Annotated in this window: 50 protein-coding genes, 1 tRNA gene, 1 rRNA gene, 1 pseudogene and 1 riboswitch; of the genes and pseudogenes, 14 read left to right on the forward strand and 39 right to left on the reverse strand. The window is 70.2% G+C overall.

Going from position 1 to position 50211, the window contains the following annotated elements; all coding sequences use genetic code 11:
• The 4 genes from E1266_RS08685 to E1266_RS08700 all read right to left on the reverse strand — a co-directional run.
• Nucleotides 1-105 (reverse strand): 16S ribosomal RNA (locus E1266_RS08685); the annotation flags it as partial.
• Between the two features lie 639 nt (nucleotides 106-744).
• Nucleotides 745-1047, reverse strand: a complete 303-nt coding sequence (locus E1266_RS08690; protein WP_132045599.1) for a hypothetical protein — start codon at nucleotides 1045-1047, stop codon at nucleotides 745-747.
• 76 nt (nucleotides 1048-1123) lie between these two features.
• The gene (locus E1266_RS08695; RefSeq protein WP_132045600.1) at nucleotides 1124-1924 is read right to left on the reverse strand and encodes a polyphosphate polymerase domain-containing protein; all 801 of its coding nucleotides are present in this window, start codon (nucleotides 1922-1924) and stop codon (nucleotides 1124-1126) included.
• On the reverse strand, nucleotides 1921-2562 hold the full coding sequence (locus tag E1266_RS08700; protein ID WP_243718304.1) for a DUF4956 domain-containing protein: 642 nt from the start codon (nucleotides 2560-2562) through the stop codon (nucleotides 1921-1923). Before E1266_RS08700 ends, E1266_RS08695 begins: the two co-directional genes overlap by 4 nt.
• Before the next feature lie 183 nt (nucleotides 2563-2745).
• On the opposite strand from E1266_RS08700, the gene E1266_RS08705 reads away from it, so the two are divergent.
• From E1266_RS08705 to E1266_RS08715, 3 genes are read left to right on the forward strand one after another with little or no spacing between them, the layout of a single operon-like run.
• Nucleotides 2746-3105, forward strand: coding sequence for a hypothetical protein (locus E1266_RS08705; RefSeq protein WP_132045604.1), 360 nt, complete (start codon nucleotides 2746-2748; stop codon nucleotides 3103-3105).
• Entirely contained in the window at nucleotides 3095-4633 is a 1539-nt protein-coding gene (locus tag E1266_RS08710) for an ATP-binding protein (protein ID WP_243718305.1), read from the forward strand. The genes E1266_RS08705 and E1266_RS08710 overlap by 11 nt, the downstream gene beginning before the upstream one ends.
• The gene (locus E1266_RS08715) at nucleotides 4630-5289 is read left to right on the forward strand and encodes a response regulator transcription factor (protein ID WP_132045608.1); all 660 of its coding nucleotides are present in this window, start codon (nucleotides 4630-4632) and stop codon (nucleotides 5287-5289) included. Before E1266_RS08710 ends, E1266_RS08715 begins: the two co-directional genes overlap by 4 nt.
• A gap of 10 nt (nucleotides 5290-5299) precedes the next feature.
• Here E1266_RS08715 and E1266_RS08720 read toward each other — a convergent pair whose 3' ends face one another.
• From E1266_RS08720 to E1266_RS08775, 12 genes are all read right to left on the reverse strand, one after another.
• A complete protein-coding gene (locus E1266_RS08720; RefSeq protein WP_132045610.1) occupies nucleotides 5300-5890 on the reverse strand; it encodes a phospholipid scramblase-related protein in 591 nt (196 codons plus the stop codon).
• A gap of 72 nt (nucleotides 5891-5962) precedes the next feature.
• The gene (locus tag E1266_RS08725; protein ID WP_132045612.1) at nucleotides 5963-6565 is read right to left on the reverse strand and encodes a phospholipid scramblase-related protein; all 603 of its coding nucleotides are present in this window, start codon (nucleotides 6563-6565) and stop codon (nucleotides 5963-5965) included.
• Between the two features lie 95 nt (nucleotides 6566-6660).
• On the reverse strand, nucleotides 6661-8289 hold the full coding sequence (gene groL, locus E1266_RS08730; RefSeq protein WP_132045614.1) for a chaperonin GroEL: 1629 nt from the start codon (nucleotides 8287-8289) through the stop codon (nucleotides 6661-6663).
• Nucleotides 8290-8463: 174 nt separating this feature from the next.
• Nucleotides 8464-10053, reverse strand: a complete 1590-nt coding sequence (locus E1266_RS08735; RefSeq protein WP_132045616.1) for a tyrosine-type recombinase/integrase — start codon at nucleotides 10051-10053, stop codon at nucleotides 8464-8466.
• Nucleotides 10050-10250 carry a helix-turn-helix domain-containing protein gene (locus E1266_RS08740; RefSeq protein ID WP_165965987.1) on the reverse strand — a complete coding sequence of 67 codons (201 nt, stop codon included), beginning with the start codon at nucleotides 10248-10250 and terminating at the stop codon, nucleotides 10050-10052. The genes E1266_RS08735 and E1266_RS08740 overlap by 4 nt, the downstream gene beginning before the upstream one ends.
• Nucleotides 10247-11926, reverse strand: coding sequence for a replication initiator (locus E1266_RS08745; protein WP_347876707.1), 1680 nt, complete (start codon nucleotides 11924-11926; stop codon nucleotides 10247-10249). Before E1266_RS08745 ends, E1266_RS08740 begins: the two co-directional genes overlap by 4 nt.
• Nucleotides 11923-13389 carry an FtsK/SpoIIIE domain-containing protein gene (locus E1266_RS08750; protein WP_243718306.1) on the reverse strand — a complete coding sequence of 489 codons (1467 nt, stop codon included), beginning with the start codon at nucleotides 13387-13389 and terminating at the stop codon, nucleotides 11923-11925. Before E1266_RS08750 ends, E1266_RS08745 begins: the two co-directional genes overlap by 4 nt.
• Before the next feature lie 84 nt (nucleotides 13390-13473).
• Nucleotides 13474-13752 carry a hypothetical protein gene (locus tag E1266_RS08755; protein ID WP_132045618.1) on the reverse strand — a complete coding sequence of 93 codons (279 nt, stop codon included), beginning with the start codon at nucleotides 13750-13752 and terminating at the stop codon, nucleotides 13474-13476.
• Entirely contained in the window at nucleotides 13749-14171 is a 423-nt protein-coding gene (locus E1266_RS08760; RefSeq protein WP_132045620.1) for a plasmid replication, integration and excision activator, read from the reverse strand. Before E1266_RS08760 ends, E1266_RS08755 begins: the two co-directional genes overlap by 4 nt.
• 143 nt (nucleotides 14172-14314) lie before the next feature.
• Nucleotides 14315-15046 (reverse strand): GntR family transcriptional regulator, encoded by a 732-nt coding sequence (locus E1266_RS08765; protein WP_132045622.1) that lies wholly within the window; start codon nucleotides 15044-15046, stop codon nucleotides 14315-14317.
• A gap of 158 nt (nucleotides 15047-15204) precedes the next feature.
• Nucleotides 15205-15621, reverse strand: coding sequence for a hypothetical protein (locus E1266_RS08770; RefSeq protein WP_132045623.1), 417 nt, complete (start codon nucleotides 15619-15621; stop codon nucleotides 15205-15207).
• A gap of 211 nt (nucleotides 15622-15832) precedes the next feature.
• Nucleotides 15833-16297: a hypothetical protein gene (locus E1266_RS08775; protein WP_132045625.1), complete on the reverse strand. Its 465-nt coding sequence runs from the start codon at nucleotides 16295-16297 to the stop codon at nucleotides 15833-15835.
• A gap of 630 nt (nucleotides 16298-16927) precedes the next feature.
• On the opposite strand from E1266_RS08775, the gene E1266_RS08780 reads away from it, so the two are divergent.
• Nucleotides 16928-18007, forward strand: coding sequence for a transcriptional regulator (locus E1266_RS08780; protein ID WP_243718307.1), 1080 nt, complete (start codon nucleotides 16928-16930; stop codon nucleotides 18005-18007).
• Here E1266_RS08780 and E1266_RS08785 read toward each other — a convergent pair.
• From E1266_RS08785 to E1266_RS08795, 3 genes are all read right to left on the reverse strand, one after another.
• Nucleotides 17988-18647, reverse strand: a complete 660-nt coding sequence (locus E1266_RS08785; protein WP_132045629.1) for an HAD family hydrolase — start codon at nucleotides 18645-18647, stop codon at nucleotides 17988-17990. The genes E1266_RS08780 and E1266_RS08785 overlap by 20 nt on opposite strands.
• 116 nt (nucleotides 18648-18763) lie before the next feature.
• Nucleotides 18764-19387 carry a ribonuclease D gene (locus tag E1266_RS08790; protein ID WP_165965988.1) on the reverse strand — a complete coding sequence of 208 codons (624 nt, stop codon included), beginning with the start codon at nucleotides 19385-19387 and terminating at the stop codon, nucleotides 18764-18766.
• Between the two features lie 28 nt (nucleotides 19388-19415).
• Nucleotides 19416-20195: a hypothetical protein gene (locus E1266_RS08795; protein WP_132045633.1), complete on the reverse strand. Its 780-nt coding sequence runs from the start codon at nucleotides 20193-20195 to the stop codon at nucleotides 19416-19418.
• 1323 nt (nucleotides 20196-21518) lie between these two features.
• Here E1266_RS08795 and E1266_RS08800 point away from each other — a divergent pair.
• Nucleotides 21519-21758 carry a histone-like nucleoid-structuring protein Lsr2 gene (locus E1266_RS08800; protein ID WP_165965989.1) on the forward strand — a complete coding sequence of 80 codons (240 nt, stop codon included), beginning with the start codon at nucleotides 21519-21521 and terminating at the stop codon, nucleotides 21756-21758.
• A gap of 165 nt (nucleotides 21759-21923) precedes the next feature.
• Here the strand turns inward: E1266_RS08800 and E1266_RS37840 are convergent, their stop codons facing one another.
• The 4 genes from E1266_RS37840 to E1266_RS08820 form a co-directional block, all read right to left on the reverse strand.
• A complete protein-coding gene (locus E1266_RS37840) occupies nucleotides 21924-22952 on the reverse strand; it encodes a hypothetical protein (protein WP_165965990.1) in 1029 nt (342 codons plus the stop codon).
• Nucleotides 22953-23281: 329 nt separating this feature from the next.
• Nucleotides 23282-23560 (reverse strand): MoaD/ThiS family protein, encoded by a 279-nt coding sequence (locus tag E1266_RS08810; RefSeq protein WP_132045637.1) that lies wholly within the window; start codon nucleotides 23558-23560, stop codon nucleotides 23282-23284.
• Nucleotides 23561-23570: 10 nt separating this feature from the next.
• Complete coding sequence (thrC, locus tag E1266_RS08815) at nucleotides 23571-24815, reverse strand: threonine synthase (protein ID WP_132045639.1); 1245 nt, start codon at nucleotides 24813-24815, stop codon at nucleotides 23571-23573.
• 15 nt (nucleotides 24816-24830) lie between these two features.
• A riboswitch (SAM riboswitch) is annotated at nucleotides 24831-24972 on the reverse strand.
• A 252-nt stretch (nucleotides 24973-25224) separates the two neighbouring features.
• Nucleotides 25225-26184, reverse strand: coding sequence for a cation diffusion facilitator family transporter (locus E1266_RS08820; protein ID WP_132045641.1), 960 nt, complete (start codon nucleotides 26182-26184; stop codon nucleotides 25225-25227).
• A gap of 110 nt (nucleotides 26185-26294) precedes the next feature.
• Between E1266_RS08820 and E1266_RS08825 the strand changes: the two genes are divergently transcribed.
• The gene (locus tag E1266_RS08825; RefSeq protein WP_132045643.1) at nucleotides 26295-27752 is read left to right on the forward strand and encodes a trehalose-6-phosphate synthase; all 1458 of its coding nucleotides are present in this window, start codon (nucleotides 26295-26297) and stop codon (nucleotides 27750-27752) included.
• Here the strand turns inward: E1266_RS08825 and E1266_RS08830 are convergent.
• Nucleotides 27735-28790 (reverse strand): sulfotransferase, encoded by a 1056-nt coding sequence (locus tag E1266_RS08830; RefSeq protein WP_132045645.1) that lies wholly within the window; start codon nucleotides 28788-28790, stop codon nucleotides 27735-27737. The genes E1266_RS08825 and E1266_RS08830 overlap by 18 nt on opposite strands.
• 93 nt (nucleotides 28791-28883) lie before the next feature.
• Complete coding sequence (locus E1266_RS08835; RefSeq protein WP_132045647.1) at nucleotides 28884-29435, reverse strand: RNA polymerase sigma factor; 552 nt, start codon at nucleotides 29433-29435, stop codon at nucleotides 28884-28886.
• Here E1266_RS08835 and E1266_RS08840 point away from each other — a divergent pair.
• Together E1266_RS08840 and E1266_RS08845 are read left to right on the forward strand one after the other, a co-directional pair.
• Nucleotides 29434-31632 carry a serine/threonine-protein kinase gene (locus tag E1266_RS08840; protein WP_279436312.1) on the forward strand — a complete coding sequence of 733 codons (2199 nt, stop codon included), beginning with the start codon at nucleotides 29434-29436 and terminating at the stop codon, nucleotides 31630-31632. The two genes, E1266_RS08835 and E1266_RS08840, sit on opposite strands and share 2 nt — an antisense overlap.
• A gap of 169 nt (nucleotides 31633-31801) precedes the next feature.
• Nucleotides 31802-32293 carry a PadR family transcriptional regulator gene (locus E1266_RS08845; RefSeq protein ID WP_243718311.1) on the forward strand — a complete coding sequence of 164 codons (492 nt, stop codon included), beginning with the start codon at nucleotides 31802-31804 and terminating at the stop codon, nucleotides 32291-32293.
• 40 nt (nucleotides 32294-32333) lie between these two features.
• On the opposite strand, the gene E1266_RS08850 is transcribed toward E1266_RS08845, so the two are convergent.
• The 4 genes from E1266_RS08850 to E1266_RS08865 form a co-directional block, all read right to left on the reverse strand.
• Entirely contained in the window at nucleotides 32334-33482 is a 1149-nt protein-coding gene (locus E1266_RS08850) for a hypothetical protein (protein WP_132045653.1), read from the reverse strand.
• A 282-nt stretch (nucleotides 33483-33764) separates the two neighbouring features.
• On the reverse strand, nucleotides 33765-34607 hold the full coding sequence (locus tag E1266_RS08855) for a hypothetical protein (protein ID WP_132045655.1): 843 nt from the start codon (nucleotides 34605-34607) through the stop codon (nucleotides 33765-33767).
• A gap of 551 nt (nucleotides 34608-35158) precedes the next feature.
• Entirely contained in the window at nucleotides 35159-35980 is an 822-nt protein-coding gene (gene otsB / locus E1266_RS08860) for a trehalose-phosphatase (RefSeq protein ID WP_207945505.1), read from the reverse strand.
• Between the two features lie 79 nt (nucleotides 35981-36059).
• Nucleotides 36060-36383, reverse strand: coding sequence for a DUF3263 domain-containing protein (locus E1266_RS08865; protein WP_207945506.1), 324 nt, complete (start codon nucleotides 36381-36383; stop codon nucleotides 36060-36062).
• Between the two features lie 332 nt (nucleotides 36384-36715).
• Here E1266_RS08865 and E1266_RS08870 point away from each other — a divergent pair, with 332 nt between their 5' ends.
• Complete coding sequence (locus tag E1266_RS08870) at nucleotides 36716-37360, forward strand: MarR family transcriptional regulator (protein ID WP_132045658.1); 645 nt, start codon at nucleotides 36716-36718, stop codon at nucleotides 37358-37360.
• A gap of 35 nt (nucleotides 37361-37395) precedes the next feature.
• Here E1266_RS08870 and E1266_RS08875 read toward each other — a convergent pair whose 3' ends face one another.
• From E1266_RS08875 to E1266_RS08890, 4 genes are all read right to left on the reverse strand, one after another.
• The gene (locus E1266_RS08875) at nucleotides 37396-37686 is read right to left on the reverse strand and encodes a hypothetical protein (RefSeq protein ID WP_207945507.1); all 291 of its coding nucleotides are present in this window, start codon (nucleotides 37684-37686) and stop codon (nucleotides 37396-37398) included.
• Nucleotides 37687-37876: 190 nt separating this feature from the next.
• Complete coding sequence (locus tag E1266_RS08880; protein WP_165965991.1) at nucleotides 37877-40201, reverse strand: S8 family serine peptidase; 2325 nt, start codon at nucleotides 40199-40201, stop codon at nucleotides 37877-37879.
• Between the two features lie 312 nt (nucleotides 40202-40513).
• Nucleotides 40514-42181, reverse strand: coding sequence for a cation acetate symporter (locus E1266_RS08885; protein WP_132045662.1), 1668 nt, complete (start codon nucleotides 42179-42181; stop codon nucleotides 40514-40516).
• A complete protein-coding gene (locus E1266_RS08890) occupies nucleotides 42178-42504 on the reverse strand; it encodes a DUF485 domain-containing protein (protein ID WP_132045664.1) in 327 nt (108 codons plus the stop codon). The genes E1266_RS08885 and E1266_RS08890 overlap by 4 nt, the downstream gene beginning before the upstream one ends.
• Before the next feature lie 174 nt (nucleotides 42505-42678).
• Here E1266_RS08890 and E1266_RS08895 point away from each other — a divergent pair, with 174 nt between their 5' ends.
• The 4 genes from E1266_RS08895 (at nucleotide 42679) to E1266_RS08910 (ending at nucleotide 46133) form a co-directional block, all read left to right on the forward strand.
• On the forward strand, nucleotides 42679-43761 hold the full coding sequence (locus tag E1266_RS08895) for a hypothetical protein (protein WP_132045666.1): 1083 nt from the start codon (nucleotides 42679-42681) through the stop codon (nucleotides 43759-43761).
• Between the two features lie 81 nt (nucleotides 43762-43842).
• The gene (locus tag E1266_RS08900; RefSeq protein WP_132045668.1) at nucleotides 43843-44787 is read left to right on the forward strand and encodes an LLM class flavin-dependent oxidoreductase; all 945 of its coding nucleotides are present in this window, start codon (nucleotides 43843-43845) and stop codon (nucleotides 44785-44787) included.
• Entirely contained in the window at nucleotides 44784-45440 is a 657-nt protein-coding gene (locus tag E1266_RS08905) for an alpha/beta fold hydrolase (protein ID WP_132045670.1), read from the forward strand. The genes E1266_RS08900 and E1266_RS08905 overlap by 4 nt, the downstream gene beginning before the upstream one ends.
• Before the next feature lie 9 nt (nucleotides 45441-45449).
• Nucleotides 45450-46133 (forward strand): winged helix-turn-helix transcriptional regulator, encoded by a 684-nt coding sequence (locus E1266_RS08910; protein WP_132045672.1) that lies wholly within the window; start codon nucleotides 45450-45452, stop codon nucleotides 46131-46133.
• 6 nt (nucleotides 46134-46139) lie between these two features.
• Here the strand turns inward: E1266_RS08910 and E1266_RS08915 are convergent, their stop codons facing one another.
• The 4 genes from E1266_RS08915 to E1266_RS08930 form a co-directional block, all read right to left on the reverse strand.
• The gene (locus E1266_RS08915) at nucleotides 46140-46424 is read right to left on the reverse strand and encodes a GlsB/YeaQ/YmgE family stress response membrane protein (RefSeq protein ID WP_132045674.1); all 285 of its coding nucleotides are present in this window, start codon (nucleotides 46422-46424) and stop codon (nucleotides 46140-46142) included.
• Between the two features lie 58 nt (nucleotides 46425-46482).
• Complete coding sequence (locus tag E1266_RS08920; RefSeq protein WP_132045675.1) at nucleotides 46483-47787, reverse strand: cytochrome P450; 1305 nt, start codon at nucleotides 47785-47787, stop codon at nucleotides 46483-46485.
• A 245-nt stretch (nucleotides 47788-48032) separates the two neighbouring features.
• Nucleotides 48033-48428, reverse strand: coding sequence for a DUF3592 domain-containing protein (locus tag E1266_RS08925; RefSeq protein ID WP_132045677.1), 396 nt, complete (start codon nucleotides 48426-48428; stop codon nucleotides 48033-48035).
• Nucleotides 48429-48852: 424 nt separating this feature from the next.
• Nucleotides 48853-48930: transfer RNA gene (locus tag E1266_RS08930), tRNA-Thr, on the reverse strand.
• Nucleotides 48931-49072: 142 nt separating this feature from the next.
• On the opposite strand from E1266_RS08930, the gene E1266_RS08935 reads away from it, so the two are divergent.
• On the forward strand, nucleotides 49073-49339 hold the full coding sequence (locus E1266_RS08935) for a YtxH domain-containing protein (RefSeq protein ID WP_132045679.1): 267 nt from the start codon (nucleotides 49073-49075) through the stop codon (nucleotides 49337-49339).
• Here the strand turns inward: E1266_RS08935 and E1266_RS08940 are convergent.
• Both E1266_RS08940 and E1266_RS08945 read right to left on the reverse strand, forming a co-directional pair.
• The gene (locus E1266_RS08940) at nucleotides 49336-49830 is read right to left on the reverse strand and encodes a hypothetical protein (protein WP_132045681.1); all 495 of its coding nucleotides are present in this window, start codon (nucleotides 49828-49830) and stop codon (nucleotides 49336-49338) included. The two genes, E1266_RS08935 and E1266_RS08940, sit on opposite strands and share 4 nt — an antisense overlap.
• 34 nt (nucleotides 49831-49864) lie before the next feature.
• Nucleotides 49865-50211, reverse strand: a pseudogene (locus E1266_RS08945) (hypothetical protein); the annotation flags it as partial.

Below are 50211 nucleotides of genomic sequence, written 5' to 3' on the forward strand. Positions count from 1 at the left end.
CCCGTTCGCCGCTCGAGTACCCCCGAAGGGGCCTTTCCGCTCGACTTGCATGTGTTAAGCACGCCGCCAGCGTTCGTCCTGAGCCAGGATCAAACTCTCCATTAAGGTCCAAACGACCAACCCAGGGCGCGAACCCCGAACCGGCCAAACCTCGGAAACAATCCCAGCAAACAACCCCTCAACAGAGAGGTTCTTGCCTCAAAGAAATCCCCACCACCCCACGCAAAAGCGAGGGCGGCCACGGGGCGACCCGACCAGAAAACTGGCCGAGCCGATAAAGGCACTGGCTTTTAACACGCTGTTGAGTTCTCAAGAAACGGACACCCACCGCGCCGAACCCCGCTCCCGCGGACCCGGCTCCGGGGCGACTCGCTATTCACTCTACCGAATCCGGCCGGACTGTCAATTTCCGGCTTTTCTCGGCAGCGCCGTTCCGGTGCCGCTTGCGCGGCGCCTTCCGGGCGGTGAAGCCATTTCACCAGATCCGGCGCGATTAGCAAAATCGACCGTTTCCAGCCCACGACCGAACGGCGGACACGGCGAAACCGCGTCTGCTTGGTCGGTAGTGGTTCCCCACGGGCCGGCCGCCTTCCGGCGTCCCGCTCCCCTGTGGGGCGGAGAGAACATTATGCCCCCGGCGGCACAACGTCAAACCGACACACGTGAATTTTTTCGTGCCGGCTCCGGCAGGTGCCGGGGTGTGCCGTCAGAAAGCGTCCCCACCTGCGGAAACACTCCCGGCGGTCAGCCCGCCTGGGCGAGGTGTCCGCCGAGGAACACGATGGCTTCGGCGATGACCCACAGGATGGCCGCGGCGGTGAGCAGGCCGGTGACCCGGTAGGGATCTCTCCGCAGGCGATGGAACGCGAATGCCGTCAGGATGATTCCCACCGCCGGGACGACCGCGACCAGGGAGACGAGCACGGCGTTGTGGACGTCGGCCGCGCAGACCGGGTCCGGGACACCGTCCGCCCCGCAGAACCCCTGTTCGGCCCAGCCGCCGAGGGCGGTGAAGGCCCAGAGCACGGCGAGGGCGAGGTTGGCCACCGCGGGGATCCCGGGTGAGATCCGCCACTCGCTAGTACGTCTCCGGGCGACTTGCACATTTCATTACCTACCTCGGCTAGGCGGCCTCGTAAAGGGGACCGCGGCCGTCGAAGAAGGCGCGCATGGCCGGGTGCCACGGGTTGGCGGGCATCCACGGGTGGAGCAAGGCCACGGCCACGCAGTACTTGCTGATCTTCACGGGCCGGACGCCCTGGTCGCGAAGGATGCGGTCCACCGGGGCGTCGGCCCGCTCGGACTTCGACTCGATCAGGACCATTCCGGGGTCGGCCGCCACGACGGCGTCTTCCTTCGTGCAGGTCAGTGCCGCGTCCAGCGTCACGCGGCCGGGGGCGGAACGCTGGACGAGGGTCGACCGCAGATAGGCGGTCGTCGCGGCCGGGACGACGACGTCGGGCGCGTTCATCCGGTACGCCGTGAGCAGCACGGCCTCCAGGAAGTCGCGCGCCGTGCTGTCCAGCTCCTCGCGGCGGGCGATGTCGTAGGGCATCCGCCGTTTGTCGGTGACGTCGCGCGCACCCGCGAGCTTCACCTCGAACGTGCACTCCCCGCTGTCCAGGTACGCCCGGGTCCGGATCTTGTAGCGGCGCCGGCGGCCCTGCAGATGCTGGCGGAAGGTGAGCAGATCGGGGGTGTCGAAGTAGGTCGACGAGTAGCGGAACCGGCGCAGGCCCCGGATCTCCAGCGCCGCGTACTCGTCGCCGAGCCGCGGGAGCATGGCCTCGCACACGGCGGCCGGCACCAGGTACTTGCGGTCGACTCGGGTCTGCAGCTCGGCGCGTTCGAGGACCTGCGCCAGGCTGATGGGCGGTAGCGTCCGCGTGAGGCGCGTCAGGGTCGAGGCTCCGTCGAAGGTCATCGCGCCATGCCCCTCGCGGAGGACGCCTCGGGCCCGGTGTGCGCGGCCTTGGACGTCCGGAGGACGGGCCTGCGGGAAGTGGCCTTCGGAACGGAGCGGCGGTACCGGACGTCCACGATCATCACGTCCCGCACATAGTCGACCTCGGTCACGTTGCAGGCCAGCACTGTTCCGCCGAGTCGGTTCTCCAGGTCGGCCTGAAGTGCCGCCGGGTCATGGTGGATGACGTCCAGCGTCACCACACGGTGCTCAGTCCGCGCGGATAGCCGCGGGTGGTCGGCGACGTACATCACCCCGAGGAGGATCGCGTTGAGCAGGCCGGCGAGCCACGGGATGACGGCGGCGATGCCGTTCACCAGACCCAGGGCCAGCGCGACGAAGTAGTAGCCGATCTCCTCCTGGGTGATGGCGTCCGACCGCAACCGGATGATCGACAGTACGGCGAACAGGCCGAAACCGACGGCGATGTCCGCGCGCTCTGCGAGCAGCAGCGAGACGACGGTGAATACGCCCACGTTGACCGCGATGTACGCGAGCCGCAGGTCACGACGGTGGTGCCGGCGGAAGTAGATCACGTACGTGAGCACGGTGATCGCGGCAAGATCCGCGGCGAGGCCGTATAGGACGTGCGCGGCCACAGGGCGCCTCCTCGGGGTCAGGGGTTGGACAAGGGGACGGTCTCCACCCGGGATGGGACGAGGGTGAGAGCCAGATGAAGAAACCCTCATGCCCAGCTACAAACCGGCTGTGAGCAGCCCAAATGAAGGATCTTTCATGTGGCGTTAACCGGCGCTTCCTTGGCGATATGCGAGGTTGTCCCCATGTCCGTTCGCACGTCTTTCATCGGGATCGTCGCGGTCGGGGCGCTGATCACGGCCCTCGTGGCCGGACTCGTCCAGGCGCACGAGAGCTCCCCGCCGTCGCTCGGCGACACCATCGAGGTCAGCCCGTCGTCCGCCGTCGTGGACGGGCGGACCGGCACGGTATCGCCGGCTCCGGGTTCTTCTTCGGCACCGGTGTCGGAGCCGTCCGCCCCGACGACGGCGGGGGGCGACGCGGTGCCGCCACCGCCGGTCCCGCCCGGCGACGACGACGGTTCGTACGACGACGACGGTTCGAGAGGCGACGACGGCCAGTCCGGCGACAACGACCGCGACGACGATGACCGCGATGACGGCTGAGGTCCGTGTCACCGCGCGGGCTCGAATCGTGGGCTGGATGCTGCTGCTCGTCGGGCTGGCGCTGGCCGGTTCCGTCGCCGTGACCTGGTCGGTGCTGTCGGCCCGGCTGGACGACAGGGTCGACGGCGAGCTCACCCACGAGGCCAACAAGCTGCGCAGCTACTCGCGGAACGCGGCGGACCCGGCGACGGGCCGTCCCCCGGCGAACGTGTCGGAGCTGCTGACGGACTACCTCGCCCGGAACCTCCCCGACGACTACGAGACGTTCTTCTCCGTGGTGGACGGGCGGGCGGAGCGGCGCAGCGCGCAGCCGCCGCCGGCCCGGCTCGACCGCGATCCCGCGTTCGTCGCCAGGGTCGCCCGCGCGCGGGCTCCCGTCTACGGCACGGCGCCCAGCGCGGCCGGTGAGGTGCGGTACGCGGTGCTTCCGGTGCGGATGTCCGGCGACCCGCGGCGGGCGGCGCTGGTCGTGGTGCAGTTCCGGGACGCGCAGCGCGCCGAGGTGACCGAGACGACCCGCGTCCTGGGCTTCACCGCGTTCGGGGCGCTGGCGGTGGCCGGGCTGGTCGGCTGGGTGATCGCGGGGCGGGTGCTCGCGCCGATCCGGCTCGTCCGGCAGACCGCCGACCAGATCGGGGAGTCGGACCTGACGCGGCGGCTCGCCGTCCGCGGCAACGACGACGTGGCGGCGCTCGCGTCCACGTTCAACCGGATGCTGGACCGGCTGGAGTCGGCGTTCGCCGCGCAGCGCAGGTTCCTCGACGACGCCGGCCACGAGCTGCGGACGCCGATCACCGTCATCCGCGGCAATCTGGAGCTGATGGACGACGACCCGGCCGAGCGCGAGGAGACCCGCGCGCTGCTCATGGAGGAGCTCGACCGGATGAACCGGATGGTCAACGACCTGATCATGCTGGCGAAGGCGGACCGTCCCGACTTCCTGACCGTCGGGGAGGTCGACCTCGCGGACCTCACGGTCGACGTGGTCGCCAAGTCGCGCGGGCTCGGGGATCGCCGCTGGCGGGTCGGCGCGGTCGCCGAGGTGCGGGTGCTGGGGGACGCGCAGCGCCTCACGCAGGCGCTGATGCAGCTGGCGTCCAACGCGGTCCGGCACACCGGGGACGGCGACACGATCGAGGTCGGGTCGGCGGTGCGGGACGGGGCGGTGCTGCTGTGGGTGCGCGACGACGGGCCGGGGGTGGCGCCGCCCGACGCCGAGCGGATCTTCGAGCGGTTCGTCCGGGGCGACCGGGAGCCCCGTCCGGCGGGCGGTGCGGGTCCGGGGGACGGTGCCGGGCTCGGGCTGGCGATCGTCGCGTCCATCGCGAGGGCGCACGACGGGACGGCGCATGTGGAGAGCCCGCCGGACGGGGGCGCGCGGTTCGTCCTGACCCTGCCGCTGCGTCCGGCATTCCTTCCCTGGCCGGACGAAGCCGCCGCGGAGGCCGACACGATCGTCCTGCCGTCCGCGACCGGTGAGGCGCTCACCGGGGTAGAGGCGCCCGGTGACGCGGAGGCGGCGCGGTGAACCGGATCCTCATCGCCGAGGACGAGCGGCGGATCAGCTCGTTCCTCGAAAAGGGCCTGCACAAGAACGGTTTCACGACCCTGGTCGTCCCGGACGGCCTGTCGGCGTACGAGCACGCCCGCGGCGGCGGGTTCGACCTGATGATCCTGGACCTGGGGCTGCCGGTGCAGGACGGTTTCACCGTGCTGCGCCGGCTGCGCAACGAACGCGTGACGATCCCGATGATCATCCTGACCGCGCGGGACAGCGTCGCGGACACGGTGGCGGGCCTGGAGGGCGGCGCCGACGACTACCTCGCCAAGCCGTTCGCCTTCGAGGAGCTGCTCGCGCGGATCCGGCTGCGGCTGCGGGCGGAGCGGATCCCGGAGGCGACCGTGCTGCGCGCCGGCGGCCTGGAGCTCGACCTGCGGACGCGGCGGGCCCGGGTCGGCGGCCGGACGGTCGAGCTGACCGCCCGCGAGTTCGCGCTGGCCGAGGTGTTCTGCCGCCACCCCGACCAGGTGCTGACCCGCGAGCAGCTGCTCAGCCAGGTGTGGGGGTTCGACTTCGACCCCGGCTCCAACATCGTCGACGTCTACATCCGCTACCTGCGGCGCAAGCTGGGGCCGGGGCTGATCGAGACGGTCCGCGGGGTCGGCTACCGGCTGCGCCCGTGACGGGGGCCGGTCAGGTGATCTCCTTGGACTCGTGGAGGTTCATGTCCATCACGATCGCCGTCATGACCGCCAGCGTCCGCAGCGGTTCCGGGACGGGGTCGAAGATCTCCACGCTGTACTTGTCGGCCGTCGTGAGCAGGTGCGTGGCGAGGCCCGCCCACTTCTTGCGGACGTGCGCGACCTTGGTGCCGTCGTTGTCGAGCACCTCGAAGTTGTTGCGCGGGACGTCCACCTCGACGGCGCCGATGAGGGTGCCGTCGCCGTCGTAGAGGACGTAGCGGCGGCCGACGCGCTCGGTGACGAAGGAGCCGATCGCCTCCTCCTTGGTGCCGAGGATCTCGGTGTAGTCCCGTCCCCGCAGCTTCTCCACGGTCAGGAGGGGCGCCCCGTCGGGGGTGGTCAGCTGGACGGCGCGGGCGTCGAGGTTCGACTTGCCCGGCACGATGCCGCGCATCGCCTCGGCGCGGCCCTCGTCGACCGCCGGGGCCGCGATGGCGAGCACGGTGTCGTCGCCGTCGAGGACCTTGTAACGCGATTTGCCGAACGGTCCCCTGCGAGGCTGTTCAACCTTCAGCACAGAGGAACTGAACGGGTCGCTCATGCTTTCTCCCAGCCTCGTCTCGGAGCGGTCTCGCCGAGCCATACGGTACGCGAAAGTCCCCTGCCGCAAGGGCTAGCCGATAGGCCAGTCCTTGCCTTCGTACAACATCAGGTCGATGCCGATCGCGGTGACGGCCACCAGGACGCGGAGCGGGTCGTGGAGCGGCTGGAAGATCTCTACCGAGTACCGGTCGGCGGTCGTCAGCAGCTCGGTGGCGACGCCCTTGAGCCTCTTCTCGATCTGCGCGACGTGTGTGCCGTGGCCGTCCAGCACCGGGAACTTGTAGCCGAAACGGCTTCCGTCCAGGCGGCCGACCGGACGTCCGGCGTGGTCCAGGAGCGTGTACTGGTGGCCGGCCGCCTCCCCGATCTTCTGCACCGTCCCGATCAGGGCGCCGTCCGGGGTGCTCACCTGCGCCCTGGCGCTCGCCGTCGGCCCGTTCGCCGTGACGCTGAGCAGCGGCACGCCCTGGGCGCTCTCGACGTGCACGGTGCGGCCCTTGCCGCCGCCCCCTCCGGCGACCCTGGCGGCCTTGCGGAGCCGGGAGACGCCGCGCTCCCCCGCGGTGGCGAGCAGCGTCCCGCGGCCGTCGAGCACCCGGTACCGGGAACCGGCGCCGGGGACGCCTCGCGGCTGGTCGACGCGCAGCACGGGTGAGCTGAAAAGATCACTCATCCCCGCATGATGGCGTACCGGACGCGGACGCGTGCACGCAAAAGGGGCGGCCCCGAGGGGCCGCCCCTTCATCGCGTGTGGCTACACGCCGCCGATCAGAAGTCCATGCCGCCGGCGTCGGGCATGCCGCCCGCCGGGGCCGGGTTCTTCTCGGGCTTCTCGGCGATGACGGCCTCGGTGGTGAGGAACAGCGCAGCGATCGACGAAGCGTTCTGCAGCGCGGACCTGGTCACCTTGGCCGGGTCGAGGATGCCGGAGTCGAACATGTTGACGTACTCGCCGGTCGCGGCGTTCAGGCCCTCGCCGGGCTTGAGCCCGCGGACCCGCTCGACCACAACGCCGCCCTCGAGGCCGGCGTTGATGGCGATCTGCTTGACCGGCTCCTCCAGCGCCCGCTTGACGATGTTGGCACCGGTGGCCTCGTCGCCCGCGAGCTCCAGCTTGTCGAACGCCTTGGTGCCGGCCTGCAGCAGCGCCACGCCACCGCCGGGGACGATGCCCTCCTCGACCGCGGCCTTGGCGTTGCGGACGGCGTCCTCGATGCGGTGCTTGCGCTCCTTCAGCTCCACCTCGGTGGCGGCACCGGCCTTGATCACCGCGACACCGCCCGCGAGCTTGGCCAGGCGCTCCTGGAGCTTCTCGCGGTCGTAGTCGGAGTCGGTGTTGTCGATCTCGGTGCGGATCTGGTTGACCCGGCCCGCGATCTCGTTGGCGTCACCGGCGCCGTCCACGATCGTGGTCTCGTCCTTGGTGACGACGACCTTGCGGGCGCGGCCCAGCATGTCGGTCGTGGTGTTCTCCAGCTTGAGGCCCACGTCCTCGCTGATGACCTGGCCGCCGGTCAGCGTGGCGATGTCGCCCAGCATGGCCTTGCGGCGGTCGCCGAAGCCCGGCGCCTTCACGGCGACGGACTTGAAGATCCCGCGGATCTTGTTGACGACCAGCGTGGCCAGCGCCTCGCCCTCGACGTCCTCCGCGATGATCAGCAGCGGCTTGCCGGACTGCATGACGCCCTCGAGGACGGGGAGCAGGTCCTTGTTCGCCGACGCCTTGCCCTGAACGATCAGGATGTACGGGTCCTCGAGGACCGCCTCCATGCGCTCGGGGTCGGTCACGAAGTAGTGCGAGATGTAGCCCTTGTCGAAGCGCATCCCCTCGGTCAGCTCGAGCTCCAGACCGAAGGTCTGGCTCTCCTCGACCGTGATGACGCCTTCCTTGCCGACCTTGTCCATCGCCTCGGCGATCATCTCGCCGATCTGCGGGTCGCCGGCGGAGATGGAGGCCGTGGAGGCGATCTGCTCCTTGGTCTCCACGTCCTTGGCGAGCTTGGACAGCTCCTCGCTGACCCGCTCGACCGCGGCCTCGATGCCCCGCTTCAGCGACATCGGGTTCGCCCCGGCCGCCACGTTCCGCAGGCCCTCGCGCACCAGCGCCTGGGCCAGCACGGTGGCGGTCGTGGTGCCGTCACCCGCGACGTCGTCGGTCTTCTTCGCTACTTCCTTGACGAGCTCCGCGCCGATCTTCTCCCACGCGTCCTCGAGCTCGATCTCCTTCGCGATCGACACACCGTCGTTGGTGATCGTGGGAGCGCCCCACTTCTTCTCCAGCACGACGTTGCGCCCCTTGGGACCAAGGGTCACCTTCACGGCGTCGGCGAGCTGGTTCATGCCACGCTCGAGCCCGCGCCTGGCATCCTCGTCGAACGCGATCATCTTTGCAGCCATAGGCTCCAGTCCTCCCGGAACAAGGTGGCTTAGACGGATCGAGCCGACGCCCGCGACGGACGGCCCCCGCACCGACGACTGCCATTCCGCCGCCGGACTGAGGCCTCATCGCCCCGACCCAGACTGTGAAGCTGTCACTCTCCACAGCAGAGTGCCAACCGTTTGTTTAGCACTCTACCCTGCCGAGTGCAAGCGCCGCGCACCCTGGGGGAGGGAAGGTTCGTCTACCTGTGGGGACCCGTTCTCACCTGGGCTGGAGGGCGTTTCGGGAGCTTCACGGGTGTGTCGCCGTGATCCACTGTGTGCGGTGATCAGCCGGTATTCGCGGAACGATCGCGGAACACGGGTGCGGGGGTGGGGCAGCGGAGGGGCGGTCTGTTCCGCGTGTTCCGCGGCGGGGGTAGGAGGAGCCCCGAGCGCTGCATCGATGCGCCGGTTCATGATCTCCTCGTCACCGTCGATGCAGTGAGCATATGTGCTCTGGAGCATGGCCACCGAGTGCCCGGCACGGGCCGCCACGTTGGCCGCCGGGACCCCGCCGTTCAGCCAGAGCGACAGGCAGGCATGGCGCAGGTCGTAGGGTCGCTTGGCGAGCGGCGTGGCGAGTTGGGCAGCCGTCAGGACGCGTTCACGAGCCCGCCGCCAGACTGATTCGTAACTGACCGGCGCGAGCCGGTTGCCGCGCTGACTGCGGAACAGGCGACCGTCATCGGCCGCGCCGAACTCGGCCACGTGGGCACGCAAGATGACCACCAGCTCAGGGCAGGCCGGAACCGGACGCTTCACCCCGTCAGCGCGAGCCTTGAGGCTCCGAGGCTGGTGGTACTCGCCGTTGTCGGTCCACTGCTTCCCCGAGGCCGGGCTAGAGCCAGCGAGGAGGAGGCGACCCCAGCCGGTTGCCGGAAGTTCGCAGTCGTCCAGGCGCAGCGCAACCGCCTCCGAGGGGCGCAGGCCCGCGAAGTACAGGCAGGCGAAGAAGGCGTAGAGATGCCGACCCACCCGAGGAGCCACCACCGGCACCGCTGCGAGGAGTGCCCGAGCCTGGTCAGGGTTGGGAACCTGACGCGGGTCGACCTCTTCCGCCGTCTTGGGAACCTCCCACCGGACGCCGCCAAGCGGATTTGCCGAAAAGACTTTCAGCTCAACGGCGTAGTCCAGGCAGGAGCGGAAGACCGAGAGCCGCCGAGCGACTGACTTCGGCGCCGCCGATTCCCCGTCCAGGTTGACCGCCATTCCGTCGAGGGCGTTCCGGAGGACGGCCGGGTCTTCCAGGTCAGCGAGCGGAACGGATTTCTTGGCCAGCCAGGCAAGCGCGCCGGCGACATCGGCCGGAGGTTCGTACTTTTCCATGCGTTGCCGATTGAATGCCCAGGTCGCGAGAGCCCGATGCAGACTTTCAGCGCCGGGCGTTCCCCGCTCGTCCACCACCAGGCCACGACTGACGGACGCCAGGCAGTCAGCGACCGTCGCGCGTGTCTTGGCCGCGCTACCAGCCCAGTTGCGAGCGGCGTAGGCCCGCGCATGGTCGTACCACGACCCGGATTTGTGCGTTCGCAGCTTCGACTCGGGAAGGCCCGACACGGTGTCGAAGCCCTCACCGCGCCGAGCCGCCTGGACGAGTTCAGAGCGGAAGTGCTCAGCCAGGGTTTTCGTGACGAACCATTCCGATTTCTCCTGCCCGTTCACGACCCAGCGGACGCCGTACGGGCGACGGCGGTTCTTCATCGTCTTAATGGACCAGAACCGCACCTGATACGACATCATGCCGCCGCGCTCCCCTGCTCAAGTGAGTCGATCCAGGCGAGGACTTCGGAACGACGAAAGCGAAGTTCGCCGTTGGGGAGCTTGAGTCCCGCAGGAGCCCGACCCGTGGCCCGCCAGCGGTAGAAGACGTTGCGATCCACGTTCCCGCCCAGTTCGGCGAGGACTTCTTTCGTGGTCATCAACTCACTGCGCTTCACGCTGCCTCCGCAGTTGCCGAAAGTCCGGGGGTGGGGGTGTTGGTCGCTTGGTCGAGTTGCTTGCGTCGCTGGATGCGTTCGTTGATCAGCAGCAGTAGGCGTTGTTCTGCGGGTTTCACGTCCGGGTCGCCAGGCCCGGCGCGTTCCCAGATGTGGACGGCGTTGGGATCGGCCGGGTTGGTGACGGGGACACCGGCCTCAGCCAGCCGGGCCAGAACCCAGGCTTTGCGGTCGGCTTTGTGATCGGCCAGGGTCTTGCCGGACCACTTGCGGGAGACCAGGACGCGGCGGCCGCCGTAGCCGAGGTGTTCGCGTCGGTGTGCTTTGCCCTTGCAGTAGCCGGGCGTGAGGCCCTTGCGGAGGTTCTTGGGCTGGACGCCGTAGCGCAGCCAGTTCGCGCACGTCGGTGAGCACGGCTCGTAGCGCAGTGCTTCGGCCATCCGGTCGACGTGTTCGCGCTGCGCGCTTGTCTCGGCGTTGTGGCACTCGGCCACGCCCTTGACGAGGTACTTGGTCAGGTAGCCGATCAGCTTGCGGGACTGCGCGGAGTCGGCCAGGACGCCTTGGGCGTCGATCTGCCGCCCGAACCGCACCACGTGCAGGGGTTCGGCATCCTCCTCCTGGCCGAGCGCGTCTAGCGCTTCATCCCAGGTCGGGAGGACTTCGCCGGTTGCAGGGTCGAGGTAGCCGCCGCTCTCGCCCGCCACGTCATCCCAGACCGGGAGCCGCTCCCCCTCGAAGACCACGCGATCGGTCGAGGGCCACCACACCTGGTGATAGGTGGCCGCCACCACCTGCCGCAGCTCAGCCCGCGAAATGGTGCCGCGAATGGCCATGTGCAGGTGGGGAGCCAGCCGCCGTTGCGGTTCGACGGCCGCGAAGTACTGCACGTCGTAGCCGACGAACCGGCGCAGGTTCTGCACGAACCGATCGACCAGCTTGGAGAAGTGCAGAGCATCCCGCGCGGCCCGCGTGTAGTCGTAGCCGTCGGGGTCGACCGGCGTTCCGTCCGAGCGCACCCGCCCATAGGAGTCCAGCGTCAGGGTCAGGAAGATCGACGGCCGGAACGCCTTGCCGTCCCTACCTCGGAAGACCTTGCCGACCGTGCGGGAGTCGACCGGTCGCCGGGGAAGGTCTGGAGCGTCCTGCCGCCTACGGGTCGACCGCGTCCGCCGGCTCTTGCCCTGCTCTGTCTTGAGGGCACCGCGGACCCCGGTGCGTTCAAGCTCGTTGTCGAGGTCACGAATGACCGCGTCCCAGAACTCGGCGTCTTCCCCGTCCGCCGTCCCGTCGACGGCTGCGAGGTCACGGGCCGCCGCCGCATGCGCCCGCAACTCCATCCACGCCCGCTGTTCCTCGTCAGCATCAGCGCGCGTGATGATCGGTTCTTCGGTCAGGTGCCAGCCTTGACGGCACTGCACGGCCCTCAGCTTGCGCTTGCGTTCGGCGCACGAGGGGCACACCGAGGCCAGCGTGTGACCGCACGGGACATACACCACCTCGGCCGCACCCGTGTTCAGGTCGACCCGCCGCATCGGCACGGGCCGGATGCACACGCCGTGTTCGACCGCGACCGCTTCCAGCACCCCCCGCGCCAGCGGAGGCAGCGTCTTGACCACCGGTTCCGGTGCGGGCTCGTCCGGAGCGTCGGGGGCGTCGAGGGTGGGTTGCCTCACGCGGCCCCCTCGATGTCCAGGTCGGGCAGGCCGAGCGCGACCATCGCCCGGATATCACCGTCGGAGACGTAGGCCGCGCGGACCCGCACCGGGTCGGGGGAGGCTTCCAGCCGGACGAACCCGACCCCCGCGCCGATCTGCGGAACTGATGAGATCTGGTCGGCCAGGGCGCCGCGGTCGCGGGCACCGTCGCCGAGGACCATGTCGACCTGCTCGTCTTCATCGAGGCGCAGGGCGATGCGGTCGGGGAACAGGTTGCGCAGGTTGTTGACCTCTTTGCGCGCGTCCTGCTGCGCGCCGATGACGCAGTACCCCACCGACCGGCCCTGCGAGGTCAGCACCGCAAGCGCCGACTCGGCCCGCTTTCTCAGGTCGCGTTCGGGGCAGTAGGCGGTCAGGAAGGCCAACTCATCCACCACGATCACCCGGAACGGATACTCCCGCGACGGCGTGAACGACCGCGTCACACCCGCGAACCGCTCCGCACGGGCGTTCATGTCCTCGGCCGCCGCCTCCAGCAGATCGACCATGCCGCCCTTGGGATCGGAGGAGTAGCGCCCGTACCGCTCGAACAGCACCCGCCCAAACGACAGCTCCATGCGCTTGGGATCGACCGCCCACACCTCCACCAGCCCACCGAGCATCAACGGCAGCACTGCGCGGACGGCCGACCAGATGACCGAGCCCTTGCCGGCCCCCGTCGCCCCCGCGATCAACACGTGGGTTCCGAGGAGCCGCAGCCGCCACGGTGAGCCGTCCTCGCACCGCCCAACCGGGAGCGCGGACAGGTCGATTTCGGAGGCCTCCGGGACGGGGAGCGCGGGTATCGGTTCGGCGAGGGCATCGCGGCGGATGAACTCCAGCCAGATGCGTCCCGGACGGTCCCCGTCCCGCACCCGGACCAGGGATGCGCCGAAGCCGTGCGCCAGGTTGGCCGTGACCCGTTCCCACGCGTCCGGCGCTTGCCCTTTGAGCATTCGCACCAGCACCCGATCGGACGTGGGGCCGCAGCGGACCCGGACGAGCGAGGGCAGGTACTCCCGCCCTTTGTGCATCTTGGTCAGACCCGCGGTGACCAGGACCGGTTGCCAGTGCCGCCGGTACACGAAGGTGAGACGCCACCAGGACCGGACGGGACGGGCGATCCAGCGGACGAAGGACGGACGGTCCACCCCCGCCCACACACCCAGGACCACGGCGACGAGGGCCAGGACCAGGACGGGGACGGTCCACCCGTAGGCGTAGCCGAGCCAGCCGAGACCGGACGCGGCCGAGACGGGGACGATGTTGCGGACCAGGAACACGATCGTGCGGACGAGGAAGCGGACGGCGTTGACGATGAGCACCAGGCCCTCGGGCATGTGCCACACCGGAGGCGCCCACTTGGGCGCCGCGAACGGGTCACGCTGGGTTTCGACGGCGACGTTCTCGCCGGGGGCCAGCTTGCGGAACTCCCATGCCATGATGGGTCACACCTCTTCTTTGTGCTGATCAGGGGAGAGAGAGCGGGGCGGCCGGAGGTACCAGCTCCAGCCGCCCCACCTAGATCAGGCCGCCGTGTCTTCGGCGGACTCGGCCGGGATGTTGTTGAGGGAGTGGAGCCGCTCCACCTCGGCCGTGAACCGGGAGACGACCTCCAGCAGCCGCCGCGCGTTCTGCACGTCGCCCGCCTCTACGTCGAGCCTCCGGCCGGACAGCGTCAGCGACAGGCCCGGCGTCGAGATCGTCAGAATCGGGCTCGTCGGCGGATCGTCGGGGTAGGTGATGCAGCCGAAGCGCGTATCCGCGCCGAAGTGGACGCCCACCGAGCCGTATCCGTCCTTCACGCCGCATCCTTCGCAGCGTTGTCCTTGCCCGAGCGGTTCGCGCCGCCCTTGAAGTTGGCCGGACGGACCGCCGCCGCCTTAAGGCTGTAGGCCAGCCGCCCGGTACCGGAGTTGACGTACGGCGTGACCGCCAGGCCATCGAACTCCACCGGCACGAACGGGAAGCCCGCCGGAGCCTCCGGCATCACCGGCTGAACCGGCGCCATCAGCTTGACCTTGAACGTCCCCTTGGACTCGGGGTCGGCGTCCAGGACCTCCACGGCCCACACCAGTTCCCCGGTGTCCTTGTCGCGCGCCTGGACGAAGTTCTCGCGGGTCGAGCGGTCGAAGTCCCGCACCGGTTCGACACCGCCCTTGACGAACGCGCCGTAGGGGAACACGTCGGCGAACGCGACCTTGAACGGACCTTGCACTGCCATCTCTGGCTACCTCCAGACGTTCACCCGTCCGCTTGTCCGGACGAGTGCATGCCTAGAAGATACCTCGCACACTCGACCGGACAACCTCCAACTAGAGTGACCTGCATCACACTCCATGGAGCGGCAGGTCAGCCGGACGCCGGTCAGTCCGGGACGCTGTACACGTCCTCCAACTCATGCAGCGACCCCGGCATCACGACCTGCGCCACGAACCGCACCGCATCAGAGGCGTCATGCAGACTCGCCACCGTCGCCAGCACCGGCTCAGTCTCCTTGACCCCCAGCAGGCCGGGTTCGTCGCCGGCGGGGAGTCGCGCGGTCAGTCGCTCGGTGATGTGGTCGATGCGCAGCCCCTTGACCGTGCGCAGGTGATCCCGCAGCCCGACCGGCAGGGGTTCGGGCTTGTCCAGGTCGGTGCCGAAGGTCAACTCTTGCGGGAACCAGCACGTCACCACCTCCGAGGCGATGCCGTCCCGCTCAGTGACCCAGCGCCGCGCCAGCACCCTAGCCCCACCCGAATCCAGCAGCGCAGCGACCGGGCCGGGCGCCTCCACCTGGCCGACATCGACCAGCCGAACCCCGATGGAAGTTTCGGGCTGGTCAAGCACGGCCAGGCCGGGACGGGAGGGCCGGGCGGCCGAGGCGGGGCGTCCCTTGACGAACGAGCCGCGCCCGTGTTCGCGGGTGATCCATCCCTCCTGCTGGAGCATCTGCAACGCGCGGACCACCGTGGTCCGGCCCACGGCGAACTCCCGGACGAGCTGAGATTCCGAGGGGAGCATCGAGCCGGGCGGGTAGTCGCCGTTCTCGATCCGGCGCCGCACCTCCAGCACCACCCGCGCATACTTCGGAGGCTCGAACTCCAAGCTCGACATCACAACCACCTGACTACTAGGACGCTTGACCACACAAGCGGCTCACATGGGGCAGGGTAGCGACCACATCCGCGGACGTCACGCCCCCAGGGCCGCCACGGGCAGCACCGACACCGCCACAGCCCCCACCACACCGAGCATTCAGCGACTCAAAGGATTCAGACCATGTGATGCGGCACCGGGAAACCGGCGGCAACCAGAGCCGTACGCACCTCACCGACCCGGCGAGGCCCGATGTTGCGCACCTCGGCCAGCTCACGCGACCGCAGCAACCCGAGCACATCCCCCACCGTCGTCGTACGCCCGCGATCGTTGCGCAGCGCGTTCAACACGTGAGCCGACAGCCCCAGGCACTCCACCGGGCACGCCACCGTCACCCGGTCACAGTCATGCGGACCATCACCAGGCACCGCCACCGACTGCGCATGCAACCCCGAAGCCCGGCCCGCTTCCACCAGCAGCCGCAGCAGATCACCAACCGTGCGCACTCCAAGGCAAGAGATCGGGCACTCTGGCCCGATCTCTTCATGCCCCGCCCGATGTGTGCCGAGGTCTGTGCCGATCACCTCGGCCACTGCCACCCCCGCGCGTGCACGATCGCCTCCCGCAACTCTCCCGGGTCGCCCGCCTCCACCAAGCGCACACCACGGCGGATACGCACCATCGCCCACCACGCGCCGGTAGCTTGCCCGTACCAGGCCACGACCCCGGAGAACTCCCGCTCAATCTGCGCCGCCACCGGCCGCCGCGCCGTCTCGTCCGACGACGCCACCCACGAGACACCCATCACCCACACCCGCCCGCCGACGCCGAAGCGCCCGAGGAGGCCGACGAGGTCGAGGCGCCGGCGAACGGCACCGCCAGCACCCGCGCAATCCGCTCCGCCGCGGTGACCGTGTCCTCCACCGGGCACAACGGCTCCAACTCCACCGGCGAACTACGGGTCGGCCCCGACCACACCCACAACCACCACAACACGCCCCCACGGGGACGGCACAGCACCTCCTGCCGCAGCCCCGGAGCGAACACCTGCCCCTGCGGGTCATCGGCGTCCGGCTCACCGGCCGGGTTACGCACCCGGACCGCGCCATGCCCCCACACCTCGGCCACCAGGCCCCGCGCCTCCAACGCATCCACCAGCGCCAACGCCCCCGACCGCCAGGACTCCCCCAGCGCCACCCGAGCCACCACACGACCCACGACCACCACTCCCAGAAGAAGACAAAGCGGGACCGGCAGGGCGACGACCATCCGGAGGAGACCCACCAACCCCGAAGGCGCGGCCACTCGGCGGGAATCGACCACGCCCTACAGCCGCCGCAACACCCACCGGTCCCGCAGCCCGTTACGCCGCACGCACCCCACGAGCCGGAGCGCACCAACCACACGGCACCCGCTCCACCACCGGACCCGAACCACTCGGCATCCCGACCAGCACCGCCCGGCGAGGATGGACGAACTTCCATCCCCGCCCGCTGCAGTGCCCGCACCCGCTGTCTGCCTGCTTGTCGCGCATGCGGCCAACACTCTCGCCTCCAAACGTCCTACTGAAGGTCCTACTTAGGTCTTCTATAGGACTTTGTAAGGACGTTCAATCGAGTTAGACGGGTCACAGTGTCCGCTCAGTGCCCGTATCGGCGCTAAAGTCGGACACGAAGAGGACACACAGCGGAGGGAACAGCGATGCCGCGCCCAGCAGGCAACACACGACTCAAGGCCGCCCGGCAACACGCCGGATACGCGTCCCAGCAGGCGCTAGCCGACGCGATGACAGCGGCCGCCCCCCTGCTGGGCTTGGGCCACATGCAAATCAGCGCCCGACAGATACGACGCTGGGAGTCCGCTTCACCGCCATGGCCCCGCGCCGACCACCAGCGCCTCTTGGTTCACGTCCTGCAACTGCCCATCGAAGAACTGGGCTTCACCCCACCCTGGGAGACCGCGGACACCCCGGCCCCGGCACGCCCGAACACCAGCACGCCCACCACCCACGGCCAGGGAACCGGCGCCGCACTCCCGCTCCCCAAGGCCAACGCCGCCGTCCAACCGCCCACCGTGGGAGCCGACTTCTCCGCCATCAACGGCGCCCTACGCCGCCTGTACTTCTCCGTCCAGCCCGCGCAACTCCACCCGACCGTCGTCGAACACACCAAACTCGGCACCCAGCTACTTGCCGAGACCACCGGCGTCCCGCGGACCATCCTCGCCACCGCCCTCGCAGAGTCCCTGCTACTGGTCGGCCGCATCGAGTTCTTCGACCTACGCCAGCCCGAAGACGCCGACGCCTCATACGTCCGCGCCCTCCAGGCCGCCGGAGAAGCCGACGACCCACTACTAGGCGCCGCGATCCTCGCCCACGCCGCATTCATCCCCGGATGGGACGGCCGACGCGACGAGGCAGCCGAACGCATGCGCGCAGCCCGTACCTACGCCCGACGAGGCAACCCGCCCGCCGAGTTCTGGGCGTGGCTCGACGCCGTCGAAGCCGAATGCGAAACCCGCTGCGGACACCCCCGCGAAGCCCTACGCCTCATCGACCACGCCGAACGCATGCTCGCCGAGAGCACCGGAGCGCCGGCCCCCGACTGGTTCAACTGGTTCTCGCCGGTCAGCCTCGCTTCATTCAAGGGAGACACCCAGCTCAAAGCCGGTCAGCCCGCCCAGGCCAAGGCCACACTCCTCGGCGTCCTGGAGGCCATCGGCGACACCAACGCCAAACAACGCGCCGTCATCCTCGGCGACCTGGCCGCCGTCGAGGTCGCCCAGCGCAACCCCGAAGCCGCATGCACCTACGCTGAGCAGGCCCTAGACCAACTCGCCGTCACCTGGTACGCCACCGGCATGGACCGCGTGCACACCGTCCGCCGCGCCCTCCAGCCATGGGCCGACACCGACTGCGTCCGCCGCCTGGACGACCGCCTGTACGGATGGCAAACCACCCTCAGCGCGCTCCAGCGTTGAACTCAGCGATACGGCCCGGAAGCTCACCCAGCGAATCAATCCGCATCGTCGGAACGCGGTCGGCTTCCGGGTCGTCCTGCTGAATGATCCCCCACGGCCCCCGCCGGATCAGCGCCGTCCGCAACCCCATCTGCGCCGCGGGCATGATGTCGTTGTCCAGCCGGTCACCCACATACAGCACCTCACCGGCCTCGCACGGCGCGGCGTCCACCACACAGCGGAAGAACCCCGGATCAGGCTTGGACACACCCCAGTCATCCGAGGTCGCGATCATGTCGTTGGGCAGGTCCAGCGACCGCAGGATGCCCCCGGCCCGCACCGTCTGATTCCCCGCGATCCCGACCCACAGCCCATCACCCCGCAGCTTGGCCAGCGTCGGACGCGCATCCGGGTACAAGTCCTCTTCCCCGAACGTCTCAGGCTGCCCAACCTCGGCCCGCTCCGCACGCTGCTGCGTCAGATCAAACCCAGGCGCGAACACCTGGAACGTCTCCCGGTAGTCCAACCCCCGAGCGATCACCGCCCCGAACATCGCCGAGAACGTATGCCGAGGCACCCCCAGCCAGTCAGCCCAAGTCCCATACTCCCGAGACTCGTCAACCAGACACTCCCCAACATCAAACACAACCGCACGAATCATGCCGTCAATCCTACGGTCTGGAGCGACGCTCCTTCGAGTCGGCCCTTCATTTCACGAATGTGACCGCAGTAGCCCAAACTCCGAACAGACGACGTCGCGAACATCGTGCAGCAACTTCAATATGTGAACACGTCTGACCAGTCGCCGATTTCAAGTTCCACTTGAGTCGGCAAGAACTCGACACATCGCCGATAGAGGTCGAATAGTTCGCCGCCATGTAGTTTTTTATGGAGAATACTCCGAAGCTCCTCCAAGTGGGCAACGTCACTTACCGCGTACTCCACCTGTATCGATGTCAGGGTGTCCGCCGTCCAGTCACTAATGCGGGCGGCTTTGCTAACCCTTATTGCCAACAACTGCTGCAGCAAGCCCTTGAGGGTATAACAGGATCCATCTTTACCGGGCCACAGCAATTTGGAAGCTATCTTAGTGCACTCGACGTTCGCTGGGCGCACCTGCCATGCACTCGCCATGAATCGCAAGTCAAACATGGCGTGATGGAACAGCTTTGTCACGTTAGGGTTGACAAGAAGGCGACACAAGCGCGCGGGCCTATCGGCACCTACTTGGACAATTATGGGTCCAGTCTCCTTCGTAAATAGCTGGCAGGTCCCGATGCGTTCTTGCTTCCAGTCAAGGCCCGAGGTCTCGATGTCCCAGGCAATCACATCTTGACACCGGAGGGCATGGTCAAGGCTTGCAGGGATATCATTGCGGAAGATTGAGATGTCTTGTTTCATTTGGCCTCCCTCGTCGCTGGTACCTGGTTTATGGAGTGCGAGACATGTCGCGGAGTGCAGCAAGCTCCTCATAGACGAACTTAAATAGCGAGCCGCCGGACCTGCATACAAAAGTCGGCACATTCGGCTGGCGTGCGCGACTGTGACTATAAAGAGTCACTACAGCGATAGAGTCGAAGCGATAGAAGCTGAAAACCGAGTACGCTGGCCTGTAAAGAACTTGAACATCCGCACCATGAGGAACCGCAAGCCCCATAAATTCGTGGCGCGCCTCCTCAATGTTGCGCTTAAGTCGATCTACGTCGTAGCCAAACCTATACGCGAGGACCGCTATCCCGTCTGTATCTTCAGGGTCTGGGAGATACACACGAATCCGCGCATCCGCCCTGCTGGCCACTTCACGCAATTGAGCCAAATGCTGGTTTCGCCAAGTGTGGGCGTATGCGACGACGATATCCAGACGGGTAACGCCCGAAAAATACGATTCCCAATCCGGATCCGAGACATAGCTAGATCCAATTCCAACGAGACCCGCTGTCTTCACATCAGAACTCGTACCAAACCTTTCATACATCTCGTCCGCTAGGGCCCGCTTTCCCACCAGCTCCCAAAGAAATCCAAGTGCTACGGCACCGAAGAGAGCTCCCCCAATTCCATTTACTCCGGCCTGAAGCCCCTTGTGTCCATGCCAGAGACTTTCATTCCCTCCTAGAAACAACAACGCGCCTCCCAGAACAGCAACCACCACAGCAGCGAGCAGCACAGTGCGGTTGGTGATCTCGCGGTAGGGGCTTTGACTCCCAGACATCGCCGTCTCCTTCGCATGGTGAGCAACCTACGACCTGGGGCTGACAGTATCGACAGGATGGCTGCCGCCGTGACGCACACGAGCCCTCTGGCAAACTGTGGTCACCTGCCGAATTGGGCTGTTTTGGATCAAGGGGCGGCGGCGCTCAGGCCGCTGCGCGGCCCCGCGCCTGGCCGCCCGGAGCGTGCGGCGTGGGCGCCGGTCACCGGACGGCCGCGCCGGGCCGCGCATCCTGCTACTGCCGCCCCGTCCGCCAGGTGCCGGCGGTCACCGGGTCGCGCCACCGCCCATCATCCGGTCTCACGTAGCCAAGGTCCTCTTTGCCTCCGGCGGGGGCACTCCGACTCCGGGAAGCACGGGGCGTGTCCGTTACGGTCGCCGAGGGGTCAGGGAGGGAGGAGCTTCCCGTCTGCCGTCGACCCGATCGGAGATCTGCCAGACCAGGACCAGGGGGCCAAGGTCGTTCGTCCAGTGGGGCGCTCCACCTTGGCCCCCTGGTCCTGGCCCGGCAGCGCGGGGCGCGGGACGACGGCAGACGGGAAGCTCAGGCAAGCGGACGAGGCTCGATTAAGCGAATGTACAGGTACTTAGCACCCAAGATTTTTTTTGAGTGTGACCTGACTTAGGGCCTCGGCCGCGTTTTTTTTGAGGCGGGGCGGCAGTGAAGTAGCCGATCAGACCGAGAAGCGCGAGCATCCCGATGCGCTGCTCGGTTCCCTCCACGTAACCAGCAGCTCCGGACACGACGACGAGCGCGGTAGCGCGAAGACTCGCGACCGCTTGCTCTCGACGTGCACGCTTTGGCGCCAAAGATGGTCCTCTAGTAGCCCGACTTGGAGTTTAGACGGCGGCGGGGACACTTCGGTTTCAAGCATGTTCGGCGTGCCCGTTGCGTGCCCCCTAGAGCGGACGATCACGCCAAGCTGACAGTACGGAGCAATCGCGGAACGGACGGCCCGGTTGTGCCGGGTAGGGCCGTCCGTTCGCAGGTCAGGGGATGGCTAGTCGTCTTCTTGGTCACTCCACCCTGCCGAGTGCAAGCGCCGCGCACCCTGGCGGGGGAAGGTTCAGCTAGCTGCCGGCAGCCGTTCTCACCTGCGTCGGAGGGGTGTTTGGGGAGGTCTCGGGCGTGTCTGCGTGGGACGTTCTGGACGATCGTTCTTCGCACGGGGGTGGGCTGCGCCTCGGTCGTTGGAGCTTGGAGCGGGGCTGTCTTACGGCGTGGGGGCTGCTCCATCGCGAGGCCGGGAGCGGCCGGGATGATGGACGAGGTTTTGCCTCGTCTCTGGCGCGGCCCACGGCACGGTGCGCGCTCCTGGAGGAGTGATTAACATTTCCGGTGTCTACGAGAAAGATGAGTGGGAGACCGACCTCTCCTATGCGCACCGCATCGCGAGCTACGAATATAAGAGAAGGCTGCGCACCTGGGCGGCTGAACAGGGTATCAAGATGAACACCAGGGGGCGCATTCCCATGCAGGTGGTCGAGAAATACACCGAAGCCACCGGGGATGACATCGCAGACATTATGGAGCGCATCAACCGCGAGCATGGGGTGCAGTAGGCGGGGCGCCATTGCGAAAATTCGGCTAAGGGGCGCGGCTTGTTTCGGGGGGTGGGCAGGCATCGGCCGCTTCAGACTTGCGTTCGTCTGAAGCGGCCGATGGGCTTGTCCTAGGGCTTTGGTACCGCCCTTGTGAAGCCGGACTTGCTTGTGCTCAGCGAGCTGCTACTTGGCACCCTGCTGAGCGGCCGCGGCGCCCGCGATCTCGTCCTGCTCAGAGCCCTCGACCTCGTTGATGACGGTGTTGCCCTTGCCGCCCTTGAGGTTGGTGTTGATGTCGTCGACCTTCACCGACTCGTTCCCGACCTTCGGCGAGGCGTAGGGCGAGCCCGTCACGCTGCTGAAGTTCAGGTTGCCCGGGCCGGACTCGCCGACGAGGGTGGGGCCGTTGTGGCCGACGTTCGACTTCTTGATCCACTGGCCGAACTTGACCTTGCCGTGGCCCTTCTTGCCGCCGTGGCCGTTCGCGGTGCGCTCGGCGCCCTGCTCCTCGGCCTCCTCCTGCGGGGCGGCCTCCTGCTGCGCGGCCTCCTGCTGGGCGGCCTCCTCCTGCGGAGCAGCTTCCTGCTGAGCGGCAGCCTCCTGGGGAGCGGCCTCCTGCTGGGCGGCCTCCTCCTGCGGGGCGGCCTCCTGCTGCGCGGCCTCCGCCTGGGCGGCCTCCTCCTGCGGAGCAGCCTCCTGCTGAGCAGCGGCCTCCTGCGGGGCGGCCTCCTGCTGCGCAGCCTCCGCCTGGGCGGCCTCCTCCTGCGGAGCAGCCTCCTGCTGCGCGGCCTCCGCCTGGGCGGCCTCCTGCTGCGGAGCAGCCTCCTGAGCCTCCAGCGTGCTGGCGGACGCCTGCTCGGCGCCCTCGGCCTGCTCGGCAGCGGCCTGCTCGGCGCCCTCGCCCTCGTCCTGCTCGGCCCCCTCGACCTCGTTGATGACGGTGTTGCCCTTGCCGCCCTTGAGGTTGGTGTTGATGTCGTCGACCTTGACCGACTCGTTCCCGACCTTCGGAGAGGCCTTGGGCGACCCCGTGACACTGCTGAAGTTCAGGTTGCCCGGTCCGCTTTCGCCGACATAGGTAGGACCGTTGTGCCCGATGTTCGCCTTGTCCACGGCGTAAATGTGGATGTCGGCCATCGCGGAAGGAGCCGCGAGGACGGCCGCCCCCATCGTGATCCCGGTAATCGTCACAGCACGCGCAATGCGCTTCATGCCGTTCCTTCCTGTGTGAACTCTGCGCGCCCTTCTGAGCGCCCACGCATCACTCTTCCAGGAAAGAACTGACAACAAACTAAAGCGCGTTGACAGGCCCCTCCAAACTGAAGGCAGTAAATCACAGATTCGCGTAAGGGATTCGAGTCCCCACCACAGGCGACGGACAATTATTTCCCGACCTTGGATGATTCCTGCGTCTTCGTGTTTATGTCATGAATGCCCGATTGCTCCGGGGGTGGCGAGCACGAAACGACCGCGCGCGGGGGCGTCCGCACATGAGAAAAGGCCCTGGCGCACGGTGTGCGCCAGGGCCTCGCCAAGCCTTCTCAGCCGCCGGCCACGGCCGGGATGATCGAGATCTGGGCGCCCTCGGGGGTGGGGGTGTCCAGGCCCTCGCTGAAGCGGACGTCCTCGTCGCCGACGTAGACGTTCACGAAGCGGCGGATCTTGCCGGCGTCGTCCAGGATGCGGGCGGAGATGCCGGAGTAGCTGGACTCCAGGTCGGCGACGACGGCGCGCAGCGTGGCGCCTTCGGCCTTCACCTCGGCCTCGCCGCCGGTGTAGGTCCGCAGGATGGTCGGGATACGGACGGACACGGTGCTCATGGTGCTCCTCTCAGGCCAGGCCGGCGGCGCGGAAGGCTTCCAGGGACGGGGCGATGTTCGCGGACGGGGCGACGACGGGGGCGACCGCGTCCAGGGTCTTCAGCCCGTCCCCGGAGTTGATGATCACGGTTTCCGCGGACGGGTCCAGGGCGCCGCTGCCGATGAGCTTGCGGAGGGTCGCGACGGTGACGCCCCCCGCCGTCTCGCCGAAGATGCCCTCGGTGCGGGCCAGCAGGCGGATGCCCTCGACGACCTCCTCGTCGGTGACGTCCTCGACGGCGCCGTTCGTGCGGCGGACGGCGTCCAGCACGTACGGGCCGTCGGCGGGATTGCCGATCGCCAGGGACTTGGCGATCGTGGCGGGCTTCACCGGGCGGACGACGTCGTGCCCGGCCTTGAACGCGGCGGCGACGGGATCGCAGCCGGCGGCCTGGGCGCCGAAGACCCGGTACGGCTTGTCCTCGACCAGACCGAGCTTGATCAACTCTTGGAAAGCCTTGTCGATCTTCGTGAGCTGGGAGCCGGACGCGACGGGTACGACTATCTGGTCCGGCAGCCGCCAGCCGAGCTGCTCGGCGATCTCGTAGCCGAGGGTCTTGGAGCCCTCGGCGTAGTAGGGCCGGACGTTAACGTTCACGAACGCCCAGTCGTCCTGCTCCCCGGCGATCTCGGACGCGAGCCGGTTGACGTCGTCGTAGTTGCCGTCGACCGTGACGAACGTCCCGCCGTAGACGGCGGTGGTAATGATCTTTTGGGATTCCAGGTCGGACGGGACGAACACGGCGCTGCGGATCCCGGCGCGGGCCGCCGCGGCGGCGACGGCGTTCGCCAGGTTCCCGGTGGAGGGGCAGGCCAGCACCTTGAAGCCCAGCTCCCGGGCGGCGGCGAGCGCGACGGCGACGACGCGGTCCTTGAACGAGTGGGTGGGGTTGCCGCTGTCGTCCTTCACCCAGAGGCTCTGCAGGCCGAGGCTCTCGGCGAGGTTGTCGGCGCGGACGAGGCGCGTCAGGCCGGGCTCGGTGTTGGGGGTGTCCGCCACCGTGGACGGGACGGGCAGCAGTCCCCGGTAGCGCCAGATGTTGCGGGGGCCGGACTCGATGTCCGCGCGGGTGACTCCCCCGAAGTCGTAGGCGATCTCCAGGGGGCCGAAACACTCTTCGCAGGCGTAGAAGGGCCCGAGGTCGCGGGTGTTGCCGCATTCGCGGCAGACGAGACCGGTAGCGGGTCCGAGGTCAGTGGCAGGCGTAAGTGCCATGAAGCGAGGCCTTTCTCCCCATCTTCCCTGCGCCACCTTGGTCGCAGGCCGGAGTTGGCACCATCTCCCGGCCGGCCCCGCAGGATCGCGAGCGCGCTTCAGCCGAGTGGTTGCCGGGGCTTCGCAGGGCCGGTCCCTCCACCCCTCTGGATGAGCAATATTCAGTTGTGCGAGGGGCTGGGCTGGAAGACCGGCCCGTCGGCCACTGTGCTCCCTGCACCCCTCTGGATGAGCAATATTCAGTTGTGCGAGGGGCTGGGCTGGAAGACCGGCCCGTCGGCCACTGTGCTCCCTGCACCCCTCTGGATAAGCAATATTCGGTTGTTAGTCCGAGCGCCCTTTGGGCTCGTATGCGTGACTTTACATGACTCGACCGGATGCCAGACAGGTGAGTCCACCGATTGAGACGTTACCCGGAGGCGTCCTTGATCACGCTCGTCTCCTCCGGCCGGGCGGTGCGCTGGGTGGGGTCGAGGAAGACGTGGCGGACGACCGGGAGCCGCTCCCTGAGCCGCCGGTCGATCTCGCCGGCGACGTCCTCGGCCTCGTCGGCGCTGATGTCGTCGGAGAAGTTGACCTTGGCGGCGACGAGGAGCTGCTCGGGGCCGAAGTGCATCGTCAGCAGCTCCGCCAGGCCGGTCACGCCGTGGGACCCGAGGATCTCGGCGCGGATCTCGCGCTGCGCGGCGGGGTCGGCGGCGCGCCCGATCAGCAGCACGGTGCTCTCCCGCCCGATGGCGAACGCGAGCCCGGCGAGCAGCACGCCGATGAGGACGGAGCCGAGGCCGTCCCAGAAGTCCGATCCGGTGATCTCGCGGAGGATCAGCCCGCCGGCGGCGAAGAGGAGGCCGATCATCGCGGCGCTGTCCTCGAACAGCGCCGCCTTGAAGGTCACGTCGGGCGACCGGCGGACGTGTTCGAGGAGGCCGCGGCGGTTCCGGCGGGTCTCCATGCGGGCCTGGTACACGGCGCGCAGCCAGGACGTCCCCTCCAGGACGGCGGCGAGGGCGAGGACGGCGTAGGCCACCCAGACGCTCGTCCCGCTGCCGCCGTGGCCGAGCATGGTCAGAATGCCGTAGGAGATCGAGAACCCGGCCCCGGCGACGAAGATCCCGAACGCGGCGAGCAGCGACCAGACATAGCGCTCGTTCCCGTACCCGAACGGGTGGCGGCGGTCCGGGGGGCGTTCGCTGCGCCGCAGGGAGGCGAGGAGAAAGCCCTGGTTGAGGGTGTCCCCGATCGAGTGGGCGCCTTCCGCGAGCATCGCGCTGGACCCTGCCAGGGCGCCGGCGACGAGCTTGGCCAGCGCGAGGATGAGGTTGGCGAAGCCGGCGACGAGCACCGTCTTCCTCGTCTCGGCATTGCTCATTTCCGCCGGGTACCCGCACCGCTTTGCACTATTCAGAGCAGTTTTCGACTGTGGTGTGAACCACGCGGGTCACTTTGAAGCTCCCCGGCCCCAACTGAGACCCTTCCGGTATGAGCCAAGTGCTGGTGGCATCGAACCGCGGTCCGGTGTCGTTCTCGTTGTCGGAGGACGGTGCGCTCACCATGCGGCGCGGGGGCGGCGGGCTGGTCTCGGGCCTCGCCGGCGTCGCGGGAGCCGCGCGTGAGCCATCGGCCGAGGGCCCGGACGTGCTGTGGGTGTGCGCGAGCCTGAACGAGGCCGACCGGACGGCCGCGCGCCGGTCCCCGGACGGACGCATCGACCTCGCGGGCCACGAGACCGGTGGCGCGGCGGTGCGGATGCTCGACATTCCCGAGGCGACGTTCCACCGCGCGTACAACGCCGTCGCCAATTCGACGTTGTGGTTCGTCCACCACCTTCTGTACGACACCCCGCACAGCCCGCATTTCGACGCGCGCGCACGCCGTGACTGGCAGTCCTACGAGGCGTACAACGCGGCGTTCGCCGATGCCCTGGCGCGAGACGCCGCGCCCGGCGCGAAGGCCGCGATCCAGGACTACCACCTGTCGCTGGCACCGCGGATGCTCCGCGAACGGCGTCCCGATCTGCGGATCGTCCATTTCTCGCACACGCCCTGGGCTCCGCCGGAGTATTACGCGCTGCTCCCTGACGACATCGGAACGCGGATCCTCCTGGGGATCCTCGGCGCCGACCACGCGGGATTCCTCACCGAGCGGTGGGCCTCCGCGTTCCTCGACTGCTGCGAGATGCTGCCCGGCGCACGCGTCGACCGCGCCGCCCGTACCGTCACGTGTGACGGGCACGTCACGCAGGTAGGCGTGCATGGTCTCGGCATCGACGCGGACGCGTTGCGCCAACGCGCCGCAGAGCCCGACGTCGTGGAGCGGGCGCGCGCGCTGCGCGAACAAGTGGGTGACCGTCAGCTCATCGTCCGGATCGACCGGACGGAACTGTCCAAGAACATCGTGCGCGGGCTCGCCGCCTACCGGGAGCTGCTCGCCAACCATCCCGAGTGGCGCGGACGCGTGGTCCACCTGGCGTTCGCGTACCCGTCCCGCTACGACCTGCCCGAGTACCGGGAGTACACGGAAGCCGTCCAGCGGACCGCGCGGCAGATCACCGAGGAGTTCGGAACCGCCGACTGGGATCCGCTGATTTTGCAGGTCAACGACGACTATCCGCGGTCGCTCGCCGCCTACGGCCTGGCCGACGTCCTCCTCGTGAACCCGATCCGGGACGGGATGAACCTCGTCGCGAAGGAGGGGCCCGTCCTGTCGGAGCGGGGCTGCGCGCTGGTTCTGTCGCGGGAGGCGGGCGCGGCGGCGGAGCTGTCCGAGGACGCGCTGATGGTCAACCCGTACGACGTGTCGCAGACCGCCGAGAGCCTGCACAAGGCCCTGCTGATGCCCCCGGCCCAGCGCGCGGAACGCTGCGCGCGGCTCACCGCCGCCGCGACGGCCCTTCCCCCGCAGCGCTGGTTCGCCGACCAGCTAGCCGCCCTGGACTGAGTCCGCCGACTCCGTCCGGTCCGCCGGTGAGGCGGTCTCGGGCGCCAGGAGGCACCGGACGGGGTTCGGCTCGTGGTGCTGGTTCCAGCGTTCGCGCAGCGCCGCCTTGCGCTGCGCGAGACGGCGGTGAGCGCTGGTCCTGGTGAACCGGGCGAGCTGGGACGCGGGCGGCCGCGGCAGCCCGCTCGGCTCGTAGCCGTACTCGGCGAGCCGCTCGCCGAACGCGGCCTCCGCCAGGCTGATCTGCCAGGGGTCGAGGCGCTCCGCCCACGACCCGATGCGGCTCGTCGTGACGGCGTCGTGCGTCCGGCCGTGCCACTTCTTCCGCGGGGAGACGGTCCGCTTCGCCAGGCCCTCCGGACGCGTCATCGCGGGGTCGAAGTCCTCGCCGAGGAACGCGCAGAGCCGGGTCAGCTCGTCGACGGGGTCGGCGACGAGCCGCTCGTACTGCAGCTCGTAGTAGGAGTCGGGGCCGAGCCGCTCGGCCAGCCGGCGCCCGCGGTCGATCGCCTCCCGCCACGCGGAGACGGCGTGGTGGACGTCCTTGTCGAACCAGGGCATCTCCAGCAGCGAGGCGACGCAGTCGCGGCCGTCCCGGACGAGATGGACGAACTGCGCGTCCGGGAACATCCGCAGCAGCGTGCCGACGTGCCTGAAGTAGCTCGGGCGCTTGTCGCCCCAGCGCGGCTTGCCGTGCCGGCGGGCGTAGGCGCGGAACACGATGCCGATCGCCGAGCCGATCGTGGGCGGCCCGGCGGCGACCTCCTCGACGACCTCGCCGGCGTCCAGGCCGAGCGCGTGGAACTTCGTGGACCGGTCGGTCGTGATCCACTCCGCCAGCGCGCGCCTGTTCTCCCTGTCTTCGAGGTCACCGAACTCGCACCGCCGCGCATAGGCGGGGAGGAGGAACTTCGTCTCCGCCGGGATCGCGATGCGGGCGTGCGAGTGCAGCATCAGCTGGAGCAGCGTCGTCCCCGAGCGGGGACACCCGAGGACGAAGATCGGACGGTGATGGCGGGGGTCCGGGCCTGATGACATGCAGGAATGGTGTCCCAGACGTCACGCATCGTACACGCCTCATCGACAGGCCGTTACGCGGTGATTGCCGACGCTTGACGGTCGGCGTGCCCGTCAGGTGTACGAGTCGCCAAGGGTCTGGCGGAACTGCTTCCGCGCCTCGTGGATGCGGGACTTCACCGTGCCGAGCGGCAGGTTGAGCTGCTCGGCGATCTCCGCGTACTCGAGCTGGGAGACGTCCCGCAGGACGAGGGCCTGGATGAGGTCGGGCTTGCGGGCCTCCAGGTCCTCCATGGCGTCCAGGATGTCGACCCGGGAACCCGCGATGACGCTGGTCCGGCGCGGGTCCGGGCGCTGCTGCGGAAGCTCGCCGGCCTGCTCGACCGAGCGCCGCTTCAGCGACCGGTAGGTGGAGCGGGCGGAGTTGGCGACGACGACGTGCAGCCAGGTGCTGAACCTCGACCGGCCCTCGAAGCGGTGGATGTTCCTCGCCACCTGCAGCAGGGCGTCCTGGCAGGCCTCCTCGGCGTCCTGCCGGCACGGCAGGAAGCGAGAGCTGTGCCGGAGTACGTCCGGCTCGATCTTGCGGAGAAGCTCGTTGAGGGCGCTCTGATCGCCCTGAGCGGCCTTGACCGCCAGCTCCTCGGTCCTCTCGTCGAATGCCATGCCGCCTCAATGCTCGTTCGCACACTCACCCCGTTGTTGGGATGATACGGGTGTGTCTTTCCCACCGTCAGTTGGCCGTTACCGGATCGATCGCGTCCTGGGTTCGGGGGCGTTCGCCTCTGTGTGGCTGGGGCAAGACGAGGCCCTCGACTCCCAGGTAGCGATAAAGGTCCTGTCCGGCAGCCTGATCGACGATCTGGACGTGCGCAACCGCTTCCTGGAGGAGGCCCGGATCCTGCGCCGCGCCGACTCCGCGCGGCTGGTCCGCGTGCACGACATCGGGGAGCTCCCGGACGGGCGTCCCTACTTCGTGATGTCGTACGCGGACCGCGGAACGCTCGCGGACCGCATGCGCGAACGGCCACTTCCGGTCAATGAGGCGGTCGCGCTCGCCGAGGAGATCGCGCACGGGGTCGAGGTGATCAACACGCTGGGCGTGATCCACCGCGACCTCAAGCCGACCAACGTGCTGTTCCAGTCCGCCCCGGACGGCGGCGAGCGGGTGCTGATCGCCGATCTCGGGCTGGCGAAGGCCCTCGCGCACGCGTCCGGCGCGTTCACGCTGCCGGTCGGCACGCCCGGATACATGTCGCCGGAGCAGGCGCGGTTCGGCGGCGGGCTGGACGTCCGCGCCGACGTGTACGGGCTCGGCGCCCTGACGTACCACATGCTCACCGGGCGGGCGCCCGGCCCGGCGCCGGTGAAGTCGCCGCCGAGCGAGCTGCGCGAGGGGCTGTCCCCCGCGTTCGACCAGGTGATCCTGCGGGCCCTGGAGGTCGAGCGGGAGAAGCGGTGGCCGACCGCCGAGGCGTTCGCCGAGGCGCTGTCCACGCTCCGGCCCACGTCGCTGCCGGGCGCGCCCGCGCCGTCGTTCGCGCCGCCCGCGCCGCCCGCGCCGCCCGTCCCGCAGATCAACGCGGACGCGACCGTCCAGGACTTCTACCGGGACGGCACCCAGGCCCGTCCCCCGGCGGGCGCCCAGGCCCCCGGCCCGGCGGTGACGCCCGTCCAGGGGCAGGCGCCGGGCGGCGGGCCGCGGGAGATGCGGACGCGGCTCGACCAGCCGGCGGAGGACGACATCGGCACGTCGGAGATGGCCGTCCCGCCGCGGCCGCAGGGGCCGGCGGGCGGCGGCGGGCAGACGATCGTGGACGACCCGAGCGGCCGGGGCGCCCCGTTCGGGCAGGCGGAGAACCCGACCTCCCCCGACAACGACAAGGACCGCACGGTCGCGCTCCAGTCGCAGGTGCCGGGCGCGCCGCAGCCTCCGGGCGGCGAGGGCGGCGGCGACAACAGGACCGCCGTCTTCCCGGCCGGGGCGCCGCAGAACGGCGGCGGCCCGCCGGGCGGCCCGCCGCAGCCGCCGATGGGCGGGCAGCCGATGGGTCCGGGCCCCGGCGGCCCGCCGCCCTACGGCCAGGCAGGACCGGGCCAGCCGGGCCAGCCGGGGCAGCCGCCTCCGACCGGTTTCCAGGCCCCCCCGGGACCGGTCCAGGGGCAGGGCCAAGGGCCGGGCGGCAAGCAGGGCGGCCTGCTGAGCAGGCTCCGCGGCGGCGGCCCGGGGCAGCCGGGCGGCGGCGGTGCCGCGAAGAAGAGGTTCGTGACGCCGCTGCTCATCACGGTCGCCGTGCTCGTGGTCGCGCTCATCGGCGGCCTGGTCCTCGGCATGCTGTTCTCGGGCGACGAGGGCGAGAAGAAGGACGGCGGCCCCGAGCTCCCCGAGGACTTCGCGGCGGTGTCCGACGACGCGGGCAAGATCAAGACCGCGGTGCCGAAGGCGTGGCCCAGGCAGCCCGAGCAGACGTGGGAGCCGAACACCGTCCGGCTCGAGGACGCCCAGCCGCGTCCGGTGCTGCGCGCGACGCCGGACAAGGCCGCATTCCTGGGCGACGGCCAGGGCCCCGGCGTTTTCATCGGCGTGACGACGGACGTGCGCGCCGGGCAGCTGCCCCCGCCGTCCGCGGCCGTCCACCCGCAGTGCACCAAGGCCGAGCCGGAGAACTACACGACCCCCGACAAGGCCCTCAGCGGGACGATCACGCGCTTCACCGGCTGCAAGAGCGGTACGCCGTCCGTCACCGAGGTGGGGCTGACCGACAAGGGCGGCAAGTTCGGGCTGTGGATCCGGGTCAAGGAGACCGACAACCGCAACGCCACCACGGACATCCTGGACAACCTCAAGGTCACCGGCCCCTGACCCGCACCGCCCCGGCTGAGCGATATATCGTTGACGCATCGCAATTGATCACCGTTCTGAGGAGCCCGCGATGCGCGACACCACGATGCGACACCACGGAGGCCCCCGCGGGCCCCGGGAGCGTCGGCGCCGCGGGGACCAGTTCGGCCCGTGGGGTCCAGGCGGCCCGATGTTCGGTCCCGGAGGACACCGCGGACGCGGTGCCCGCGGCCGCCGGACCCGGCGCGGCAACGTCCGGGCGGCGCTGCTCGCCCTGCTCGCCGAGCGGGCCATGCACGGCTACGAGATGATCCAGGAGCTGGACGGCCGGACCGGCGGCGTCTGGCGGCCGAGCCCCGGCTCGGTCTACCCGACCCTCCAGATGCTGGAGGACGAGGGGCTGGTCAGCAGCCAGGAGCAGGGCGGCAAGCGGCTGTTCTCCCTCACCGACACGGGCCGCGAGGTCGCGTCGGCGCAGGCCACCGCCCCCTGGGACGAGGTCACCGCGGAGGCGGGCGAGAACGTCATGCGCGGCCGTGAGGCGATCGGCCAGCTGATGGGCGCGCTCCAGCAGGTCATGGCGGTCGGCAGCGAGACGCAGAAGGCCCGCGCGCTGGACGTCGTCAACGACGCCCGCCGCCGCCTCTACGGAATCCTCGCCGACGACCCCGAGGCCGAGTGAACCGGCTCCCGCGAAGGCGCCGACCCCGGGTCGCGGGAGATCAACTGGGGAAGGGCGCCGGTTTGGCGAGCTGGTCGGCCATGTAGAGCTGCTTCCACACGTACAGCCCCATGTCGGCGCGTCCGATGTCGCTGTCGACGGGGACGTCCACCGTCGCGCGCACCAGGTACGTCGAGCCGGGCGGCATGTACTTGTCACCGCCCTCGCCGGACGCCAGCCCGCCGCCGACCAGCCGCCGCACGACCTCGCTCTTGGTCGGCGGCGTGCACATGTCCTCGGGGACGCCCGCCTGCGGCATGCAGCGTCCCCGCGCCTCGGGCGTGACGAGTTCGCGCTTGACGAACACGTCGCCCGGGAAGTCGAGGAGGACGTTGTCCTTCGTCGGGTTGGTGAGCAGGTACTCGATGTAGGGGAACGACGTCCCGGACGGCGGCGTGGAATGGAACGTGGTCACGGCGCCTTCGTTCACCCCGCTGTCCACCGTGGCGAGCCGGTACTTCGCGCCGTCGGCGGTGCCGACCTCGATGGGCTTGCCCGCCGGCGGGAGGTCGGCGCCGGCCGGTCCCGCGTCGCTCGCGACCGTGCCCGTGTCGCCGTCCCCGGAGCCGCCGGTCAGGACGACCCCGGCCGTGACCAGGCCGGCCAGGACGAGCACGCCCGCCGCCACGAGGCCGCTGCGGCGCCCGGCGGCCCGCTGCCGCGCCCGGCGCTCGAGCTCCCGTTCCCGCGGCCCCAGCCGGACCTGCACTCCACTGGTCTCCCGGACGCCCATCGGCCCGGGCGTGGACGGAACCTCGTCCTCCGGCTCCAGGTAGGCGTCCTGCGCCTCGGACGTACCGGCCCAGGCCGCGGCGCCGCGCGGTTCCGTCTCGGGCCGCGCCTCCGAGGCCGGAACCTGGACGCGCGGCGGCGATGCGGGCGGGGGTGACGCGGGCGGGCGGCCCCAGACCCGCGGCGGCTCAGCGCTGCCGGGAGCCGCGTGCACGATGGGGTTCGCCGGGGCGCCCGGCGGAATCGGCGCACCCGGTGCGGTCCGCGCGCCGGGGCCCGGCCGCGCGCCCGGCCGCAGGGACGGTGGCGGATGGATCGGCGTCCCCTCGACCGGCGTGGCCTTGGCCGCCGGGATCCCGTGGGCGGGCGTGTTCCCGACCTCGCCGGGACGGCGCGGGAGTACCGGTTCCGTGTTCACCGTCAAGCCTCCCCAAGTCGCGCGCGGCTCCCCCGAGAACCACACTTACCGCACTTCATCATATTTTGGCGCAATTGGACTAATAGTCCACAGGCGCCCCCAGAGTCTCGCGAGATCCGACAAGTTCGTATACCGCTCTTGTCACCCGCACGACAACCAGCAAGATCAACACCAGAGAGTTGTCACCGGCGCTTGTCAGATTCAACGATCAGGCGCCGGTGAGGGAACGCCGGACGCGGCCCGCAGGCGGGCCGCGTAGCGTCCTATATCGGTCAGTGCCGGTTATGGGAAGGGAACGTGCTTGGCGGGCTCCGTGCCCACGAAGATCTGCTCCGCCACGTACAGGGCGACGTCCGATGAGGTGAGGTCATCGTCCACCGGAACCTCGGCCGTGATCCGCACCAGGTACGTCGAGCCGGGTGGCATGTACTTGTCGCCACCGTCCCCGTCGACCAGTTCCCCGCCGATCAGGCGCCGCACGACCTCGTTCCCGGCCGGCACGATGCACATGTCGTCGGGGGCACCGCCCTGCGGCTCGCACCGCTCCCGGGCGTCCGGCGCGACGAGTTCGCGCTTGACGACGAGGTCGCCGGGGTAGAGGAGCAGCGCCTCGTCGTCGGTCGTGTTGGTGAGGAGGTAGTCGATGTAGGGGAACGACGTGCCGGACGGCAGCGCGGTCTGGGACGCGGTCACCGCGTCCTCGTTCAGGCCGTTGCTCACCGCGGCGACCCGGTACCTGAATCCGTCGGCCGTGCCGACGTCCAGGGGCTTCCCGGCCGGGGGCGGCTCGACGTCCGCCGGCCTGGCCCCGGAGCCGCCGGCCTGCGATCCGCCGTCGCCGCCCGAACCGGGCGTCAGCACGAGCCCGATCGCGACCAGCCCGGCCAGGACCAGGACACCGGCCGCGACCGGCAGGCCGCGGGCGCCCGACCGCCGCCTCGCCCGGCGCGCCTCGCGCTCCCTGCGCGCCCGCTCCCGCTCACGTGCCCGCGGGCCGAGCCGCACCTCGACGCCGCCGGAATCCCGGGCTGTCTGCTCGGTTCCGTACGGGCCGCTGTGCTCGGGATACGCGTCCTGCGCCTCGGGCACGGCGGACCAGGGCCCCCACGGCTCCGCCTCGGGCATCGAACTGCGGCTGCCGGACTCGGGCCATCCGGCCCCGGGCCGCGGCGACGACTCGGGCGGACGGCCCCAGGCACGCGGAGGATTCTGCGGCTCCGGGGACGCCCTGGGGGGATCCAACGGGATCTCGTACGGGTCGACCGGCCCCCGCTGGACGATCGGACGCACCGGGGCGTCCGGCGGGATCGGGGCACCCGAGGGCGGCGTCCCGCCGCCCGGCGGAGGGGAAGGAGGACGGGACGGCAGGCCCTGCGCCGGGGTCGCCCGGGGCGACGGGGCTCCCCCGGGAGGCGTGTACCTGAACTCGCCCGGACGCCGCGGAAGACCACGTTCGGAGTCCATTGCCGCCTCCCCTCATCATCGTGCGATCGATCCCGAAGAACCGCACACATACCGCAAGTCGCCACATTTTGCCCCACCGGAACCAGTGAACTGGACATGCCACGCGAGTCGCGCACGTTGCGACAACCCCGAACAGGATTCTTGTCACTTCGGGACAAGAAATCGGGCAAGGAGGGTGATTTGGACCGACCAGCCGCGGTTCGGCGGCCGTTTCAGGGGGCCTGATCGAGCAGCGTGCCGAGGAACCCGACGACTCCGGCGGGGCCGTCCACCACCAGGTCCGCCCGCTCGGCCAGTGCGGTGACCTCCGCGGACCCGCTGCACACGAGCACCCCGGGGACCCCCTCCGCGCGCAGGGACTCGACCGCGTCGAACGCGGCCAGGTCACCGAGGTCGTCCCCCGCGAAGAGCACGGCCGACGGGCGGGTGCCGCGGTCGGCGATGAACGAACGCAGCGCCATGCCCTTGTCCATCCCGTGCGGACGCAGCTCCAGCACGAAGCGGCCGGGCTCCACCGTCAGCCCGGTGCGTTCGGCGAGCGCGGCAAGGATGCTGCGCAGGCGCTCAAGCGCGACCTCCGGCTCGGCGCACCGCCGCGTGTGCACGGCCAGCGCCTGCCCCTTGTCCTCGATGAACGTCTCCGGGGGCGCACCCGCCGCCTCCAGCACGCCGGGCAGCTTGGCGCGGGCCTCCGCCACGCCGGGCGGCGGCTCGGGCACGGTCAGGACGCCCGACTCCCAGCGCTCCAGCCCGTACTGCCCCAGCACGACCAGGCCGTCGATGCCCTCGAAACCGCCGTACTCGACCGCGACCGCCGCGGGCCGCCCGGTGACGATCACCAGGGCGCCCACGCGCGGGGCCAGCCGGGCCAGCGCCGGGGCCGCGCCCGGATGCGCCCGCGCCGACGCCGGATCGTCGACGATCGGCGCGAGGGTGCCGTCGAAGTCGAAGCCGAGCACGGCCTCCGATGGGGACTTGCGGATCGCGTCGAGGCCGTCGGCGCCGGCGGCCGTCACAGAACGGGGAGAGTTCACCCGACCAGTGAACCTTCTCACCGGGGGCGTCGCCAGAACCCGCCCGGCGCGAGTCGGGCGCCGCAGCGGGTCCGCGGGGTCAGGGGCGGATGCCGAGACGGCGGGCCGCGCGGCTGCGCTGCCGCTGCGTCCGCATCCGGCGCAGGCGCTTGACGAGCATCGGATCGCACTCGAGCGCCTCGGGACGGTCGATCAGGATGTTGAGGAGCTGGTAGTACCGCGTCGCCGACATGTCGAACCGCTCGCGGATGGCCTGCTCCTTGGCTCCCGCGTACTTCCACCACTGCCGTTCGAAGGCGAGGATCCGGCGGTCGCGCTCGGAGAGCTGGTCGGCGGGAAAGGCGGCGTCGTCCGTCCCGTCCTCATCATCGGTCGCGGTCTGGGGGGCTGGGCCATCGTCCATGCTGGTGTCCTGTGGGGGGACGTCACCGCGGGGGTCACCGGGGGCGTTCGCCGCTCGCATCAGGTCCCCTCTGTGGTTACTGATCCCGGGTCGTCCGGGTTCGGGCGGGTGTCATGTTACGCGTCCGCGCCGACAAGTTCCGGCGGTTCGCGGGGAACGGCGGCCGGCGGTTCAGTGCATCACATCCCCCTTCACCAGGGGATCTCCAGCGCCGCGTGTCCCTTGGGAACCGCGCGTCCCGGCGGTCCCGAACATGTGCAAACTACATTCGTTACAGTGGAGGCCGCGGCATCCGGGAGGCAGCGGACCGGCACGGGAAACGGAGACCTGGAATGGCGACGGAGACCCCCGCCACGAAGCGGCCGGACGGACGGGGCGCGGCCGAGCCCGACACGTCCGGGCACGCGCCGGGAGCGCCGGGGCCGCACGACGACCCCGGCTCCGACCCCGTCCTCGCCGCCATCGGCGCGGCCCTGCTCCAGCTCCGCCGGTCCTGGGCCAAGCCCGACCTCATGAAGCGGATCCGCGCGCAGACGCCCGCCGGGACCGGCGGGCGCCCCCTGCAGATCTCGAACCTGATGGTGGTCAACGCCGTCGCCGCCCTCACCGCCGAGGCGAGGCCGGCCGACCCGCCCCGCGAGATCACGGTCGGCGCGGTCGCGGAGCGCCTGGAGATCGACCCGTCCACCGCGAGCCGGCTGGTCGGGCACGCCATCGACGCCGGGCTGGTGTCGCGGCGCCCGTCCCCCGTCGACGCGCGCCGCGCCAACCTCGGCCTCACCGACGCGGGACGGCGCGTCAAGCAGGTCGGCGACCGGTTCCGCCGCGCCTACCTCGACGAGCTCATGGCCGGTTGGACCGCGGACGAGCGGGCCGAGTTCGCCCGGCTGCTCACCCGCTTCACCGACGCCGCCGCCCGCGCCCCGCGCTACTCGGACGGCATCGACAAGATCTTCGAGGAGGCCCGCGCCGACTAGCGCGGCCCTCCCCCACCGCCTTGGCGGGCCCCCGGTCAGTCCCCGTTGCGGAGCGTCGAAGCCCGCCGCATGTACTCGTCCTCGTCGATCTCCCCCCGGGCGAACCGCTCGGCGAGCACCGACCGCGCCTTGGCCATCGGGTCGGCCGCCGCCGCGGCCGCCGCGGCACCGCTGTTCATCCGGCGGCGGATCAGGTAGAACGCCGCGCCCAGCACGGCCAGCCAGAACAGTCCGAAGGCGATCGGGAAGACCGGCCAGAACGCGGGGGCGTCCCCGCCGTCGTGCCAGCCGCCCGGGCCCAGCTGCGTCACCAGTGTCGTCAACATCGTTCATCGACCCTTCCTGTGTTCGGATACGTCGATGCTCGGCGACGGGTACGGCACCCCACATCGTCCGGCCGGAGACTCCCGTGCTACGCCCGGCGGAGTACCGCGCGGCGAACGGCGGAGTATCGGGGGCGGACGGCGTCGATCCGGCCGGGCAGCCGGGTTCACCAGGCCGTTCAGCGGAGGGCCGTCACCACCAGGGCGGGCGGTAGTCCTCGTCGTCGGTGGGGCGGGCGCGCCGCGGACGCTGCCCCTGCTGCTCGCCGTCCGGCCGGTCCGCGGGCTCGTGCCGGTGCCCGGGTTCGGCCGGCGGCGACTCGGGCAGCGCGCCGGTCGCCCATCCGTCCGCGGGCGCGGGCGGGGCCTCCGGGCCGTCGAGGGTGCCGCGCCGGAACGCCTCCCACTCGTCGTCGTCGAGGCCGGGCACGTCGTCCTCGGGCTGCCCATCGGTCCCCGAGCCGTTGAGGCTCGCGCCGTTGGTCCCGTTCACACCGCCCTGCCCGTTCATACCGACGTGCCCGTTCCCGGCGTCATGCCCGTTCCCGGCGTCGTGGCCGTTCCCGGCGTCGTGGCCGTTCGGCGGCGTGTGCCCGTTGAGGTGACCGGCCTGCCCGTTCCGGCCGTTCGCCGAGAACTCACTGGGATCGAACGGGCGCAGCTTGTGCGGCAGGACGGGCGGCTGCTCCGGTTCGGCCGGGGCCGGTTCCAGCGGTACCGGTTCGGGCTGCGGCGGATCCCCGCGGTCGAACCAGCCTCCCGTGGCCGAAGGGGTCCCCCACGAGGGATCCATGGGCGCGGTGTCCAGCGGCGACTGGCTTCCGCCCCATGGCTCGCCGGGCGCGTCGTCCTCAGACGCGCGACCCCACCGCCCGTGCGGATCGGACGAGCTTTCGAGCGGTGCGTCGCCGACCTGCGGGCCGTCCTCGGAGGACCCGTCCCACAGCCCGGTACCACCGGGCGTGCCGTCCGAAGGCACGTCGCCGAACTGCAGGCCGTCCTCGGACGCCGCCCATGCCGGGGACTCGTCGGGCGAGGGCGGGGCGGCCGAAGGCGACGGCCCCTGGTACACGTCGGTGCTCTGCCAGAGCGGCGCGTTGACCGGCGCGACCCCGGCGGCGGCCCCCGCGGAGGATCCCGGCGCGGCCGACGCCGCGGCGGGAGCGGGCGGGCGCGGCGCCGGCGCGGCGGCCGGCAGCCCGTAGTCGGGCACGGCGTCCGTCTCGTCGGCGTCTTCCCCCGGGCGGCGCCGCTGGCGCCAGCCGAGCACGAGCCCGACGACGACCAGCACTCCGCCACCGCCCAGCACGAGCGGGAGCAGGACGCCGGTGTCCTCGACGGGGCTGTCCGCCACCGGCTCGGGTGCCGGCGAGGGCGGCGGCGTCTGCACCGGCCCGCTGGACGTCTTGTTGATCGCGTGCGCGGCGTAGAGCGTCCGCAGCGCGTCGACCGTGCCCGGACAGGCGGTCGACCCGGTCGGCTGCCCCGGCCGGGCGGGCGACCCCTGGACCAGCGCCCGCCGGACCTCGTCGGGGGTCAGCCTCGGGTACCGGGACCGGACGAGGGCGGCGACACCGGCGACCATGGCCGACGAGGCGCTGGTGCCCGTCCCGACGACGTAGCCGTTGCTGGCGTCGGCGCTGACGATGTCCACGCCGGGCGCGCACACGGAGGCGTGGGAGCGCCGGTTGCTGTCCCGCCAGAGCCGCAGCCTGCGGTCGAGCGCACCGACGGCGATCACCCCGGGGTAGGCGGCGGGGAAGTTCTTGCGGTTGGCGCCCGAGCCGTCGTTGCCCGCGGACGCGATCAGCACGACGCCCTTGCCGAGGGCGTACTTGATCGCGTTCTCCTGGGACTTGGTGCCGTTGTAGAACTGCCGCCCGCCGCCGAGGGACATGTTGATGATCTCGGCGCCGTGGTCGACGGCGTAGCGGATGCCCTGGGCGACGGCGTCGCGGTCACCGGTCTCGCTCGGCTGCCCGTTGTCGCGCCGCAGCGGGTCGTCGTTCTCCAGCGTGACGCGGATGGACAGGACGGTGCTCTGCGGCGCGACGCCCATCATCCCCTGCGCCAGCCCCGGGCCGTGGCCGTGCCCGGCGATGATGCTGGCCATCGACGTCCCGTGCAGGCCCCAGTAGCGGCTGCCGGGGGCGCGCACCCCTCCGGTGAGGTCGGGTCCGTTGATGACCTGCCCGGTGAGGTCGGGGTGGTTCTTGTCAACGCCGGTGTCGAGGACCGCGACCGTGACGCCGCGTCCTTTGGAGTACCGCCACGCCCGCGGGGCGCGCAGCGCCTCCAAGTGCCATTCGCGGTCGCGGATCTGGTCGGTCGGCGCGTGTACGAGCGTCCCGGTGGCCGCGCCGCGCGGCCCCGGGTTCGCGGCCCGTCCCGCGATCGCCTGGGCGGGCACGGCCACGGCCGCGCCGAGCGTGAGGACGGTGAGGACCGCGGTCGTCCGGGCGCCGAGCCGGGTCGCCGGTCGGACTCGCGCTGGACGGCGTCGACCGGTTCCGGACACGCCGCCGCACCTCCCTCCCCGGCAGACCACCGCTCCACGACGGGTTGACATTCTGCCACGCGAACCGGCCGTCGCCCGGGCACTCGGCGCATCGGGGCACGTCCGGGACAGTGTGCGTCTTCCGTCCGCGACCCGCGCGCCGTACCGCGGCCGCCCCGGTACGACCGCCGCCCATACCCGCTGGTAACCGGCGTTGGCACGCAATGCTAGCCGCCCCCCGGTACCCGCCCCCGCACCGGCACGCCGCCGTCCGGGCGGGGGCACCGGACCGTCACCGGAGCGTCACGGAACCGTCACCGCGTCAGCGGGGGGTCAGTGAGAGCCCGCCCCGGTCAGGGCCCGCACCGACAGGTCGTCGTAGCGCTCCTGGTCGGGCTGCTCCCGGCCGAGCAGCGTTCCGGCGACCGCGCACGCGAACCCGACCGGGATCGAGACGAGGCCGGGGTTCTCCAGCGGGAAGAAGTGGAAGTCGACGCCGGCCGGGAACAGCGACAGGCTCTCGCCCGTCACCGGATCGGTCTTCCCGGACACGACCGGCGAGAAGAACACCAGCACGAGGGAGCTGACCAGCCCGCCGTAGATGCCAGCGACCACCCCGGTCGAGGTGAACCGCCGCCAGAACAGCGACAGCACGATCGCGGGGAGGTTGGCCGCGGCGGCCATCGCGAACGCCAGCGCCACCAGGAACGCCACGTTCAGGTTCCGGCACACGACCGCGAGGGCGATGGCCAGCGCGCCGACGAGGAACGCCGCGAACCGGGCCACCGTCACCTCCTGCGACTCGCGCGGGCGCCCGAGCATCAGCACCTGGCCGAAGTAGTCGTGCGCCAGCGACGTGGACGAGGCCAGCACCAGCCCGGACACGACGGCGAGGATCGTCGCGAACGCCACCGCGCCGATGAACGCCAGCATGAGGTCGCCGCCGAGGTGCCCGCCGACGTGCTCGCCGGCCGCCTGCGCGAGCTGCGGCACCGCGGTGTTGCCGGACGGGTCCTGCGCGACGATCGCGTCCCGGCCGACCAGGGCCGCCGCGCCGAAGCCGAGCGCCAGCGTCATCAGGTAGAAGGCGCCGACGAGCCCGATCGCCCAGGACACCGACGTGCGGGCGGCGCGGCCGTCCGGGACGGCGAAGAACCGGTTGACGATGTGCGGCAGCCCGACCGTGCCGAGCACCAGCGCGGCGGCCAGGCTGATGAAGTCCAGCTTGTTGATGATCGTCCGGTACGCGTCGCCGGGGACGTCCTGCCCGTACCGCAGGCCCGGCCGCAGGAACGCCTCGCCCTGCCCGCTCGACCCGGCGGCGGAGCCGAGCATGGAGCTGACGTCGAACCCGAACCGGCCGAGCACCAGCGCCGTCAGCACGACCGAACCGGCGAGCAGCAGGGCCGTCTTGATGATCTGCAGCCAGGTGGTGGCCTTCATCCCGCCGAACGCCACGTAGAAGATCATGAGCGCGCCGACCAGGATGATCGTCACCGTCCTGGCGGTGCCCGCGGACATCATGAGGAACCGCTCGCCGCTGTGGATGCCGAGCAGCAGCGACACCAGCGCGCCCGCCCCCACCATCTGCGCGAGCAGGTAGAACACCGACACGGTCACGGTCGAGACGACGGCCGCCCGGCGGACCGGGGCCTGCCGCCGGACGCGCACCGACAGCACGTCCGCCATCGTGAACCGGCCCGCGTTGCGCATCATCTCGACCAGCAGCAGCGCGAGCAGCCACGCGACCAGAAAGCCGATCGAGTACAGGAACCCGTCGTATCCGGACAGCGCGATGATCCCGGCGATGCCGAGGAACGACGCCGCCGACATGTAGTCGCCCGCCAGCGCGACCCCGTTCTGCGGACCGGAGAACGTCCGTCCGCCCGCGTAGAAGTCGTCGGCGCCCCGGGTGTTGACCCGCGCCCAGACCGTGATGCCCAGGGTGAGCACGATGAGCGTGACGAAGACCGTCAGCGCCACCCCGTGGTGCTCGATCACCGCAGCTCACCGGCCAGCGGGTCCAGCCGCCGGCGCGCGTACGCCACGTACGCCCAGGCCAGCGCGAACGTCGACAGCACCTGCAGGACGCCGAGCAGCAGTGCCACGTTGACGTGCCCCACGACCGTCCGCGCCATGAAGTCCCGGGCGAACGCGGACAGGCCGACATAGAGGAAGTACCACCCCAGGAACACCGTGCCGACGACCAGCGCGGCCCGCCGGACCCGCCCCCGGAGCAGCTGGAACCGCTCATATCCCGCTATGGACGCATAAAGTCCGGGTTCGCCCCCCTGGCGCCCCGTGACCTCCGAGTCCCCCATCATCTGGCCTCCCCTGGCCGGACATAACTCTCAGCAATCGATTGATCGCTCTATGAGAGCAAAGTTTCACCGTCCGCGACCCGCGTTTGGCGAGATATGGAATGAGAACCCGGCGGCACTCCCGGGAGGCCACATTGGGCCTAGGACAGCGCCAGCATTCACTGGCATGGTTGTCGCATGAAACGTGTCATGGCCGGTGCGGCCCTGCTCCTCTCCACGGCGACGATCACGGCACTGGCGAGCGCACCCCCGTCCGCGGCGGCGGCCGGGGAGTGGCGCCGCGTGGGCCTGCCCTTCCTCTGGCCGAAGGCGGGCCTGACCGACATCTCGTCCGCCGGGCCCTCCGACGTGTGGGTGAGCGGCGTGCAGGGCGCCGTCTGCATCCCGCAGATCGCGTCGTGGGGGTGTACCTGGAAGAGCGAGGGCAACCCCGTGGTCCGCCGTTGGGACGGCACGCGCTGGCGGGAGTACGCGCTGCCCGGCTGGAGCGGGAACGCCCCGATGTCCACGGTCGCCGCGGCGGCGCCCGGCGACGTGTGGGTGTCGGCGACGGCCGTCGAGCCCGGGGTGCGGTACCTGGCCCACTTCGACGGCACCGCCTTCACCAAGGTCGACCCGCCGATCGACGCCTGGTACCAGGTGCTCGCGGGCGCGAGCGGGACATGGCTGGCGACGTCCAGCGGCGACACGCCGCTCTTCCGCCGGACGGGCGGCGGCTGGCAGCCCAGCCATGGCACGGGAATGTCCTTCGTCATGGACGTGCAGGCACGGACGGCCGACGACGCATGGGCCGTGGGCAGGGCAGGGCCCGACCAGGACCCTGCCGTGGCGCACTGGGACGGTGAATCCTGGCAGCCGGTGCCCTACACGCGGGACGACCCGGGACTGACCAGCGTGCTACCGGTCGCAGCCGACGACGTCTGGGCGACCGTGACGGGCGCCGATTACGTGGTCCGCTGGAACGGCTCCACCTGGTCGCAGGTGAACCTGCCCAGCGAGATCGAGTACTTCCGCCTGGCCGTGGACGGTTCGGGGACCATCTGGGCGGGCGGCCAGGAGACCGTGATGGTCGACGGATACCGCAAGCGCCGGCCGATGCTGCTGTCGTACACGGGCGGCACCTGGCAGCGCACGCCCGTGTCCATGCCGTGGGGCACGGACGACATGGCCGTCAGGGCACTGACCACCGTGCCCGGGACCGGCACCTTGTGGGCGGCGGCCAACTCCTCGACGGGCCCGGTCACCCTCGTACAGGACTAGGCCAACTTCTCGAATTTGAACTAGCCACTTCAAAAACAGGAAGTACTCCTCTAGAGTCGGGCGCATCGGCGAGGAGGGGTCATGGCGGAGACGCGGGTCGGCTATCTGCTGCCGACGCGGGAGCAGGCCGTGCTGGACCGGCATGATCCGGGACGGCTGGCCGAGCAGGCGCGGCGGGCCGAGGCGCTCGGCTTCGACTCGGTGTGGGCGGGCGACAGCCCGGTGACCAGGCCGCGCGCCGACCCGCTGCTCCTCCTGGCGGCCGCGGCGCACGCCACCGAGCGGGTCGCGCTCGGCACGGCGGTGCTGCTGCCCGCGCTGCGGCACCCGATCCTGCTGGCCCACCAGCTCGCCACCCTCGACCGGCTGTCGGACGGACGGCTGATCGCCGGCATGGGCGCCGGCTTCCCGAACCCGCGGACCGAGGCCCAGTTCACCGCGATCGGCGTGCCCTACAGGCGCCGCGGCGGCCGCCTGGAGGAGTCGGTCGAGGTGATGCGGAAACTGTGGTCGGGCACGGGCGCGGTCTCGCACCGGGGCGAGCACTTCACCTTCGAGGACGTGACGCTCGCTCCCCCACCGGCCAGGCCCGGCGGACCACCGATCTGGCTGGCGGGCGGTGGACCGGCCCTGCGGCGGGTGGCTCGCCTCGCCGACGGCTGGCTGCCCTACCCACCCACGGTAGGGACGTACGCAGAGGAACGTGCCTTCGTCCAAGAGGCGGCGGAGCACCCCGTCACGCCCGCCCTGTACGCGACCGTCTGCCTGGACGAGGACGCCGAGCGAGCCCAGCAACGCCTGCGAACGAGTGTGGAGCGCTACTACGACGCCCCTCTGGAGTTCATCCAGTCGATCCAGGCCATGTTCGCCGGGACCGCACGCGAGGTCGCGGAGTGGCTGAACTCCTACATCGAGGCTGGAGCGCGGCACGTCGTGATCCGGCTCGCGACCGACGACCACGATGCCGACCTGGACGCCTTCGCCGGCCTCGTCCTACCCCTTCTGCAACGGGAGCGTTCCGCATGACCACGTTCGTGCTCGTCCACGGCGCCTGGCACGGCCCCTGGGCGTGGGAGAAGGTGACGCCGTTCCTTCATCGGGCCGGTGCGCGAACCATCGTCCCCCTACTACGGGAAGGCGACGTCGGCCTACGCGAACACGTGGACGACGTCATCACCGCCTTGGACACCGCGTCAGAAGAGGTCGTCCTAGTCGGACACAGCTACGCAGGGCTCGTCGTACGAGAAGCGGCTGACGCACACCCCGACAGAGTGGCCCATATCGTCCTGGTGGACGGATGGGCAGGCCCGGACGGCTCCAGCCTGTTCGCCCTGGCGCCCGACTTCTTCGTCGAGGTGGTCCGGGCTTGGTCGGACGGCACGTACATCCCCGCACCTCCCCCGGACGCGTTCGGCATCACCGACCCCGACGAGGCGGCACGGCTCGTCCCGCGCCTCCGGCCGCAGCCGCTGCGCACCTTCACCGACACCACACGCCTCACCGGGGCCGTCGACCGGATACCGGGAACAGCCGTCTACTGCCGCCCGCAGACGTATCCGTTCGACCGGTTCGGCAAGGAACTCGGCTACCGGACGCTGGGGACGGACGGCCCGCACGACCTGATGGTCACCCACCCGGAGCAGGTCGCCCGGCTGCTCCTGGATGTCGCCGAGCCCTAGAGTGATGCGGTGGAACAGCGGACGTACAACCAGTACTGCGCGACCGCGCGCACCCTCGACCTCGTCGGCGAGCGCTGGACCCTGCTGCTGATCCGCGAGCTGCTGACCGGCCCCAAGCGGTTCGGCGACCTGCAGGCCAGCCTGCGGGGCCTCGGCACCGGCCTGCTCTCCGCCCGGCTGAAGCATCTGGAGCGCGAGGGCCTCGCCCGCAAGATCACGTTGCCGGCGCCCGCCCGGACCCCCGCCTACGCGCTGACGGAGGCGGGCGAGGAACTCGGCCCGGCGATCCTGGAACTCGCCCGGTGGGGGATGAAATGGGCGCTCGGTGAGCGCCGCGAGGGTGAGACCTTCCACCCGAACTGGGCGGTACTGGGACTCAAGGCGTGCTTCGACCCCCGGGCGGCGGCCGGGCTGCGCGCCGTCTACGAGTTCCGCATCGGTGACGAAACGCTCCAGGCCCGCGTGGACGACGGCTCGATCGAGATGTCGCACGGCCCGGCACAGCCCCCGGACGCCGTCATCACGATGGACGAGCAGGCGTTCCTCGCCCTCGCCGCCGGACGGTCGACGCTCGCCGCACTGATCGGCGAGGGCGCGGCCACCGCGTCCGGCGACAGGGACGTCCTGGCCAGGCTGGGCGACCTGTTCCGCCTCCCCCAGCCCCGGCCCCGGACGGCGGAAGACCGCGCCTGACCCGGGTCAGCGTTGGATGTGACGCTTCCTGCCGCGCCCTCTCAGCGCGGCGACGATCGCGACGCCGAGCACGGCCAGGCCGATCTGGAACACCAGCTCGATCCAGTCGATCCCGTTCGTCGTGCTCACGCCGACCGACTGCGCGATCGCCGTCCCGACGATCGCCGCGGCGATACCGACGAGCACGGTCAGGATGACGCCGATGGGCTGGCGGCCCGGCAGCAGCAGCCGTCCCAGCGCACCGATGATCGCGCCGATGACGATCGCGCTGATGATGCCTGTGATGTTCATGCCCTCCGTGTGCCCATTAAGGACCCACCGTCACATGCCCGAGGCCGGTTTCCGCCTGTCAGGCCCTCCGCGTCACCCGCATGGGCACGGGACCGGCCGGCCGGAGCGTGATCTCCGCCCGCATCGGGACCTTGATACCGGGCGCCAAGTCGAGCCGGTGAGTACGGCTGACGGTCGCGAGCACCAGGACGGCCTCCAGCATCGCGAACCCGGCCCCTACACAGATGCGACGTCCACCCCCGAACGGCAGATACGCGTACCGGGAACGCTCTGTCTCCCCCATGAACCGCTCAGGCTGGAACCCCTCCGGGTTAGGCCAGATCTCCACATTCCTGTGCAGCAGATAGGGCGGCACAGCAATGGTCGACCCCGCCGGAACCCGAACCCCCGCGATGTCATCCTCCTCCAGGGCATCACGCTCGATCGTCCAGGCGGGCGGGTAGATCCGCATCGCCTCTTCGAGGACGGCCTTCGTCCAGGGCAACCGGTCGACGTCCTCGGCCCGCGGCTCCCTACCAAGCGCGTCCACCTCCTGCTCCAGCCGCTCACGCGCGGCCGGAAACCGGGAAAGCAGCACGAACGTCCACGCCAGCGACGCAGCCGTAGTCTCGTGCCCCGCCAGCAACAGCGTCAGGACCTCATCATGGAGCTCGGCCTCGGAGAACTCACCGCGCTCCTTGAGCAACTGCAGAAGCTCCCCACCGGACGACCCCTTGATGACGCGCTGCACCAACCCGTCCAGTTGCCCGAGCGCACCACCCAGCCCAGGCACACGCTGGTACACGCCGCGCTTAGCGGCCGCCCCAGGCAGGAACGTCCCCGCGACGGCACCACGCTGAAGGACCTCCAGGGAACGCCCCGTCCGCTCGGCCTCCCCAGCGAGCGCACTGCCGAACAAGGCCCGCCCGACGATGTCCAAAGTCATCCGCCGCAGCTCACCCGCCGCGTCGAGCAGCACCCCGTCCGGCCACCGCTCAACGGCCGCCGCGGCCGTCTCGACGATCTGCGGCCCGAACCCGACCACGTGCCGCTGCGCGAACACCGGCTGCACCACCCGCCGATGCCGCCGCCACGTCTCCCCCTCGCTGGTCAGCAGCCCTTCCCCGAGAACAGCCCGCAGCGGCCGGTAGGTGAACGCCTTGACGTAGTTGGCCTGGTTGGCCACCAGAACATGCTCGGCGTACTCGGGCCGCGAAAGCACATAAAGCGCCCGCCCGACCCCGAACGGCACCCGAACCGCGTCCCCGTACCGCCGCCCGAGCGCCCCGTACGTCCCGAGCGGATCCCGGGCCATCCGCATCCACCACCGGACAGCCTCCGCGCCCCCCGGCCCAGCAACCCGCGAACCCACAACCAACGCCATAAAACCCACCGTAAACCGCCCCACCGCCCTCCATACACGTGGAGCACGAGCCGAACAGCCGCACCTTGAAGCAAGGACCGGCCAGGGAGAGCAGAGAGGCCCTCTCCGGACGCGGAGGGGCCTTCGAGCTGGGAGCCGGCAGGGGCACTCGAACCCCTAATCTCCAAACGGTCTCCCCGGCATCTCCTTGATCATCGGATCTGCCGTTCATTGGGCAGTCCCGCCCGGAGGGCCGCCTTGAGTGATCAGGCCAGAGTCGCGAGCACGGACGGCGGGAAGATCGCGAAGAAGATCGTGCTGGCAATGCCGACGTAGACGTAGATGGGCTTCGGGGGGAGGTCGGAGGCAAGGAGAAGGTCCTTGGGGTGCTTGGGGTCGTAGACGATGGGCTCCCAGCCCCCCTCCAAGATCCGGTTGGGTGCATGGCGCGTCGTGATGCGGGTGCCGTCGGCGGTGGTGAAGGTCAGGTCGTACGTTCGTGCGATCCCTTGCCGCAGGACGGAGACCCGGTCGTATGTCCGGCCGACCTCGGCACGGGTCCGCACTCCGTTGCGGGCCAGGTGGCGTTCCTTGAGGTAGTCCGGCAGGACGACGAGCAGGACGATCGCGCCGATGAATCGTTCGACGATGGCCCAGACCATACCCACTCCCGGATCGTTCAGAGGTGTGTGGAGTGTGCCAGCGAAGGACTCAGTGAGGCCAGCGAATGGCTTTGCGACGGCCAAGAGCGGTCGGTCAGGTCTTGGGGGTGTCGATGCGGTGCTCGATGCCCGTGAGCAGCTCACCCACATCGGGGTCACGGGCGTCGCCGCGGGGTCAAGGTCATCCGGAGCTAGGACGCCGGCGGCAAGCTGCTGGCAGCGCTGGACGTCCGTCCCCCGGGCCGCGATGCAGGTCCTTCAGCACAGCAAGATCAGCCTGCCCAAGGAGATCTTCCTCCGAGCGGGTCACGGTGGCACTCAAGTACGGCTCGGGGTCATCTGCGACCGCCCAGAGACGGGGCGTACTTCTCTGCTGTACCTGTTAGCAAAGAGGCCCTCTCCGGCGGCGGAGGGGCCTTTGAGCTGGGAGCCGGCGAGGGGACTTGAACCCCTAACCTTCTGTTTACAAGACAGATGCTCTGCCGATTGAGCTACGCGGGATCGTACGTGCGTCCGGGGCCGTTGGGCCCCGGTGCGGCTCTAGGTTAGCGCATGTCCGGGGCTGTTCGCGCCTGCGTTATGGGTGGGCGCGGCGATGGCGGGTATAGGGGGTCACACGAATTCGCCGTCGGTGGGAGATTGACGTGAAGACTCGCATGATGTTCATGGCCGGCGCCGCGATCGGCTACGTCTTCGGGACGAAGGCCGGGCGTGAGCGCTATGAGCAGATCAAGCGGCTGTCCCAGCAGGTTTCGGAGAACCCGAACGTGCAGGAGGCGGCGGGCAAGATCCGCGCGAAGGGCGAGGACCTGGCGGGCAAGGCCGGGCAGATGCGGGACCGGGTGCCGCAGCAGGTGCCGGGCCGCCGCAAGGCGGAGGAGGAGCACCCCCCGCAGGTCTATCCCGGTTAGAGGCCCGTCTGGCGGCGCAGCTCTTCGAGGACCTGTTCGGCCTGGGCCCGCAGGCCCGGGTCGGCGGGGTCCGTTCCCGGTTCGAAGACGAAGGTCCAGCGGACGTCGCCGCCGGTGGCGGGGCGGCGGCCGGCGATGCGGACCTTGGCGCCGCCGGGCAGCACGGCCTGGTGGCTGACGGCGATCGTCGCGGTGACGCGTTCCCGGACGGTTTCGGGGACGGATCCCGGGTCGGTGAGCCCGATGTCGTGTGCGGCACCGGCGGATGTCTCCTGGACGTGGAGCCATCCGTCCTTCCATGTGGCGTGGTCGACGCGTTCCCAGGGGATGCGGGCGTATCCGCCGGAGGTCGTGGGGATGTGCAGTGCCGAGGTGGTGGCGGTGACGTGGGAGCCGCCGCGGGTGGGGGCGGCGGCGAGGACGCGTTCTCCCCGTTCGAGTGCGAGGGCGTCGCGGACCGCGGACGGCAGGGGACCCCGGCGTAGGCGCATGCCCCCACGGTAGGCGATCGAACGGGGTGGGAGATCAGGCGGCCTGCGGTGCCCGGCGGGCGCCGAGGAGGTCGAGGACGAGGGCCGCGGTCCAGGCGTAGTCGTGGCTGCCGCGCCCGGTGCCGTCGAACGGGTCGAAGAACTCGCGGAAGCCGGACTGGCGGACGAGCCGCATGGTCGCGCCGTAGAGCAGGTCGGCGACGACGGGGAACCCGTGGCCGAGGGCGCCGTACCAGACGAGCCAGTTGGTGCTGATCCAGGTGGGGCCGCGCCAGTAGCCGCCGCGGTCGAAGGCGGGGGCCTGGATGTCGCAGGTGGGGACGGGGTATCCGGCGGCGCCGGCGAACCGGGCGGACAGCAGCAGGTCGACGAGGTTGCGGG

Source organism: Actinomadura sp. 7K534, assembly GCF_004348575.1.
GTDB lineage: Bacteria > Actinomycetota > Actinomycetes > Streptosporangiales > Streptosporangiaceae > Spirillospora > Spirillospora livida.

What these genes read in the sequence shown, in the direction of transcription:
- E1266_RS08695 (WP_132045600.1), bottom strand. Translation starts at nt 1,924, where the DNA reads ATGACCTTCGACGGAGCCTCGACCCTGACGCGCCTCACGCGGACGCTA.
- E1266_RS08705 (WP_132045604.1), top strand. Translation starts at nt 2,746, where the DNA reads ATGTCCGTTCGCACGTCTTTCATCGGGATCGTCGCGGTCGGGGCGCTG.
- E1266_RS08710 (WP_243718305.1), top strand. Translation starts at nt 3,095, where the DNA reads ATGACGGCTGAGGTCCGTGTCACCGCGCGGGCTCGAATCGTGGGCTGG.
- E1266_RS08720 (WP_132045610.1), bottom strand. Translation starts at nt 5,890, where the DNA reads ATGAGCGACCCGTTCAGTTCCTCTGTGCTGAAGGTTGAACAGCCTCGC.
- E1266_RS08725 (WP_132045612.1), bottom strand. Translation starts at nt 6,565, where the DNA reads ATGAGTGATCTTTTCAGCTCACCCGTGCTGCGCGTCGACCAGCCGCGA.
- groL (WP_132045614.1), bottom strand. Translation starts at nt 8,289, where the DNA reads ATGGCTGCAAAGATGATCGCGTTCGACGAGGATGCCAGGCGCGGGCTC.
- E1266_RS08735 (WP_132045616.1), bottom strand. Translation starts at nt 10,053, where the DNA reads ATGATGTCGTATCAGGTGCGGTTCTGGTCCATTAAGACGATGAAGAAC.
- E1266_RS08750 (WP_243718306.1), bottom strand. Translation starts at nt 13,389, where the DNA reads ATGGCATGGGAGTTCCGCAAGCTGGCCCCCGGCGAGAACGTCGCCGTC.
- E1266_RS08760 (WP_132045620.1), bottom strand. Translation starts at nt 14,171, where the DNA reads ATGGCAGTGCAAGGTCCGTTCAAGGTCGCGTTCGCCGACGTGTTCCCC.
- E1266_RS08765 (WP_132045622.1), bottom strand. Translation starts at nt 15,046, where the DNA reads ATGTCGAGCTTGGAGTTCGAGCCTCCGAAGTATGCGCGGGTGGTGCTG.
- E1266_RS08775 (WP_132045625.1), bottom strand. Translation starts at nt 16,297, where the DNA reads ATGGTCGTCGCCCTGCCGGTCCCGCTTTGTCTTCTTCTGGGAGTGGTG.
- E1266_RS08785 (WP_132045629.1), bottom strand. Translation starts at nt 18,647, where the DNA reads ATGATTCGTGCGGTTGTGTTTGATGTTGGGGAGTGTCTGGTTGACGAG.
- E1266_RS08790 (WP_165965988.1), bottom strand. Translation starts at nt 19,387, where the DNA reads ATGAAACAAGACATCTCAATCTTCCGCAATGATATCCCTGCAAGCCTT.
- E1266_RS08795 (WP_132045633.1), bottom strand. Translation starts at nt 20,195, where the DNA reads ATGTCTGGGAGTCAAAGCCCCTACCGCGAGATCACCAACCGCACTGTG.
- E1266_RS37840 (WP_165965990.1), bottom strand. Translation starts at nt 22,952, where the DNA reads ATGAAGCGCATTGCGCGTGCTGTGACGATTACCGGGATCACGATGGGG.
- E1266_RS08810 (WP_132045637.1), bottom strand. Translation starts at nt 23,560, where the DNA reads ATGAGCACCGTGTCCGTCCGTATCCCGACCATCCTGCGGACCTACACC.
- thrC (WP_132045639.1), bottom strand. Translation starts at nt 24,815, where the DNA reads ATGGCACTTACGCCTGCCACTGACCTCGGACCCGCTACCGGTCTCGTC.
- E1266_RS08820 (WP_132045641.1), bottom strand. Translation starts at nt 26,184, where the DNA reads ATGAGCAATGCCGAGACGAGGAAGACGGTGCTCGTCGCCGGCTTCGCC.
- E1266_RS08825 (WP_132045643.1), top strand. Translation starts at nt 26,295, where the DNA reads ATGAGCCAAGTGCTGGTGGCATCGAACCGCGGTCCGGTGTCGTTCTCG.
- E1266_RS08830 (WP_132045645.1), bottom strand. Translation starts at nt 28,790, where the DNA reads ATGTCATCAGGCCCGGACCCCCGCCATCACCGTCCGATCTTCGTCCTC.
- E1266_RS08840 (WP_279436312.1), top strand. Translation starts at nt 29,434, where the DNA reads ATGCCGCCTCAATGCTCGTTCGCACACTCACCCCGTTGTTGGGATGAT.
- E1266_RS08835 (WP_132045647.1), bottom strand. Translation starts at nt 29,435, where the DNA reads ATGGCATTCGACGAGAGGACCGAGGAGCTGGCGGTCAAGGCCGCTCAG.
- E1266_RS08845 (WP_243718311.1), top strand. Translation starts at nt 31,802, where the DNA reads ATGTTCGGTCCCGGAGGACACCGCGGACGCGGTGCCCGCGGCCGCCGG.
- E1266_RS08855 (WP_132045655.1), bottom strand. Translation starts at nt 34,607, where the DNA reads ATGCCCGAGGCGGAGCCGTGGGGGCCCTGGTCCGCCGTGCCCGAGGCG.
- E1266_RS08865 (WP_207945506.1), bottom strand. Translation starts at nt 36,383, where the DNA reads ATGGACGATGGCCCAGCCCCCCAGACCGCGACCGATGATGAGGACGGG.
- E1266_RS08870 (WP_132045658.1), top strand. Translation starts at nt 36,716, where the DNA reads ATGGCGACGGAGACCCCCGCCACGAAGCGGCCGGACGGACGGGGCGCG.
- E1266_RS08875 (WP_207945507.1), bottom strand. Translation starts at nt 37,686, where the DNA reads ATGTTGACGACACTGGTGACGCAGCTGGGCCCGGGCGGCTGGCACGAC.
- E1266_RS08890 (WP_132045664.1), bottom strand. Translation starts at nt 42,504, where the DNA reads ATGATGGGGGACTCGGAGGTCACGGGGCGCCAGGGGGGCGAACCCGGA.
- E1266_RS08895 (WP_132045666.1), top strand. Translation starts at nt 42,679, where the DNA reads ATGAAACGTGTCATGGCCGGTGCGGCCCTGCTCCTCTCCACGGCGACG.
- E1266_RS08900 (WP_132045668.1), top strand. Translation starts at nt 43,843, where the DNA reads ATGGCGGAGACGCGGGTCGGCTATCTGCTGCCGACGCGGGAGCAGGCC.
- E1266_RS08905 (WP_132045670.1), top strand. Translation starts at nt 44,784, where the DNA reads ATGACCACGTTCGTGCTCGTCCACGGCGCCTGGCACGGCCCCTGGGCG.
- E1266_RS08915 (WP_132045674.1), bottom strand. Translation starts at nt 46,424, where the DNA reads ATGAACATCACAGGCATCATCAGCGCGATCGTCATCGGCGCGATCATC.
- E1266_RS08920 (WP_132045675.1), bottom strand. Translation starts at nt 47,787, where the DNA reads ATGGCGTTGGTTGTGGGTTCGCGGGTTGCTGGGCCGGGGGGCGCGGAG.
- E1266_RS08925 (WP_132045677.1), bottom strand. Translation starts at nt 48,428, where the DNA reads ATGGTCTGGGCCATCGTCGAACGATTCATCGGCGCGATCGTCCTGCTC.
- E1266_RS08940 (WP_132045681.1), bottom strand. Translation starts at nt 49,830, where the DNA reads ATGCGCCTACGCCGGGGTCCCCTGCCGTCCGCGGTCCGCGACGCCCTC.